The organism is Colwellia sp. TT2012, from assembly GCF_001440345.1.
Taxonomy (GTDB): domain Bacteria; phylum Pseudomonadota; class Gammaproteobacteria; order Enterobacterales; family Alteromonadaceae; genus Colwellia.
Genome location: NZ_LJYX01000017.1, coordinates 115,343 through 173,013, shown reverse-complemented (window position 1 = coordinate 173,013; position 57,671 = coordinate 115,343). Strand labels below are relative to the sequence as shown.

The 57,671-nt window shown below is 40.1% G+C and carries 45 protein-coding genes and 1 pseudogene (2 of these 46 running past the window's edge); 24 read left to right on the top strand and 22 right to left on the bottom strand.

All coding sequences use genetic code 11. The features are described from left to right. From ASU03_RS10410 to ASU03_RS10385, 6 genes are all read right to left on the bottom strand, one after another. On the bottom strand, window positions 1-569 hold the start of the coding sequence (locus ASU03_RS10410; RefSeq protein ID WP_231731552.1) for a BatD family protein. It extends 1,171 nt beyond the left edge of the window; 569 of the gene's 1,740 nt are visible here — the first part of the coding sequence; the start codon lies at window positions 567-569; its stop codon lies off the left edge, out of view. A gap of 86 nt (window positions 570-655) precedes the next feature. Next, window positions 656-2,755: a vWA domain-containing protein gene (locus ASU03_RS10405; RefSeq protein ID WP_057831767.1), complete on the bottom strand. Its 2,100-nt coding sequence runs from the start codon at window positions 2,753-2,755 to the stop codon at window positions 656-658. A 1-nt stretch (window position 2,756) separates the two neighbouring features. Continuing rightward, window positions 2,757-3,815, bottom strand: coding sequence for a vWA domain-containing protein (locus ASU03_RS10400; protein WP_057831766.1), 1,059 nt, complete (start codon window positions 3,813-3,815; stop codon window positions 2,757-2,759). Then, window positions 3,812-4,504, bottom strand: coding sequence for a DUF4381 domain-containing protein (locus ASU03_RS10395; protein ID WP_082627246.1), 693 nt, complete (start codon window positions 4,502-4,504; stop codon window positions 3,812-3,814). The genes ASU03_RS10400 and ASU03_RS10395 overlap by 4 nt, the downstream gene beginning before the upstream one ends. Beyond that, window positions 4,504-5,598 carry a DUF58 domain-containing protein gene (locus ASU03_RS10390; protein WP_057831765.1) on the bottom strand — a complete coding sequence of 365 codons (1,095 nt, stop codon included), beginning with the start codon at window positions 5,596-5,598 and terminating at the stop codon, window positions 4,504-4,506. Before ASU03_RS10390 ends, ASU03_RS10395 begins: the two co-directional genes overlap by 1 nt. A gap of 88 nt (window positions 5,599-5,686) precedes the next feature. Then, window positions 5,687-6,673, bottom strand: coding sequence for an AAA family ATPase (locus ASU03_RS10385; protein ID WP_057831764.1), 987 nt, complete (start codon window positions 6,671-6,673; stop codon window positions 5,687-5,689). A 470-nt stretch (window positions 6,674-7,143) separates the two neighbouring features. On the opposite strand from ASU03_RS10385, the gene fadI reads away from it, so the two are divergent. Continuing rightward, entirely contained in the window at window positions 7,144-8,451 is a 1,308-nt protein-coding gene (gene fadI / locus ASU03_RS10380) for an acetyl-CoA C-acyltransferase FadI (protein WP_057831763.1), read from the top strand. Then, entirely contained in the window at window positions 8,451-10,775 is a 2,325-nt protein-coding gene (gene fadJ, locus ASU03_RS10375) for a fatty acid oxidation complex subunit alpha FadJ (protein ID WP_082627245.1), read from the top strand. Before fadI ends, fadJ begins: the two co-directional genes overlap by 1 nt. Window positions 10,776-10,950: 175 nt before the next feature. Here fadJ and ASU03_RS10370 read toward each other — a convergent pair whose 3' ends face one another. Then, window positions 10,951-13,761 carry an insulinase family protein gene (locus ASU03_RS10370; RefSeq protein ID WP_057831762.1) on the bottom strand — a complete coding sequence of 937 codons (2,811 nt, stop codon included), beginning with the start codon at window positions 13,759-13,761 and terminating at the stop codon, window positions 10,951-10,953. A gap of 541 nt (window positions 13,762-14,302) precedes the next feature. Between ASU03_RS10370 and sixA the strand changes: the two genes are divergently transcribed. After that, the gene (gene sixA / locus ASU03_RS10365) at window positions 14,303-14,803 is read left to right on the top strand and encodes a phosphohistidine phosphatase SixA (RefSeq protein ID WP_057831761.1); all 501 of its coding nucleotides are present in this window, start codon (window positions 14,303-14,305) and stop codon (window positions 14,801-14,803) included. Window positions 14,804-14,902: 99 nt separating this feature from the next. Here sixA and smrB read toward each other — a convergent pair whose 3' ends face one another. Continuing rightward, entirely contained in the window at window positions 14,903-15,577 is a 675-nt protein-coding gene (smrB, locus tag ASU03_RS10360; RefSeq protein ID WP_197411240.1) for an endonuclease SmrB, read from the bottom strand. Window positions 15,578-15,774: 197 nt separating this feature from the next. On the opposite strand from smrB, the gene prmB reads away from it, so the two are divergent. The 4 genes from prmB (at window position 15,775) to ASU03_RS10340 (ending at window position 19,779) form a co-directional block, all read left to right on the top strand. Beyond that, on the top strand, window positions 15,775-16,719 hold the full coding sequence (prmB, locus tag ASU03_RS10355) for a 50S ribosomal protein L3 N(5)-glutamine methyltransferase (protein ID WP_057831760.1): 945 nt from the start codon (window positions 15,775-15,777) through the stop codon (window positions 16,717-16,719). Window positions 16,720-16,820: 101 nt separating this feature from the next. Then, window positions 16,821-17,942 (top strand): chorismate synthase, encoded by a 1,122-nt coding sequence (aroC, locus tag ASU03_RS10350; RefSeq protein ID WP_057831759.1) that lies wholly within the window; start codon window positions 16,821-16,823, stop codon window positions 17,940-17,942. Between the two features lie 205 nt (window positions 17,943-18,147). Beyond that, complete coding sequence (locus tag ASU03_RS10345) at window positions 18,148-19,305, top strand: MFS transporter (RefSeq protein WP_231731579.1); 1,158 nt, start codon at window positions 18,148-18,150, stop codon at window positions 19,303-19,305. Between the two features lie 72 nt (window positions 19,306-19,377). After that, entirely contained in the window at window positions 19,378-19,779 is a 402-nt protein-coding gene (locus ASU03_RS10340) for a rhodanese-like domain-containing protein (protein ID WP_057831757.1), read from the top strand. Window positions 19,780-19,799: 20 nt separating this feature from the next. Here ASU03_RS10340 and ASU03_RS21930 read toward each other — a convergent pair. The 11 genes and pseudogenes from ASU03_RS21930 to ASU03_RS10290 form a co-directional block, all read right to left on the bottom strand. Next, a pseudogene (locus tag ASU03_RS21930) lies at window positions 19,800-19,933 on the bottom strand (VOC family protein); the annotation flags it as partial. A 163-nt stretch (window positions 19,934-20,096) separates the two neighbouring features. Further along, a complete protein-coding gene (locus ASU03_RS10335) occupies window positions 20,097-20,303 on the bottom strand; it encodes a hypothetical protein (protein WP_057831756.1) in 207 nt (68 codons plus the stop codon). A 136-nt stretch (window positions 20,304-20,439) separates the two neighbouring features. Then, window positions 20,440-21,279: a class I SAM-dependent methyltransferase gene (locus tag ASU03_RS10330; RefSeq protein WP_057831755.1), complete on the bottom strand. Its 840-nt coding sequence runs from the start codon at window positions 21,277-21,279 to the stop codon at window positions 20,440-20,442. 569 nt (window positions 21,280-21,848) lie between these two features. After that, window positions 21,849-22,508 (bottom strand): endonuclease III, encoded by a 660-nt coding sequence (gene nth, locus ASU03_RS10325; RefSeq protein ID WP_057831754.1) that lies wholly within the window; start codon window positions 22,506-22,508, stop codon window positions 21,849-21,851. A 94-nt stretch (window positions 22,509-22,602) separates the two neighbouring features. Next, the gene (locus ASU03_RS10320) at window positions 22,603-23,403 is read right to left on the bottom strand and encodes an electron transport complex subunit E (RefSeq protein ID WP_057831753.1); all 801 of its coding nucleotides are present in this window, start codon (window positions 23,401-23,403) and stop codon (window positions 22,603-22,605) included. After that, window positions 23,393-24,061, bottom strand: a complete 669-nt coding sequence (gene rsxG / locus ASU03_RS10315; protein ID WP_057832236.1) for an electron transport complex subunit RsxG — start codon at window positions 24,059-24,061, stop codon at window positions 23,393-23,395. Before rsxG ends, ASU03_RS10320 begins: the two co-directional genes overlap by 11 nt. 86 nt (window positions 24,062-24,147) lie before the next feature. Further along, entirely contained in the window at window positions 24,148-25,209 is a 1,062-nt protein-coding gene (gene rsxD / locus ASU03_RS10310; protein ID WP_057181195.1) for an electron transport complex subunit RsxD, read from the bottom strand. A 71-nt stretch (window positions 25,210-25,280) separates the two neighbouring features. Further along, window positions 25,281-27,329, bottom strand: a complete 2,049-nt coding sequence (gene rsxC / locus ASU03_RS10305; protein WP_057831752.1) for an electron transport complex subunit RsxC — start codon at window positions 27,327-27,329, stop codon at window positions 25,281-25,283. A gap of 6 nt (window positions 27,330-27,335) precedes the next feature. Further along, on the bottom strand, window positions 27,336-27,905 hold the full coding sequence (gene rsxB / locus ASU03_RS10300) for an electron transport complex subunit RsxB (RefSeq protein ID WP_057831751.1): 570 nt from the start codon (window positions 27,903-27,905) through the stop codon (window positions 27,336-27,338). A gap of 1 nt (window position 27,906) precedes the next feature. Next, complete coding sequence (rsxA, locus tag ASU03_RS10295) at window positions 27,907-28,488, bottom strand: electron transport complex subunit RsxA (protein WP_057831750.1); 582 nt, start codon at window positions 28,486-28,488, stop codon at window positions 27,907-27,909. A 201-nt stretch (window positions 28,489-28,689) separates the two neighbouring features. Beyond that, window positions 28,690-30,594 carry an EAL domain-containing protein gene (locus ASU03_RS10290; RefSeq protein ID WP_057831749.1) on the bottom strand — a complete coding sequence of 635 codons (1,905 nt, stop codon included), beginning with the start codon at window positions 30,592-30,594 and terminating at the stop codon, window positions 28,690-28,692. A 558-nt stretch (window positions 30,595-31,152) separates the two neighbouring features. Here ASU03_RS10290 and rimP point away from each other — a divergent pair. The 9 genes from rimP to ASU03_RS10245 all read left to right on the top strand — a co-directional run bounded on the left by rimP (window position 31,153) and on the right by ASU03_RS10245 (window position 43,090). Continuing rightward, window positions 31,153-31,608 (top strand): ribosome maturation factor RimP, encoded by a 456-nt coding sequence (gene rimP, locus ASU03_RS10285; RefSeq protein WP_057831748.1) that lies wholly within the window; start codon window positions 31,153-31,155, stop codon window positions 31,606-31,608. Between the two features lie 49 nt (window positions 31,609-31,657). Further along, window positions 31,658-33,154 (top strand): transcription termination factor NusA, encoded by a 1,497-nt coding sequence (gene nusA, locus ASU03_RS10280; RefSeq protein WP_057831747.1) that lies wholly within the window; start codon window positions 31,658-31,660, stop codon window positions 33,152-33,154. A gap of 21 nt (window positions 33,155-33,175) precedes the next feature. After that, entirely contained in the window at window positions 33,176-35,845 is a 2,670-nt protein-coding gene (infB, locus tag ASU03_RS10275; protein WP_057831746.1) for a translation initiation factor IF-2, read from the top strand. 208 nt (window positions 35,846-36,053) lie between these two features. Continuing rightward, the gene (gene rbfA, locus ASU03_RS10270) at window positions 36,054-36,482 is read left to right on the top strand and encodes a 30S ribosome-binding factor RbfA (RefSeq protein WP_057831745.1); all 429 of its coding nucleotides are present in this window, start codon (window positions 36,054-36,056) and stop codon (window positions 36,480-36,482) included. A gap of 3 nt (window positions 36,483-36,485) precedes the next feature. Then, a complete protein-coding gene (gene truB / locus ASU03_RS10265) occupies window positions 36,486-37,433 on the top strand; it encodes a tRNA pseudouridine(55) synthase TruB (protein WP_057831744.1) in 948 nt (315 codons plus the stop codon). 228 nt (window positions 37,434-37,661) lie between these two features. Further along, window positions 37,662-37,931: a 30S ribosomal protein S15 gene (rpsO, locus tag ASU03_RS10260; RefSeq protein WP_057181185.1), complete on the top strand. Its 270-nt coding sequence runs from the start codon at window positions 37,662-37,664 to the stop codon at window positions 37,929-37,931. 385 nt (window positions 37,932-38,316) lie between these two features. Then, window positions 38,317-40,434, top strand: a complete 2,118-nt coding sequence (gene pnp, locus ASU03_RS10255) for a polyribonucleotide nucleotidyltransferase (RefSeq protein ID WP_057831743.1) — start codon at window positions 38,317-38,319, stop codon at window positions 40,432-40,434. Window positions 40,435-40,549: 115 nt separating this feature from the next. Continuing rightward, complete coding sequence (gene nlpI / locus ASU03_RS10250; RefSeq protein ID WP_082627243.1) at window positions 40,550-41,464, top strand: lipoprotein NlpI; 915 nt, start codon at window positions 40,550-40,552, stop codon at window positions 41,462-41,464. A 15-nt stretch (window positions 41,465-41,479) separates the two neighbouring features. Further along, window positions 41,480-43,090, top strand: a complete 1,611-nt coding sequence (locus ASU03_RS10245; protein WP_057831742.1) for a hypothetical protein — start codon at window positions 41,480-41,482, stop codon at window positions 43,088-43,090. 267 nt (window positions 43,091-43,357) lie between these two features. Here the strand turns inward: ASU03_RS10245 and ASU03_RS10240 are convergent, their stop codons facing one another. After that, entirely contained in the window at window positions 43,358-43,720 is a 363-nt protein-coding gene (locus tag ASU03_RS10240; RefSeq protein WP_057831741.1) for a hypothetical protein, read from the bottom strand. Between the two features lie 386 nt (window positions 43,721-44,106). Here ASU03_RS10240 and ASU03_RS10235 point away from each other — a divergent pair, with 386 nt between their 5' ends. After that, complete coding sequence (locus ASU03_RS10235; RefSeq protein WP_057831740.1) at window positions 44,107-45,810, top strand: SufS family cysteine desulfurase; 1,704 nt, start codon at window positions 44,107-44,109, stop codon at window positions 45,808-45,810. Between the two features lie 260 nt (window positions 45,811-46,070). On the opposite strand, the gene tcdA is transcribed toward ASU03_RS10235, so the two are convergent. Both tcdA and ASU03_RS10225 read right to left on the bottom strand, forming a co-directional pair. Continuing rightward, the gene (tcdA, locus tag ASU03_RS10230) at window positions 46,071-46,889 is read right to left on the bottom strand and encodes a tRNA cyclic N6-threonylcarbamoyladenosine(37) synthase TcdA (RefSeq protein ID WP_057831739.1); all 819 of its coding nucleotides are present in this window, start codon (window positions 46,887-46,889) and stop codon (window positions 46,071-46,073) included. Window positions 46,890-47,149: 260 nt separating this feature from the next. Continuing rightward, window positions 47,150-48,436: a citrate synthase gene (locus tag ASU03_RS10225; protein WP_057831738.1), complete on the bottom strand. Its 1,287-nt coding sequence runs from the start codon at window positions 48,434-48,436 to the stop codon at window positions 47,150-47,152. A gap of 562 nt (window positions 48,437-48,998) precedes the next feature. Between ASU03_RS10225 and sdhC the strand changes: the two genes are divergently transcribed. The 7 genes from sdhC to sucC form a co-directional block, all read left to right on the top strand. Next, entirely contained in the window at window positions 48,999-49,382 is a 384-nt protein-coding gene (gene sdhC, locus ASU03_RS10220; RefSeq protein WP_057831737.1) for a succinate dehydrogenase, cytochrome b556 subunit, read from the top strand. Then, window positions 49,376-49,723 (top strand): succinate dehydrogenase, hydrophobic membrane anchor protein, encoded by a 348-nt coding sequence (gene sdhD, locus ASU03_RS10215; protein WP_057831736.1) that lies wholly within the window; start codon window positions 49,376-49,378, stop codon window positions 49,721-49,723. The genes sdhC and sdhD overlap by 7 nt, the downstream gene beginning before the upstream one ends. After that, window positions 49,724-51,493 carry a succinate dehydrogenase flavoprotein subunit gene (gene sdhA, locus ASU03_RS10210; RefSeq protein ID WP_057831735.1) on the top strand — a complete coding sequence of 590 codons (1,770 nt, stop codon included), beginning with the start codon at window positions 49,724-49,726 and terminating at the stop codon, window positions 51,491-51,493. It begins immediately after the preceding gene. Between the two features lie 24 nt (window positions 51,494-51,517). Further along, complete coding sequence (locus ASU03_RS10205; protein WP_057181175.1) at window positions 51,518-52,225, top strand: succinate dehydrogenase iron-sulfur subunit; 708 nt, start codon at window positions 51,518-51,520, stop codon at window positions 52,223-52,225. Between the two features lie 236 nt (window positions 52,226-52,461). Then, window positions 52,462-55,272, top strand: coding sequence for a 2-oxoglutarate dehydrogenase E1 component (locus ASU03_RS10200; RefSeq protein WP_057831734.1), 2,811 nt, complete (start codon window positions 52,462-52,464; stop codon window positions 55,270-55,272). Window positions 55,273-55,354: 82 nt separating this feature from the next. Next, window positions 55,355-56,836 carry a 2-oxoglutarate dehydrogenase complex dihydrolipoyllysine-residue succinyltransferase gene (gene odhB / locus ASU03_RS10195; protein WP_057831733.1) on the top strand — a complete coding sequence of 494 codons (1,482 nt, stop codon included), beginning with the start codon at window positions 55,355-55,357 and terminating at the stop codon, window positions 56,834-56,836. Between the two features lie 206 nt (window positions 56,837-57,042). Beyond that, a protein-coding gene (sucC, locus tag ASU03_RS10190) for an ADP-forming succinate--CoA ligase subunit beta (RefSeq protein ID WP_057181172.1) crosses the window boundary here: on the top strand, window positions 57,043-57,671 show its 5' portion. The gene runs 541 nt beyond the window's last position; only the first 629 of its 1,170 coding nucleotides appear in the window; its start codon is at window positions 57,043-57,045; its stop codon lies off the right edge, out of view.

The following is a 57,671-nucleotide window of genomic DNA, read 5'->3' as shown; positions in this document are numbered from 1 at the left end:
GCATAAGTTTGTTCAATTACCCGGTAACGTTTACCATTGATAATGCTATCAGACTGCTTGTCTTGGCCTATTTTTTCAATGGTAGCACCACTTAAACTGGGCTCAGTTAAGTTGCCACTTTTAAGATCTACGGCAAAATGTAACTTTATTGATAGGGTCAATAACTGTTGTACATATACCTCAGCACTGGATAACTCACTGGTGACAAAAATATCTGCTTGTGCGTTGCTATTGGCATCATTTGTTGCCACCACGGTCAGCTCAATGGGGTCACTTTGCAGGTCTGCAACCTTAAGGGCAGGGATTATAAATTGCCCAGGTTTACGCGCAATTAAAATTATTTGCCATTTAGTGATGCGGGTGGTTTTAAAGTTGATCATACTGGTTTGTGAGCTAACCGATGTTTGACCGATAATAAAATCACCAAGTAAGGGACTGGTATCTAAAGCTTTCGGGCCGACATCGTCATCAGCAATTACCGTTAATATTATCGACTCATTAATCATCGCTGGATTTTTATCAAGAGTGGCAGTCACTTTTGATAAAGCGTAGGCATTATTGCTTAACAAAAGTGTCGCCATAAGTAACAGGGACAGTATGAGGCTCTGTAAAAGAAATAAGGGCACCTTAACTGTTAAAGGCATTGAATAATTACTTACCACTTTTTAGTTACTCCTTGAGGCGAACCCTCATGTCGGCGCTTTTGATATTCGAGGCGCATTTTATTTCGTAATAGTAAATAAGGATCGTCAGTGACCTTATTTAAAAGTTGTTGATGTTTTTGCTCAAGTTCTTGTGCTTTGTTATCTATGGCTTGTTGAGCTAGTGATTTTTCATCGCTTGGCTGTTGTTCATCGTCGGCAGCTTTGCTTTGCTCTGCTTGTTGTTTTTTCTGCTGTTCTTGTTCTTGTTCTTGTTCTTGTTGTTTACTTTGTGCACTTTGTTGCTCTTGCTTATTTTCCTCAGCACTTTGTTGGTTTTGTTGTTGCTGGCTTGGTTGTTGCTGCCCTTGTGAGTCCTTATTTTCTTGGCCTTCTTGCTGATCTTGTTCTTTATCGTCTGGTGATTGCTCTTGCGAGTCCTGATTTTTCTTATCACCTTGCGACTGCTGTTCTTGGTGTTCTTGCTGTTTTTTCAGCGCTTCAAGTATGGCTAAATTATCTTTGGCATCGCTCAAGTTAGCCTCTTTTGCCAGCGCCTTTTTATAAGTTTTGATGGCCTCATCAACTTTTTGTAACTGTGCTAGGGCATTGCCCTGATTATACAGGGCTTGTGCACTGTCGCTTGCTTTAAAAGCTTGTAATGCTTGTTCATAATCACCGGCTTTGTAGTGAGCACTGCCTTGCCATTGACTATCTTCAAATTGCTCTGCAGCTTGTTGATAATCTTTTTGTTGATAGTGTTGTTGCGCTTGTTGGTCTGAGGTTTGCCATAAATCTCGCCAAAATTGATTTACACCACTGGTGGTCGCATTGGCGTCGACATTACTCTTGCTATTAGTGCCAGTGGTGGTGTGCAAACTAGACGTTGTCGGCTCTTGCTTGGTGTTCAGCTCAGCTGCATAACTGCGCGGACTTAGGCTGGTTAAGCTCAATACTAACGTCAGTGGCATTAGCCATGTTATCGCTAATATACTGGTGCCGCGGCGAAAGTAGCTTAATAGCAGTGGCACAATAATGATGAGTAACCAAGGACCTTGCTCTTGGTATTGGTCGCCTAACAATGCTTGTTTACTTTGAGGTGTACCTGGTTGCTCATTGTCTGAGCCAACCTTGTCCTCAAGGCTATTGCTTAAATGAGCCGTCAGTGCTTTGATATCTGTGTCATCGTTGGTCATCGTATGATAAACCCCTCGGCTACGCTTACTTATCGCCGCCAGTCTAGCCGCGGGTAATTTGGGCACCACGATAGCGCCTTTATGATCTTTGAGTAACTTGCCGCTACTTAGTTTTATCGGGGCACCATTTTTACTACCGACGCCTAAAATATTCACTTTATGGCTGTTGCCATTTGCCCAAGCGTAAATATCAGACATTTCTTCATTATCAATATCATCAGTCAACCAATAAATATCACCGCTAATATGACCGGCATTCTTAAGGGTTTGAGCAGCTAAGGTTAAGGCTGCCAAAGCATTTGCCCCATAAACAGGCATAATGTCAGGTGACAATGCCGGTAACAGTAGCTCGATATTTCTAACATCTTGCGTTAAGGGACTAATAATAAAGGCATCACCAGCATAGGCAATTAAACCAATATCACCTTCGTTGATTACTTTCAGTAAATCGAAGGCTTTATAGCGAGCACGGGTCAATCTATTGGGTTTCACATCGGTACTTAGCATGGAGTAAGACATATCCATGATAAGTACCGAGCCACGCTCTAGTTGATAAACAGGTTGTGGCAATTTTTGCCAAGCAGGTCCTGCTAGGGCAAAAATAATAGCACTACCAATAACGAAAGGTTTTAACCAATAAGAGCTTTGGGATGAGGTAACTGATGTTGTTTGGCTGTGCGTATTTTCCAATAAGGCGTTCGCTAAATGCGCAGGGAGGAAATGCTGCCAAGGTGATTGGTAATAGCGGATCTTTTTCAGCAGAAATAACACCAGTAATAAAGCGAAAAAGGCGAGTAACCACCAAGGTCGAATAAAGTGAAAGTTATTGACTATGCCTTCGAAGCTGAGACTATCTAAGGTAAAATCGCTAACTACTTGGCTGAATTCAGTTAATAAATTAGTTTGTTGTACTGACATATTATTTACCACCCTCAGCATAGGAATTAGCGTGAACATCATTTTTATTCATGGGTTTGTTTTGTAATAAAAAATTGGGCAATAAAAAGCTGACATGTAAACTGAGTAAATAAATAAAACAAATAAGCGCGGCTAATGCTAGTGGCCAATAGTATAACGCGCTCAGCGGACGCATTTTTTGCTGCTCTTGCTCAACAGGCTCTAGCTGATCTAACAAACTATATATTTCACTCATGGCTTGACTATCACGGGCACGAAAATATTGACCACCGGTTTTTTCGGCGATGTTAGCTAAGCTTTGCTCGTCTAAATCACTTGAAGGATTAATGCGTTGCGTGCCCCAAAGTGATTGTTGCAGCATTACATCGGCACCAATACCGACGGTGTAAATAGTGATTCCTTTAGCAACGGCTAATTCTAATGCTTGCTCTGGCGTTATTTTACCCGCGGTATTTTGACCGTCAGTTAATAATAACAAGACTTTATTAGAGTCTTGCTTGGCATCAAAACGCTTAACCGCGAGTGCGATGGCATCGCCAATGGCTGTTTTTCTACCGACAAGATTGAGTTCACTTTCATCGAGCATTTGCTTGACGGTTTTTCTATCAAAGGTCATCGGCGTTTGCATGTAGGCATCATCGGCAAATAAGATTAAACCGAGACGGTCACTAACACGGCGCTCGATAAAATCTCCAAGGACAACTTTAAGCATTTGCAAACGATTGACCTTGCGACCATTAAGACTCATGTCTTCTATTTCCATACTGCCAGAAAGATCAACGGCAATCATCATTTCACGGCCTTCACTGGGTATCTCAATAGCTTCACCAAGCCATTGTGGTCGGCTAATAGCCAAAACCAGTAACAGCCAACAAAGTGATAAAATAATTAATGGCGCAGTACTTTTTTGCTGAACGCTGACTGTATTGCTTGAGACATTAATTAGCGTCGGCATGATCAGGGCACTTTCTTGCTTGCCATTCTTTTTAGCGGGTAAAAAATAGATAACCAGGGGCAGAGGTAATAAGGCAAATAGCCAGGGCCAAGCAAAACTTATCATTGGCTTAACTCCTCTTGTTTATTAGCGGCTGAGGGTTTTTCTGTCGGTGCAGGTTTATTATATGTAGAGATTTTTTCTGTAGGCACAGGTTTATTAACAGCAAAGGGTTTCTCTACTGGTACAAGTTTATTGAGGGTGGAAGGTTTTTCTACCGGTAAAACCTTAGCACGGCTTAGCGTTTTATTAACGGGGAGTGCATGAGTGAGCCATAATTTTGTCGCTTGCTGGCAATCGCTATTAATATCAGTATTTGTGCCTTGTTCCGCTTGATATTGCTGTTGAAAAGCGGCTGTACTGAGTTGAGTAAACTTCACTTGGTATTTTTCCGGTAATTGTTGTATTAAAAAAGTTTGAAAATTATCACCATATAATTGTGCTAATTGTTGACGACTAAAATATTGCATAGCCGCCCATTTTAATAAGTTAATACACGCTTTAGCGCTCATTGTTTGATTGTTAGCAAGCACGGCTAGTGCTTGCTGTTTACTAGCATTTAACTGTCTATTTTGTTTACGCTTTTTAGAAGACCACAAAACCGCAATAATGATAAGTGCCAGCAGTAGCCACCAACCTGGTGCGATAGGCAAGTTACTCACTAGCTCTGGTACATGGATATCGTGCAATTGTAATGGTGATGATTGCTCAGGTAAAGGTTGACCCGTTGGCACCGAGGCATTGTTTATCGTCATTATAAAGAGACCCCACTATATTTTAATTGTTGCTCAAGGGAATTTCCGGCGCTAAAGTGTACTATGCGAGCCCCCGTTGCTTGTAACAGCAACTGCAATTTCTCAGCCTGTTTACGGGCTTGTTGCTGGTATTGCTCGGCGGTTTTGTTATCGCCCAAAGTTAACTGCTGGCGATTAAAACCATCGGTAATGGTTACCGCTAACTTTCGGGTACTGTGAGGAAGCTCTTGCTCGAGCGGATCACTAATTAAACACACTACTAATTCACAATGTTGACTAATTTGGCTTAGATGTCGTAAGGCATGTGGACAGTTTTGTTCATCGCTAAGGGCTTGACCATCGGTGATCAAATAAACCAGTGAACCGGGTTTAGCAAGATATCTTAAACGGGCACAGTGTTGATCGAAATAATGACTTTTCGGTCGTCCTGTTACGCTTTTATTTTCAGCTTTATTGCCTTCTTGGCTGCAGGGGACTTCAGGGTCTAATGAGGCCGTTTGAGCGGCATTGGCTGTTGGTTTTTTTTGATTATTTAAGGTGGTTAAGGCATGTAAATAATGCAGCACACCCGCTTTACGACTACGGGGTTTTAATTCTATATGCTGTTCATCACAAAATACTAGCCCACCGATACGATCACCACGACTTTTTGCATGCCAAGCAACGAGAGCTGCTAAGTGGCCAGCTTGTACCGCTTTAAAGAGCAATTTACTACCAAAACACATATTCTGGCTTAAATCCGTGGCTATCAGTACTGGTCTTTCAATTTCTTCACGAAAAAGTTTAGTGTGAGTTGTGCCCGTGCGTGCAGTTACCCGCCAGTCAATGGCGCGAACATCATCACCGCTTTGGTAATGACGTACTTCGTCAAACTCCATGCCGCGACCCTTGCTACGCGACAGATAATTACCAGATTGTTTACCTTGAATATTTTTTTTACCCACCAAGTCAATTAATCGGCTTTTACTTTGATACTGTAATAACTCCTGCATAGATAAATCAATACCATTGCTATACAAACTTGCCAGTATGGATTGATAAGAATCGGTACTGGCGTTAATTGCAGGTGATTGTTTTTGACGATTAAACCACATAAAGTAACTCTACTTGATAATTCGATTTGGATTAACAGTGATTGCGCTAATTATTAGCCACTCAGCTATTACGGCTAGGCATTAGTAACTAGGCAACAGCAACCTGAGTTAAAATATGATCTAGTACCTGATTCGTGGTAATTCCTTCAGCTTCAGCTTGATAACTGAGTATAATTCTGTGTCTAAGAACATTATGGAACACCGCTTGAATATCTTCAGGGCTGACAAAATCTCGATTATGTAACCAAGCACGAGCGCGGGAACAACGATCAAGCGCAATAGTGGCACGTGGGCTAGCACCATACGCTAACCAAGAACTTAACTTGTCATCATACTTTTCTGGCTGGCGAGTGGCGATAATTAAATCGACTATATAGTCCTCTAAAGCGGGAGCCATATGTATATTTAGTACTTGTTCTCGCGCTGAAAATATTTCGCTTTGACTTAATACCCGTAAAGTCGCTTTTTTATTCGCTGTATCCTGGCCGTCATTAGCATTGGCTTTTAACGCTTCGCTACGATTTAGTTTCAGGATTTCTAGCTCGGCTTTTGCGTCTGGGTAACCAATTTCAACATGCATCAAGAAACGATCTAATTGTGCTTCAGGCAGCGGATAAGTACCTTCTTGCTCAATGGGGTTTTGTGTTGCCATCACTAAAAATAACTTAGGTAAGTCATAGGTTTTACGACCAACGGTGATTTGACCTTCTCCCATCGCTTCTAATAAAGCCGATTGTACTTTGGCGGGTGCTCGGTTAATTTCATCGGCAAGTACTAAGTTTTGAAACAAAGGGCCTGGTTGAAAGACAAAGGTACCATCGTCTGGACGATAAATATCGCTACCGGTTAAATCGGCAGGTAATAAATCAGGGGTAAACTGGATGCGGTGAAAATCAGCCTCTAACCCTTGCGCCAAGGCGTTAATGGCGCGAGTCTTGGCTAAACCCGGAGGTCCTTCAACAATTAAATGACCATTAGCCAGTAAGGCAATAAGCAAACTCTCAACTAACGCTTCTTGACCAATGATTTGTGAAGATAAATGTTGTTTTAACGTAGAAAAATGTTCAATTGCCATACTGATAAATTCTTTTTAATATTGTTCGTTATAAAGTGAAACTTAGTGATAATCTGGCTTAGACTCGCTTTTCAGCACATTTTTGTCAAGCGGTTATACTAAGTAAACGTTGTTCTAGGTGCTGTTGACCAAGCGTAAAGCTTTGTTGCTTAATGATGTATTTGTTATCAGCAAACGTCCTTAAACGCATCGGCTGCCATCTTTTTCAAGCACAATAGCTTTATAAATTGAAGATTTAACAGCACCTGGTATTTTATATAAGGTTTTTGTGAAAGAAAACAAGTGATAAGTAACAAAATTTTAATACTAATTGTTATCAACTAAGGGAAAAAATGTTATTTGTCGTGGTTGATTTCAGGTAATGATTGAATTTTCTCGCTAGTTAGTTAAAATCAAGGGAATTTCATGAGGTCAGACCTCTTGGATTTTTAATTAAAAATTACATTATAACTAAGCGTGTGGAGTAATAAATGACAATAAGAAAACTAACAACCTCGACCGGTGAACGCATAGCAATCGTTGCTGGCTTGCGTACACCGTTTACTAAACAGGCAACGGCTTTTCATGGTGTACCAGCAGTTGACTTGGGTAAAATCGTTGTTAACGAATTATTGCAAAAGCACGATATTGACCCGGCTATAATTGACCAACTTGTTTTTGGTCAAGTAGTGCAAATGCCGGAAGCGCCAAACATTGCTCGCGAAATCGTCTTGGGTACGGGTATGAAGGTCACTACCGATGCCTATAGTGTTTCTCGCGCTTGTGCCACCAGTTTTCAATCAACGGTCAATGTTGTTGAATCTATTATGGCTGGCCATGTAGATGTGGGTATTGCGGGCGGCGCCGACTCTTCATCCGTAGCGCCAATAGGTGTTTCTAAAAGGCTTGCTCGTACTTTAGTCGACTTGACCAAGGCAAAAAGCTTAGGACAAAAACTTTCGTTACTTAGCCGCCTTGGTTTTAAAGATTTATTACCAGTATCTCCTGCCGTGGCAGAATACTCTACCGGTATTTCAATGGGCGAAACCGCTGAGCAAATGGCGAAAACTTATAATATATCTCGTCAAGACCAAGATGCTTTAGCGCATAGATCACACACCTTAGCGACAAAAAGCTGGCAAGATGGCAAATTAGCTGGTGAAGTGATGACGGCTCATGCCGCACCTTATAAAAACTTTATTGATAAAGATAACTGTATTCGAGAAAACTCTGATTTAGCAAGTTATGCTAAATTAAAGCCAATATTCGATCGTAAACATGGCACAGTGACCGCAGCAACAAGTACGCCGTTAACCGATGGTGGTGCTGCTATTTTATTAATGCGTGAAGGCAGAGCCAAAGAGCTAGGTTATAAGCCATTAGGTTATATTCGTAGCTTTGCCTTTACTGCTATCGATGTTTGGCAAGACATGTTGATGGGTCCAAGTTATGCTACCCCCCTTGCTTTGCAGCGTGCGGGCATGAATTTAGCCGACTTAGATCTTATTGAAATGCATGAAGCCTTTGCCGCTCAAGCGTTAGCAAATATGAAAATGTTCGCTAGCACAAAATTTGCTAAAGAACACCTTGGTCGTGATAAAGCTATTGGTGAGATTGATATGGATAAGTTTAATGTTATGGGCGGCTCACTCGCTTATGGTCATCCGTTTGCAGCAACAGGCGCTAGACTTATCACCCAAACACTTAATGAATTAAATCGCCGTGGTGGTGGAGTTGGTTTAACAACGGCTTGTGCCGCAGGTGGTTTAGGCGCAGCAATGATTTTGGAGACAGATTAATGACTGAAAAAACTCATTCAAATGATAGTGAACAAAATAACGATGCCTTAAACGTTGAAGCGAAGGTTTCTGCTGACGATGTTGCCGTAGACGTTGCAACTAGTGTCGTGACTGAAGTCGCCACTAATGGTAATGCTACGCCAGGAAAATCAGTGGTCAGTGCTTTTACTTTAGTACGTCACGACAATGGTATTGCCCATTTAGTGATTGATGTTATTGGTGAAAAGGTTAATACCCTTAAACCTGAGTTTGCTGAGCAAATTAATGCGGTATTAGCTGAAATTAAAGCCGATAAAACCATCACTGGCATAGTGTTATGTAGTGGTAAGCAAGACTCTTTTGTGGCTGGCGCCGATATTAATATGCTGGCAGCATGTCAAAGCCGTGAAGAAGTTGTCGCTTTATCTCGACAGGGGCAACGTATTTTTGCTCTGCTAGAGCAATTGCCTATTCCTATTGTTGCCGCTATCGATGGTACCTGTTTAGGCGGTGGTTTAGAGCTAGCTATGGCATGTCATGCTAGAGTTTGTAGTGATAATAGCAAAACAGCCTTGGGTTTACCTGAAGTTCAGCTAGGGTTATTACCAGGTAGCGGCGGTACTCAGCGTTTACCTAAATTAGTCGGCTTACAAAAAGCGTTAGACATGATGCTTACCGGTAAGCAATTACGCGCCAAGCAAGCGCTAAAATATGGCTTAGTTGACGATGTTGTGCCTAGCACTGTTTTACTGCACGTTGCCGAGCAACTGGCGATATCTTTACAGCAACATGGTAAAAAAATCGTTAAGCGTAAACAAGGCCTAGTGGATAAATTGTTAGAGAATAATGCTGTTGGGCGAAATATTGTCTATCAACAAGCACAAAAATCTGTGCTTGCTAAAACCCAAGGTAATTATCCTGCCCCCGTTAAAATCATTGATTGTATCCGCACAGGTATCGAGGTTTCATCTGAAAGTGGCTATAAATTAGAAGCAGAGCATTTTGCCGATCTGGTCATGAGTGATGAATCAGCGCAACTGCGTCAGCTATTTTTTGCCACCACAGCAATGAAAAAAGAGCAGGGCGTTGCCGATGTTATGCCCGAAAAAATAGCCAAAGCCGGTGTGCTTGGTGGCGGTTTAATGGGCGGTGGTATTGCGTTTGTCACCGCAACTAAAGCGCACATACCGGTGCGAGTTAAAGACATTAACCACAAAGGTATTGGCCAAGCATTAAAGTACAGCTATCAACTACTCAATAAAAAAGTTAAACGTCGTTTTTTACTTAATAGTGAGATGCAAAAGCAGTTAGCCATGATCACGGGTAGTGTTGACTACACAGGTTTTAAAGCGCTTGATATTGTTGTAGAAGCGGTATTTGAAGATTTAACCTTAAAGCAAAATATGGTGGCAGAAGTTGAAAAACATGGCCATGATAAAACGATTTTTGCCAGTAATACTTCTAGCATACCTATAGGGCAAATTGCTGCTAAGGCAAAGCGTCCGGAAAATGTTATTGGCCTACATTATTTTTCGCCGGTTGATAAAATGCCGTTAGTGGAAATAATCCCCCATGATAAAACCTCTGACCAAACTATCTCCAATACGGTAGCCTTTGCTAAAAAGCAGGGTAAAACACCTATTGTAGTTAAAGATAAAGCCGGTTTTTATGTCAATCGTATTTTGGCGCCATACATGAACGAAGCGGCTATTTTACTGCTTGCTGGCGAACCCATTGATAAAATCGACAAGGCGCTAGTGAAGTTTGGTTTCCCTGTGGGTCCTATGCAATTGCTTGATGAAGTTGGTATTGATGTTGGCGCTAAAATTGGGCCAATTTTACAGGCAGAACTTGGTGAGCGTTTTGCCGCGCCGGCGGCTTTTGATAAGTTACTCGCCGATGGTCGTTTAGGTAAAAAAGTGAAGAAAGGCTTTTACCTCTATCAAAAGAAAAGCTTGGCAAAAACCTTACAAAACACCCTTAAAGGTATTAAGTCGGGACAAAAACAAGTGGATGAAACTATCTATAGCTTATTAAATATTAAGCCAGCGGGAAGTTTAACTGCAGCGGAAATTAGTAAACGTTGTACTTATATGATGCTAAATGAAGCAGCACGCTGTGTTGATGAAGGCATAGTGCGTAATGCCAGAGATGGTGATATTGGCGCTATCTTCGGCATTGGTTTTCCGCCATTCTTAGGTGGTCCACTACGCTATATTGATAAAATTGGTGCAAAATCTGTGGTTGCACAATTAAGCCAATGGGCAGAGCAACATGGTGAACGCTATAGTCCTTGTCAGGCGTTAGTCACTATGGCTGAAAATGATCAAAGTTACTACGGATAAAGTTACCCTAAATAAAGGCTGTGACTTATAAAATAGCTTAAGCTGTTTTAAGCAACTAAAAGGCTGTTGAGTATTTTTGAACGTAATGGTTCAATTTTACCCAACAGCCTTTTTTATTTGCTTGTTATGCTCTAGGTATTCGCGAGTAATCAGGTGATTATGCTGCTATAGCCGGTTAGAATTTTGTCGGACTCGTTTGAATAAACGCATCAATATCCGTGATTGTTTCGCCTTTGGGCTTTTTCGCCTGTGCCAGCAAATCACTTTCGGAATATAGAATAAACCTATCGGGCTGACAAGCACTGACTAAGCTTGTTTCTACAAAGTTTTTTACCTGGGCTAAGGTTAAATCTAGCACTGCCTGCAGTAATTTTTCTTTTTGCTGAAATGCTTCATCTTTATTACAAATTGCGGCCCAAAAGCGTTGGCTTTTAATACGTAAATTATGATCTTTTTCTTGTAATTGACTGGCTAAGCCCTGTAGCAAATGTTGCCACTGCTCCGTGCCAATATCATTGAGTACGCTAATACTGTCACTGATAAATTCATCCATGGCTTGTGCTAAGGTAAAGGCATCACAATGGGGCGACTGGATATAAAAAGCAATACCGGGATAGCAATTGATAGGCACATAACCAACACCAACTAAATAGCCATATTGTTTTTCTGTACGCATTTGTTGAAAAAATAACGGTGATAATATATGGCTAGTGATCATAGCAAGGGCAACAGTGTTATCGTCTTTATGCTCAAAGGCAGTATAGATGACACTAGCATGATCGTGATCAGGTAAGCTAATAGGTACGAGTAGCGTTTCTTTAGTTGATATATCGGTTACTGGGCATTTTATGGCATGACTTTTATTAACCTTGCCGTGGAAAGCCTGCTCAATGCTCTGGCATAATTGTTGTGCATGTTCAAGCAGCCAGTTGCCATGAATGAGCACCTCTATAGTTACTTGTTCAAACAGTTGTACACTAAAGCGCTGGTATTGACTAAAGCTTACCTGACTAAGCGCTTGTGCTAAGACTTTACTTGCCGGGTTATTGGGTTGCATTACTGAGCTTAAGGTAGCAAATAGCTGTGATATTGATTTACTTTTATCACTGTTTTGCCAATGTTCTATCAGCTGTTGCTGTAGTAAATTAAAATGTGCCTCGCTCACTTGATGATTTTTCAATCGCTGTAACAATTTGTTTAAGAGCAAATGCTGATTTTCACTATAGCCTGATAATTGTACGGTAACACCACCTTGATGAGCGTACAAATGATAATGAATACCCGCTAACTCGGCATCATAGTTCTCTTCAATGACAGTATCTGTATATAAATCGACAAATAAACGTGTCATGGCAATATTGGCTATGCTGGCAACAACAAAAGGTGAGTCGATACCTATATATAAGTAACCCTTGGGTACTTTGAAGGTCCTGTCTTGTTTATACCAAGCCACTAAACCATTTTTATTGATGATTTTTTCAGGAATATTTGTCTTGGCTACAATCGTTTCAATAAGGGGCTCACTGGGGTAAATAGTGGGCGTTTCAACAATGTAAGGATTGGCCTTAGGTAAATATAAGCCCTGAATATGGGCACTATTTGTTGCTGCAATAGCTCGCCAAGAGGCTAATTGTTGCTCAGCGATTGGGCTAACATGGTAAGGCACTTGGTACCAAAAGCTATGTTTGGAAAAATTATTTTTCTTGCTAATATGCATCAGTCGCATATTATCGACGCTTAAATAGCAGAGTAATTTTTTTATGTTCGCTTGCGACATACCCGACATAACATAATCACCAAAAATATAATCTTCTTCTGGGTAATACTGCATGTTGATGACGAGTTGACTAACGCTATCTAGTGGACGCATTTTTTCATGATAAATAAAGGCTAACTTACTGATTTTCTGTTTTTCTTGATAGTAGTGTACTGCTATTTCGCTATGTTTTAGCAAGGCAATATAAGCAAATACTATATCGACCACTGCATTAAGGTGGGCTTCACCTAATTCAGTTAAGGCAATGCTGATATTAAAGTCTTTAAAATTCGAGCCATTAATACCTGAGCCAGCAGTCAATGATAAGGCCCATTGATGCTTTTTGAGCAAGGACAAAACACTGCCTTCACCTTCATGACCTAATAAATAGGCCAGTATCGACTCAGGTTTGTCTTGATAATATTGGTCAATACTTTCCATGGCAAAACTAATAATTAGCTGGTGATCATTTTTTACTGGGCAGACATCAATTTTAATTTTTTGCTGTGACGGTAAATACAAAGGTTGTTCAATTTTAGGCAGCGCAGTGTCGGCTGCTTTTACCCCACCAAAAAGTTGCTCAGCAAGGTCTTTCAGCTTGATCAAGCTTTGCGGACCTTCCAAGGCCAAGGTCATGTACTGAGCACGATAATAGTGGTGGAAAAAGGCTCGTATTTCTTGGCTAATATTGTCACCGTCTCGATCGGCTAAGGTATCAAGGTTACCAACAGAAAACTGCGAAAAAGGGTGCTTAGGGTTAACCGTATCTTTGTGAACATCATATAAACGTCTGATGTCATCTTTTAACTTTAAGGTGAATTCGGCATCAATATTTTCGCGTTCTTTAATAACAAAGTCATCGGATAATAAAGGCGCGATAAAAAACTCACTAAAACGCTCTAGGGCTGCGGTGAAGTGTGTCGCGGTGATATCGAAGAAAAAACAGGTATGTTCAGTGCCAGTCCAAGCATTATGATTGCCACCATGTTGACTAATGAATTTTTGATATTCACTACCATCAGGGAAATTTTTAGTCCCTAAAAAAAGCATGTGTTCTAAAAAATGTGCTAAACCTTGCCTATCTTTGGGATCATTAAAATGACCGACGTTTACCGCTAATGCCGCCGCCGATTTAGCGGTATCATCATTGTGGATAAGTAGTACTCGTAAACCATTGTTTAGAGTAATGGCTTGATATTGTTTAAAATCATTGGGACTTTGCTTCAACACTAAGGCTCCTAAGAACACTTTAAACTGCAAAGCGTATAACGAGAATTGGATAGCTTATGAAATTAACAGGGAGATAAAGTAATTTCTTAATTACTGAATACCACTCTGCATAAAGAAGTGAACACTTAGAACGACATTAGAACAAACAAAATGTGTAACGTTATAGTCGTGCCCTATTTTACTCATTTTGATAAGTTATCATGGTGTCCATGCATTCCCAAGGGCGAGTTTTAAAGGCTTATACGCTACGTTATTGATTTTGATCAGGGAAATACCATTATCTACAATCAAAGCCTTGCCTATAAGCATTTAAACTCTCGCTAAGTGAACACTTTCTTATACAGATTGCTATTGAAGGAATAAAAAAGTTAATTTATTCTTAACTGTTGTTACTAAAGCGAGTTCATTTCTATTACTATAGCCGCAAAAATAACTCAGACTCAATACTTTAGCTAATAAAATTGATATAAAAGCTAAAAATTGAATTTATCCGCGAACATAATCTGTCAAGTTATCTATTAAATAACGGGCGGGAGAATTAATGCAACTTTTTATAATGCGCCATGGTGAAGCTAAAAATTTTGTTGAGCAGGGCAGTCGTGATGACAGTCAAAGAGCGTTAACCACAGAAGGTAAGCTAGAAGCAAAAATGATGGCGACTTGGTTGCACAAAATGAAAATCAAGCCAAGGCAGGTTTTTGTTAGCCCCTATGTTAGGGCTCAGCAAACCTGTGCTATAACAACGGCTATGATGCAAACGGCTATTACCACCCTAGATTTTATTACCCCTGAAGGTGATGCTAAACAAGTACATGACTTTATTGATGGCTGGTGTAGTGAGCAAGGGCAGGTAGTAAAGCTGCAGGATGAAAGCCTATTAATTATTGCTCATATGCCTTTAGTTAGCTACTTAGTGGCCCAGCTAACGCACTCGAATAATACCCCCATTTTCGCCACTGCTGGTATTGCTCATATAGATTATGATATTGACGCTATGCAGGGCCAGTTGCTCGCCATGGTGTCGCCATTAGACCTATGTTAACTAGACGCATGCCGTATGGTGAAAATAGCCTAGTATAGTTTGCCTATTGAAGGCTTAAGTTTGACGGGTGAGTTTTCAGGTAAGTTTTTCAACAGAGTTTTAGTCGCGATTAAATTTATCTTTTAATTCAATTAAGGCGAGTAAGGCACCATTACCACCCCATTCTAAAGGTGCTTGGTGAAAAGCCATGACATCGGGGTGTTGTACTAACCAATGTGGCACCTTGTTTTTTAAAATATGTGAGCCTATGCCATGAACGATGCAGACACATTGAGCGTGTTCTTTTTGACAGGCAAAGAGCAGAGCCGCTAGTTCTTTTTTCGCTTGGTGTTGATCTAAGCCGTGTAAATCAAGGATTAAGTCGGGTTGGTAATGGCCGCGGCGTAGGTTTTTCACTTCAAAGCTATCGACACCCTCACGAACATATTTCATCGGGCCTTGCTTATTTAAGTTAGGCTCAAATTCATCGGAAAAATGAAATTGTGCAATGGCTTGATTTGCCTTGTTATGCCCTTGGTCATTTTTTAGGGAAGTGTTAGACTTGTGGCCACTTTTTACTAACCGAACCTTGTCGTTGATTAACGGCTTAACTTGGCTGACAACATCAGCAAAAATTTGCTGGTCACTTGGCACTTCTTTAGCTGACTCCGCGACTTTATTTAACGACTCAGCCGTTTTTTTTTGCTGCTTGATACTTTGCGCACGCAGCTTAGCTTTTATGGTCGAGAGTTTGGTTTTTAAGGCTTTGTTATTCATCCGCGCAGTGTAAAACATTTTAGTATCAATACATATCAATTAATCTTGATATGGCGTCATCGAGACCGTAATAGCAAAGTAAGATAACTGTGATAAAAAATAGCTCAAACCTAGGCATTAAAGCGGTTTTTACCAACAGCCAGAGTGCCTGGTAGGCAATATATAGAAATCTCCATGAAGACATTTCGGGAGAAATACCAGATAAGGAAAATAATGTGAGCAGTACCGATTTCGAAGACATCACCGAGCAACTACATACCATTGCAGATTATTGTCGTTATGGAGCCAGTTTGTTTAATCAAGCTGAACTTTTTTATGGCCATGGCAATGACAATGCCTTAAGTGAAGCCTTTACCTTAGTGATGTTTGCCATCTCCTTGCCTAAGGAAATGAGTGAAGATGTGATGAACTGTCGTCTACTCAAGCAAGAAAAACAGGACATCTTGGCCTTTTTCCAACAACGCATTGATACTCAGAAACCTGTGGCCTACATCACCAATCTTGCTTACTTTGCGAAATTACCTTTTTACGTTGATGAACGTGTTTTAGTGCCACGGTCACCTATTGCTGAACTGATTGAAAAACACTTTGAACCCTATTTTAGTGAGAAAAATCCGCCACAAAAGGTATTAGACTTGTGTACTGGCAGTGGTTGTATTGCCATTGCTTGCGCCAGTTATTTTCCCGAGGCACAAGTTGATGCCGTTGATTTATCGCTTGATGCGTTAGATGTTGCCCAAATGAATATTGAAAACCATGGTTTAAGTGCACAAGTTATGCCAATTCAATCTGATGTTTTCTCTGGGGTTGTTGGCCAAAGGTATGATTTAATTGTCACTAATCCGCCTTATGTTGATCAAGAAGATATTGATAGCCTGCCGACGGAGTTTACCCATGAACCAGAAATGGGCTTAGGCTGTGGTGACGATGGCTTAGATATTGTGCGAGTAATATTGGCGGAGAGTGCTCAGCACCTCAATGATGATGGCATACTCATTTGTGAAGTAGGTAACTCACAATATCATGTTGAAGCACTCTACCCTGAGGTGGATTTTACGTGGTTAAGCTTTGAGCGTGGTGGTCACGGGGTGTTTATGTTAAAAAAAGCACAGTTAGAAAAACATGCAAAATTATTTACTGGCGCTGTTATAGCTGAGTAATAAATCAGCAGTAAAGCACTGAATAAATAAAATAATAGTCACAATAAACGCTAGAGTAATAGTCAAAATTCTAACAATAAATTAATAGGCGGTAATGTTTAATGTCAGGTAATACCTTCGGAAAATTATTCACAGTGACATCATTTGGCGAAAGTCATGGTTTAGGTCTAGGCGCAATTATTGATGGTTGTCCGCCAGGGCTTGAGTTATCTGAGGCTGATTTACAAATCGATTTAGACCGACGCCGTCCAGGCACCTCACGTTACACTACCGCACGTAGAGAAGCCGATGAAGTCAAAATTCTCTCTGGTGTATTTGAAGGAAAAACCACCGGCACACCCATTGGTTTAATGATTGAAAATACCGACCAACGCTCAAAAGACTATGGCAACATTGCCCAAAGCTTCCGCCCAGGCCATGCAGATTATACCTACTGGCAAAAATACGGCTTACGAGATTATCGTGGTGGTGGTCGCTCTTCTGCCCGAGAAACCGCTATGCGTGTTGCGGCTGGCGCCATAGCAAAAAAATATTTAGCTGAAAAATTTGGCATGACCATTAAAGCTTGTGTCACGCAAATTGGTGATATTGTCGCCAGTGGTCCTAATGGCACACCGTTTGATGTTAATTTGGTTGATTGGCAAAGCGTCGAAGAAAACCCATTTTTCTTTGCGGATAATACTAAGCTTGAACAACTTGGTGAGTACCTTAGGACCATTATTAAAGCGAAAGACTCTATTGGTGCTAAAGTCACTGTGGTGGCGACTAATGTTCCTGTCGGCTTAGGTGAACCCATCTTCGACCGTTTAGATGCGGATATTGCCCATGGCTTAATGAGTATCAATGCGGTAAAAGGTGTTGAAGTAGGTGATGGTTTTTCCGTGGTAAATCAAAGAGGCTCAGAGCATAGAGATGAGCTGACACCAGAAGGTTTTTCAAGCAATCACGCCGGTGGTATTCTTGGCGGGATTTCATCAGGGCAGCAGATCATTGCTCATTTAGCACTTAAACCGACCTCAAGTATTGGTATAAGTGGTAAAACAGTTGATTTAACAGGCAAAGCGACGGAGATCATTACTAAAGGTCGTCATGATCCCTGTGTCGGTATTCGCGCTGTGCCTATTGCTGAGGCAATGTTAGCACTGACGTTGATGGATCATTTTTTACGTCACCGTGGACAAAATGCTGATGTGCAATGTAGCACTCCAGACATTGAAGCCTAATATGGCAATACTATAGTTGAGCAAGTAAGAGCAGCGATTGAGGGTAATCTTATGATAAAACACCCTCAATCTTCTTTTAGATAATTCACTATATTTATTAACCGATTATCACCAAGATGTTAATCGGTTAATACTCAACTATCAATCAGCTATCTATTAGTTATCACTCATTATAAGGCTCACTAGCTTGGCACTTTTTAAGATGATGTTTGTGCGATTATCATCAAATTACTTTTTTTATTTTGCCTTACTTGGCCTAATCTCACCTTTTTTATCAATATACCTCGATGGTAAGGGCTTTAACTCCCGGCAAGTAGGTGAAATTCTTGCCATTATCACCGCGACAAAAATCGTCGCCCCTAGTTTGTGGGCAATGCTGGCAGATAAAACCGCCAAGCCGTTGTTTATTATTCGATTGGGTGCCTTTTTAGCGCTACTGAGTTTTAGCTTACTGTTTTGGCTTAATCATTATTGGCCAATTACCTTTTGTTTGGCTCTTTTTACTTTATTTTGGACCGCTATTTTACCGCAACTGGAAGTACATACCTTAACGTCTTTGCGGCACAGCAATAAAATATATGCCCGAGTGCGTTTATGGGGTAGTTTGGGTTTTATTGCGTTAGCAATCATCGCCGGCGAGGTAATGAGTGTTTTTGGCTATCAAAGCTTTACCGGTATTGGCATGGTAATATTGGCTGGTTTGTTTGTTAGTACCTTAATGTTAACACCGTTAAAGACAGTAACCGCTGTTAAAGATAAGGTGAACAAACAGGGCGCCATTTTGCCTAAACTCATGGACAGGCATTTTATGTGCTTTTTCATTGCCGGTTTATTATTACAAATTAGTTTTGCGCCCTATTATGGATTTTTTGCACTATTTTTACGTGACTTTCATTACTCTGGTTTAGCGATTGGCTTATTTATATCTATGGGCGTTGTTGCTGAAGTCATTGCCTTTATTTATATGGGCAAGCTGTTTAAACGTTTCGCTTTAACTAGCTTACTGGTCTTTAGTTTAGCGATTACCGCCTTACGATGGTTTTTAATGCCAGAAGTGGCTGGCTCAGTGTTATGGCTTGGAGTGATTCAATTAAGCCATGCGGCGAGCTTTGCTATTTATCATTGTGCCAGCATGCAATTTATCTCTGCGCACTTTAGTAAAACAGAGCAAAGTCGCGGGCAGGGCATCTATTTAGGCGGTGTTTATGGCGTTGGTGGCGCTATTGGTGCTTATTTTACCGGTATAATATGGTTAGATGGCTTAGGCGCGGGTACCGCTTTTATGATGGCAGGCGCAAGTGCGTTGCTAGGGGCTATCATTATGATGTTTAGTAATAATAATCGAGTCATGAAAATAAAATAGGTAATTTACCCTAGAGTTATACTGAATAAACAAATACCTAATCAAAGACTATCTGATAAAGAAGGCAACAACATGAAGAACTCACCTGTGATTAAATATATTTCTATGATGTTATTGGCTGTGGCATTAATAGGCCCAACGCAAGTAACGGCCAAAGATATTAGCCAAGTGCAATTATTGCAAGTGATGCAAAGCGACCAGCAAGTCATATTACTTGATGTGAGAACCGTAGAAGAATTCCTCTCCGGTCATATTGCTGATGCAGTTAATATCCCACATAAAGAGCTTGAGGCCCGCTTAGCCGAGCTGTCTGGTGCTAAAAACAGCCAAATTGTCATATATTGCCGTTCAGGTAGACGAGCAGAAATAGCCAAGCAAGTATTAGTAAAAAATGGTTTTAGTCAGTTAGATCATTTAAGCGGTGATTTTAATGAATGGACCAGCAGCTCCTTACCTATTAATAAAGGTAAATAGGCAATATATGCCTTAAGCGGTGAGCAAACAGCTAATTCGTTACCACTGGGCTCAGTAACATGAAAACGACGTCCGCCGGGGAAAGAAAAAAAGCTTGGCTGATAATGCCTCCTGCTTGTATAACACGTTGCTCTCTGGCTTCTAAATCATCACTAAGTCACACCAAAAAACAAGCAGCATTTACGGGTGGTTTTACATAATTAGTCACTTCGCGTTGTGTCATAAACAACCTGATTTTTGCAAAATATTTTGACATTTTAATCCGTGACATAGAGGCGGTTAAGGCTTTTCTCTCCATTATTTTCATTGTATTCGCTTTAGTTATACCAAATACTGACCACTATGGTTACTGGCTGAAAGGAACCACCACTTTGTGATTGAGTGATATTCTGAACTTTGATATTTGGCTGTGTGGCTAACCAAAGATTAATTTCACCCTCTAAACCATGATCGGTTGCGACATCAGATTTAGGCAGAAAACCTATTTTAGCTCGTAAAATTTTAGTAAATATTTTAACTTCCATAATATTCCCTTATAAAAAGTGTGTTGAGTACTCGGTAGTTCAGTGGCTTTATTCACCCTGTATTGTTCGTTGTAAAGGGGGCAGATACCAGTAGAACTAAGTATCAGTAATAATGTTACCGCGCCCTTTTATACTATTATTTCTGTGCACTGACTCCCATCAAATGTTCTACTTTTACCACACGCTTGAAGCCTGCCGCTTTGAGCCGTCGGATGACACCATCGACAAAACTGCTGCCTTTCTTTACTACGTGTGGATTGCCAGTGTAATGAAAAAGCCGTCCGTGCCGATGCAGTACTCGGAAAATCTGCCGGTAGAACTCTTCACTATAAAGTTCTCCAGCGAGGGAAAAACGCGGTGGATCATGAATGACCGAATCGAAGGAAGTTGCCGGCATTGTAGTTATAAGCTCAAAGCTATTGCCCTGACGTTGCACAATTCCCTCTAGGGCCAAATCTTTTGACCAAGGGTTCTGTGCGCGCAGCCCCATTACTTCACGGCTCAGTTCGATGCTAAGCACCTCGCTTGCACCTAGTCGAAGGGCAGCTATGGCCGCATAACCCAGCCCGCTGCAGCAGTCCAATACCTTATCACCCTTACGTACCGCCTGTTGAGCCATCTCAGAGGCACTGACAAAGGGGTCGGTTCCCTTAGATATGTGCATCTTGACACCACTAATTTCTAGCAGAGGTGCACCAGCTGTGGGAACAAGCTTGTAGTAGCCAGAGCTGCGGTCTTCAAGTGGGGTCATATCGCCATCGCGACAGAGGTAGATCCTCTGTGTCTTCTTGACGATTTTTTTAAGTTGCTCAATGGACAGCTGATTGTCTTGGTCGAGCACTAGGCCCTGATCACCTAAGGAAAAATCCCGTTCTGAAAGGTTCAGATCAGTGGATAGCCTGACGCAGGATAGTCCTTGGGCTATGGCCTCCAGCGCCTGTTGGGCATTTATGCTATGAAGGTAGTATTCGGGCATATTGTTGGTCTATCTAGTTAAAAATACTGACGCTACTATACACCTTCAGCGTTGCTGCAGCTTACTTAAATCAGCCCTTAGGTGTGCTATTTTGTTTTTTTATTATGCTTTTATGTCACGCCATACCTATTAATAAGGCAACTATACCCGTTACCATTCAAGATGCATGTTTCAGAGTGCTTGAGCAATTTCAATTCAAGGCGCTGTGATGAAATAATGGTTGTTCAGGAGAATATGCTCCTGCACAAGCATGAATAAAATACGCGCCTTGATCATGAGTCGCTCAGGTGTCCACAAACGAGTATATTGAAGTCGCTTGGGTATACCGCGTTAACTAATTAAACCATAGAATGACTATGCTTCAATTATTTCCCTTGCCTAAAGCCCTTTTAATACCCACTGAAATCGAGCACTTTGAATGGTAACGGGTATAGGTGAGGTAAAAATGGCACTAGACGTTTTGAATATATTTGATTGGCAGTATACCAAACCGAAAGGAGAGCTAGACTGAGTATTAATAAACCCCTAGCTGGTTATAAAAAGGATAAATCAGAGGGGAGTATGTCTAGCTACTCGGTTTTTTCTTTAAACTCACATAAATCTTCAATGATACAAGCGCCACATTTAGGTTTTTTCGCGGTACATATATAACGACCATGCAAGATGAACCAATGATGTAAGTTAAACATAAATTCTGTTTTTCTTGGTGTTAGTTTTATTATATTGGCTTCAACCTGGTCAACATTTTTACCTGGAGCATATTTAGTTCGGTTAGCAAGCCGATATATATGGGTATCGACAGCTAAAAAATATTTCCCTTCATTATCTTTTAGCCAGCCAAAGGCGGTATTTAATACCACATTCGCCGTTTTTCGACCTACCCCTGGTAATGCTTCTAATGCGGCTCTATTTTCGGGTACTTCACCACCGTGTAAGTCCACTAACATCTGACAGGTTTTAAGGGTGTTTTTTGCTTTGGTATTAAACAAACCAATGGTTTTGATATAGCCTTTAAAACCCTCAAGGCCCAGGTCTAAAATGGCTTGTGGGGTATTGGCAACAGGGTAGAGCTTATCCGTGGCTTTATTGACACTAACATCCGTTGCTTGTGCCGAGAGTAATACGGCAATAAGCAGTTCAAACGGGCTAGAAAAGTTTAATTCTGTCGTTGGCTCTGGATTCTCATCACGCAGCCGCGTTAACATTTCTAAGCGTTTCTCTTTATTCATGACTTTGCTCTTCTCTATTTTTCTTTACTGTCTTGGCGGCTAAATGCTTTGTTATTCATTATTTTTTATTAATGGCTCTTTAATAATATTGGCGTTAAGAGTCAAAATTTACCCGTACTCGTTCAATAACCAGGTCGGTATCCGCCACTTTTTTAGCTTTTATCTGACTATCAATGGTGTTTTTAAGTGCAATTAAAAAACCCATGGCGATAAAGGCTCCGGGTGGTAGAATCGCAAGTAAGAACTGACTATCAAGTTGCATCACTTCAATTCGAAGTACACTTGCCCAGTCACCTAGTAATAAGTCCGCGCCATCAAAGAGGGTACCTTGCCCTAGTATTTCTCTTACTACACCTAATATAATTAATATAATGGCGAAGCCTAGCCCCATCATAAGTCCATCAAAAGCGGATTGTTTAACCGGGTTTTTTGACGCATAAGCTTCAGCTCGACCAATAATGGCGCAGTTAGTGACAATTAACGGTAAAAATATGCCTAAAGATTGGTAAATACCATAGGCATAGGCATTCATCAGCAATTGCACACAGGTGACAAAAGCGGCAATGATCAAAACAAAAATAGGTATACGAATTTCTTTAGGTACCCAATGACGAATGGCCGATACAGTGACATTTGAACAAACAAGTACCAGCAGTGTCGCCAAGCCAAGACCAAGGGCATTAGTCACAGTTGACGTTACTGCCAGCAAAGGACACAAACCAAGTAGTTGTACTAAACCAGGGTTATTTTTCCATAACCCTTGTAGGGCTAACTCTTTATATTCTGCTTTAAGAGCCGCTGCGGCTTGTGATTTTTCAGCCGCTTTTTCCTGCTCATCAAGGTCGTCAGCAATATCCGCTGCCTTACTGTTTTGTGGGGCTATATCATTGCTCATTTTCAGCCTCATGCTTTATGGGGGTCGATGTTGATTTTAGTTTATCTTCGCCACAAGCATTTGGGCGAGCTAATAAACTTGCTTTATTTTTAGTAAAGTAAATTAGGGTGTTTTTAACCCCGTCTACTATGGCACGTGGGGTAATGGTCGCTCCGGTAAATTGATCGAACATACCATTATCTTTACTTACCGCCCAGCGGCTATCGTCTTCTGACAGCATGCGTTTACCGGTAAAACTGGTAATCCAGTTACTTTTTCTAATTTCAATTTTGTCACCTAAACCAGGGGTTTCTTGGTGTTTGAGTACTCGAACACCACTGACACTGCCGTCATTGTTGATCGCCATAATAAAATCAATGTTGCCATTGTAGCCTTTTGGTGCAGTACTGGTCATGGCCACCGCAATCACTTGTCCGGCTTTTCTAGCGATATAAGCCGTGTGGACTTTATTTATGCCTAGCTCAGGAGCACTGATCTTAATACAGTCATTGGCGATGTCATTGTCATAGCGACTCGGCTCAATAATGCTATGTAAGGTCTTTAATAAATATTTTTGCTCTTGTTGCTTTATGCGTTCTTTAGTGAGTTCACTGACTAAACCTACAGCAAAAGTACAAGCGATGGCAAAGAGCGCAAGTATTTTTGTGTTTTTAGATATGGCAATCGTTAGAGCAGATTTTTCCGCGACATTTTTAGTCGGCTTAGTGCTGCTTTTTTTTGTGATATCATTATCTGAATTAGACATCACTTGTCTCCCTTTAGGTGACCATAAGTCCGCGGGCGAGTATATTGATCAATCAAGGGCGCCGACATGTTACAGAGTAAAATAGCAAAAGCAATACCATCAGGATAGCCACCAGCGGTGCGAATTAAATAGACTAACAGCCCAGCAAGTAAACCAACGATGATACGACCTTTAGTACTGGTAGCGCCAGTAACCGGGTCGGTTAAAATAAAGAATGCCCCGAGCATGGTTGCGCCAGAAAACCAGTGAAACATAGTGGAAGCGCTGCTATCCGGGCTCATACTATAGCCGATAAAAGAACAGATAAATAAACTGATTAAAAAGCTAACCGGTGTTTGCCATGCAATGGCTTTTTTAAAGATAAGAAAAAGTCCACCCAATAAAAAGCCAGCATTTATCCATTCCCAGCCTAAAGCGAAATTATCACCGAACACTGGATTGTTAAGACTTTCCAATACGGTCAAACCTTGGTTAATGTTTGTTTTAAGGGTATCAAGGGGGGTTGCCATGGTGATACCGTCAAGGGTGTTACGCACTTGCTCTACTGAATACCCTTCAACGGTAAAACCCGTTAAAATGGTGGTTAAGGTGTTGGTAAAATTTAAATCAACAGCCACTAAACTCAAGGGTGGTTGCCAGAGTGTCATCTGCAAAGGAAAAGACACCAACAACATGACATAACCAGCCATGGCCGGGTTGAATGGGTTATGACCAAGTCCACCATACAGCTGTTTAACAATGACAATGGCAAAAATTGTACCAATAACCGAAATCCACCAAGGAGCTAATGCCGGCAAACATATACCGAGCAATAAAGCGGTTAATAAGGCACTACCATCGAGTAATTCATGGGCAATAGGTTTTTTACGCAGTGACAGCACGGTAAATTCACAAACCAGTGCCGTTATCATGGCTATGCCAATATGAATTAAATTTCCCCAACCAAAAAAATACCATTGGGCTAAAATGCCAGGCAGGGTGGCGTAAATAACCAAACGCATTAAATTAGGTGTTTTTGTTTGGTTATGGTTATGTGGTGAACTTGCTATCCAAAATGCCATTATTTATGTCGACTCGTCGGGTTGTTTAGCGGATGAATTTTTATTCAAGTTTGTTTTTTTGTTACTCATGTTTAGCCACTATCTTGGTCATTATTTTTGACGGTACCGGCAAGATTGCGGGCTTCTTTTGTTTTTTTCTTGGCTTTCGCTTTAGCAACGGCGGCAGCTATTTTTGCCTTTTTATCCGTTAAAGTGACTGTTTTTTCAGCCTCTGTGCTTTCTGGCCGATATACGGACTGAACAGCGTCAGCAGCTTTACTGAGTTTTTTTGCTTTTGCTTTAGCAATAGCGGCGGCAATTTTTACTTTTTTATCATCATTACTTGGTGGTTGAGATACCTCAAGTAGCTCAGTTACTGTTTGTTTAACTGGTTCATTAGAGCTTATGGGCTTATTGGCCGCTTCTTGTTTAAGGATTCTCTTCGCTTTGGCCCTAGCAATTGCGGCAGCTACTTGCGTCTTTTGCTCATCAATCGGGTTAGTTGCCTCAGTTGCTAGCTCATTACTTTGTGCTAGGTTGTTTTGTGCCTCAGCTGTGCTGGATTGGCTTTTAGCTGCTTTTTTAGCTTTCACCCGTGCTAGTGCTGCTGCGACGGCAGATTTTGCGTCTGTCGCTTCTGGTGTTGCTTTATTCATTGCCGCTTTTCGTGCCGCGGCCGCTTTCTTTTGTTTTTCTTGACGGGCTGTTTTTTCTTTTTCTAATCGTAACTTACGGGCTTCAAAGCGAGTCTTTGCCTTTTCTGCTTTTAAATCTAATTGTTGTTGCTGACGTATTTCAGCTTTAGCAATACGGTAGTAATGCACCAGAGGAATTTGACTTGGGCAAACATAAGCACAGGCACCACAATCAATACAATCACTTAAATTGAGTTTTTCTAACTGTGGGTAATCTTTAGCTTTGGCGCTCCACTGCAACTCTTGCGGTAGTAACTGACTTGGGCATACATCACTGCATTGACCACAGCGAATGCATTCAACTTCTTTACTTTCTTTTTCAAAAGCACTTGGCATTTCTGTTTTACTGGGCACTAAAATACAGTTACTGGTTTTAACTATTGGGACTAGCTCACTGGAGACACTAAAGCCCATCATAGGGCCGCCCATGATCACTGGCTGCTGTTCATTTTCAATGGCTTGCACGGCACATTGTTGCAGCAAAAAATTAATTGGCGTGCCAAGTAACGCCCATACATTTTGTGGTTTATTTAACGCTTGTCCAGTCACAGTAACCACACGACGAATCAAGGGAATGTCATGTCTAACGGCGTCATTAATAGCAAAACAGGTGGCAATATTTTGCATGACAATGCCCGTATGAATCGGCAAGCGACCTGAAGGAACTTCTTGACCGGTTAATATTTGAATAAGTTGCTTTTCACCACCTGCAGGGTATTTAGTTGGCACAACACAGACTTTTATTTTTTCAATAGCCGCACTTGCTTGTTGTAGCGCTTTAATTGCTTTGGGCTTGTTATCTTCTATGGCAATTAAAATAAAAGCCGGGGTTAACAACTTATCAAGAATTTTAATGCCATCAACGATAGCGTTACTTTGCTCCATCATTAACAAGTCATCAGCGGTGATATAAGGCTCACATTCCGCGCCATTAATAATGAGGAAGTTAATATCTGGTTTACTGTTTACTTTGATATGCGTTGGGAAACCTGCGCCGCCCATACCAGCAATACCTGCATCAGCAATCTTTTCAATTATTTCACTGTTCGATAACTGCTCTATATCGGCACAAACAGTTTTTTTTCGCCAGGTATCTGCACCATCCACATCGAGAAATACACACAATTGACTTAAGCCAGAAGGGTGGGCTATGACCGACATTTGTATGGCACTGATAGTGCCACTGGTGGGTGCATGAATTGGCACCACCATAGGGTTGGTACTTAAGGTTAGGGCTTGCCCTTTTAATACTTTATCGCCAATTTTAACCAGTAAATCACCTTCACGGCCAATATGCTGTTGTAGCGGGATGATTAACTGTTTTGGTAAAGCAAGTTGTTTGATAGGTTTACTTGCGGTTAGCATTTTTTGTTCAGGAGGATGAATGCCGCCATGAAAATCCCAAAAATGGCCACGGGTGATGCGCTCTATAACTGATTCCACCATACTCTCCTAATCCAGTTGTTTTACTGGAATACTGGTTAAATCCCATTGCCAATTATGAATGGTATCTGGCAATTCACGCATTTCAATGCAATCTACCGGGCAGGGGGCGACACATAAATCACAGCCGGTACACTCATCTATGATGATGGTATGCATTTGTTTTGCTGCGCCAATAATGGCATCAACAGGGCAAGCTTGAATGCATTTTGTACAGCCAATGCAATCTTCTTCAATAATAAAAGCAACTTTAGGGCGGTTACTTGCTGTCGTGTCACCTTGGACATGGCTTTCATCAAGGGGCTGTACTTCAACCCCCATTAAGTCAGCAATTTTCTTTATCGTATCTTCACCACCAGGTGCACATTTGTTGATGGCCTCGCCATCGGCAACTGCTTGTGCGTAGGGTTTACAACCGGGGTAACCACATTGACCACACTGTGTTTGTGGAAGAAGTGCATCAAGTTGCTCAACAATGGGATCAGCATCCACTTTAAAGCGAATAGAAGCATAACCTAATAGCGCACCAAATATGGCAGCAATACTACCAAGCACAAGAATGGCAAGGAGAATATTCATGTTAAACCTTCACCAAACCGGTAAAACCAAGGAAAGCCAATGACATTAAACCTGCAGTAATCATCGCAATGGCAGTGCCTTTAAAAGGTGCGGGCACATCGGCATTCGCTAGCTTTTCCCGCATGGCAGAGAACATTATGAGCACTAATGAAAAACCCAAGGCGGCACCAAAGCCATAAATAATGGATTCAAAAAAACTATGTTGTTGTCTTAAATTTAATAAGGCAACACCTAATACCGCACAGTTTGTCGTGATTAGCGGTAAAAAAATACCGAGTAATCGATAAAGGCTAGCACTGGTTTTATGGACCACCATTTCAGTAAACTGCACTACAACGGCAATCACCAAAATAAAACTCATGGTTGTTAGGTATTCAAGGTCGAGGGGCACAAGCAGGTAGGTGGTTACTAAATAACTTAATAGTGATGCCAACGTCATCACAAAAACAGTGGCGAATGACATGCCAATAGCGGTTTCAGTACGTGAAGAAACCCCCATAAAAGGGCATAGGCCAAGAAATTGTACTAAAACAAAGTTATTTACAAGTACAGTACCAACGAGAAGTAACAGGTAATCAGTCATTTACTTTAAAGGTCATTTGGTTATTTATAATAATAATACCGCTATTATCCGTGTTTTTATCCTATATAACAACACACCAGTAGTAAGGGTATTACGCTTTATTCGATTTTCTTTGCGTTGAGATAACAATTTTCGAGTCTATAAAAAAGCCGAATGCTAATGGCACATTCGGCTTTAAAACTTGTTAGTGCTATTATTTGATTATAGTTGAGTAGGCTTGCCCACGTAATAACCTTGGCAACCATCTATAAAAAGTTTTTCTAAAGTATGTTTTTCTTCTTGGGTCTCGACACTTTCTGCGAGGACATTAATGCCAAGCCTATGGGCTAGATCAACCATTAGACGTAGGAAGTATTGGTTGTTTTTATCGTCATCGATATCTCGTGTATAAGAGCTATCCATTTTAATAAAGTCAGGGGTTAAATCTCTAAAAAACTTAAAGGATGTTAAACCAACACCAAATCGCTCTACTGTTACTCTAGAGCCAACACGATGTAACATGTCGACTAAACGTTTAGCTGTCTTTATATTTTGCTGTAGTCCTAACTCAGATATTTCAAACACTAATCGAGGGGCAATACCCGGTTCACGAAGTAATTTACGTTCAAGCCAAATCATAAAATGTTCATCATTTATACTTCTAGCACTAAGGTTAATGCCATAGCTACTATCGAGCATGTTTTTACTGGTTATCACTTTAATAGCCGTTTCAATAATCAAGCGATCTACTTGGACTATTTTATCGAGTTTTTCTGCCATGGCGATAAAAGTAGCAGTAGGTAACATGTCATTGTTAGCATTTAGAAAACGCGCTAAAATTTCACCATAGACACGGGTATTACGGCCACTAGGTTGGATTGGTTGTACTAATAAATTAATACGTCCACCTTCTAATACACTATCTATCTCTTGTCGCCAATTTTGACTGCCAAAATTAGCGCTGTTATCGGTTAAAATATTGATATCGGTTTGTGAGTACCATGAGTTCGGTTTTTGTGTTTGAGCAACACTGACACCAGTGTCTGCTAAGGCTAATAATTCACCCAAAGGTTTAGACTTATCAAAATAAACTAAACCAGTAAAAGCGATTGAGTCTAACTCATTAATTTGCTGGTAATCATTAAACTTAAGGGTTAATTCACTGGCATATTGTTCAGCCGACTTTAACTGCTCGTTGGGTAATATGGTGGCGAAGTCGGAACTATTTAAACGAAACAGTTTACCAGTAGGTCGAGTTATTAATGCGCTTTTGATTATGTCGGCAACTTTTATAATATAGTTGTCACCTGAATTATAGCCATGTACCTGATTAATTGTCTGCAGTTCAGAGCAGCGAGTGATCAGCAGCACACCAAATTTAACCGGACTTTCTTGTACTATTTGTTTTTCATAAAACTGCACAAACCGGTTACGATTTTCAATTCCCGTTAAACTATCAACATGTGCTTCTATTTCTAGATTACTGGTGTTTTTGAATTGCTCTGTCATCATAGTTCGGATTTCAGCAATGCCTTTTTGTAATGCTGGGATCTCGAATAACTGCTTATTATCATTTTCTTGGGTGATAAAATCCGCGTCATTAATCTTTGCTAATTCGTTACTGATTTGTTTGCTAATAATACCAAAAATAATTGATTGTAATTTATAATTAAGCTGTGCTGAGATAAAAACAAAAATAATAGCTAATACCATAACGCCGATAAAAAGTTGTATTAGAAAATGAATTATGCCAGTAAAACCTAGTTTGTATTGAACCTGCAAATTAAGTTTACCGGCAGAGACTGTTTTTTGTTTCGTTAAAATAATATTGAGTAGAGGCGTTTGTTTACTCTGAAAACTAAATAATTCAGTGGCGTTATTTTTAATAATTAATGTTTGGTAGTCTGTGCTGGCTGTTAAAATAGCAGCGAGCTTTGCTGCTATTTCTTCTATAGAGTTCTCATTGCTAGCAAACTGCTGACTAATGGTTTGTATGGTTTGTTTATGTGCTTTAGTTTGCTTGTCTATATAGAGTGTTAATAAAGAAAATGCGATAACCCCGAAGGCTATAATAAAGGTTAATGCGAATAAGGCATTTTTGATAAATAACTTAGAAAACTTATACATGATGAAATTAAATGCTCCGTTTAAATCCTATCAAGAGGGGGGGGAAGTACTTCTTATTAGCAGTGCGATTTTTTATAAAAAACGATAGCTATAGTATAGGGTCAATACTAACATATTGTAAAATATAAATTAATTTTAGATCATGTTTTACCATTATTAATAGAGAGTGACTATAGTAAAAGAATATACTTTTCTAATCGATAATGCTTAATGCCTCTTGCGCTTATTCGCGCACCATTATATAATTTGTCATAATAGAACTTAGTAAGATGTCACTGGATAAACCCGCAAATTTTGTGTTGTTTATTATTCTTATTAATATTATTGATAGTCCTGCTATTAATAACCTGATTAAACAGCGTTCACTTGTTTAATCTAGGGGGAAAACAGTGGAATAAGCCCCTGAATTGGGGTTTTTTTGTTTTTTATAGTGGGCAATGTCGCTAATAAAAATGAATACGGCAAAATTTCGCTGGGCTATATGCCCTTTTTTTATATCTAAAATTTTAATTGTACTGCTCATGAATTTATCATGGGGAGAGTAACAGGAGAAAACGCTTGGCTAAATTTGAGCAAAAACTAACTGATTTATTAAGGCCTGCAGTTGAAGAAACTGGTAAAACCTTGCTGGGCATTGAATTTATCAGTGCGGGTAATAACTCGGTTTTACGTTTGTTTATTGACCATGAAAATGGCATCAATGTTGATGATTGCGCAGAAGTGAGTCGTCAAGCAGGTGCATTATTAGATGTAGAAGATCCCATTAGCAGTGAATATAGCTTAGAAGTTTCATCACCAGGTGTTGATCGTCCTTTATTTGAATTAGCACATTTTCAAGCAGTTATTGGTGAAACTGTCAACGTAAAGTTATCGTTACCTTTAAATGGTCGTCGAAAATTTAAAGGGCCATTAGTTGCCGTAGATAAAGACACCTTAATAGTGGAAGTTGATAGCATTGATTACGAACTTGTGTTCAAGAACGTAGATAAAGCGAACCTTGTCGCAAAGTTGTAAACGTTAAATATATTTGATAAAAATTCACATAAATTAAAGGCTAACTAGCATGAGTAAGGAAATATTACTGGTTGTTGATGCGGTTTCTAATGAAAAAGCATTACCGCGAGAAAGCATATTTGAAGCGATGGAAACAGCTTTAGAAACAGCTACCAAGAAAAAATACGAAGGTGACATTGAAGTACGTGTTGCTATCGACCGTACAACGGGAGAGTTTGAAACTTATCGCCGTTGGTTAATTATTGATGATAAGGGTGAGCTGTTAGAAAACCCTTATGCTGAAATCACATTGGCAGCCGCTCAATATGATGAACCAGAATTAAATGCTGGTGATTATGTTGAAGATCTCATTAAGTCAGTAACGTTTGACCGTGTCACCACACAGACAGCTAAGCAAGTTATTGTTCAGAAAATCAGAGAAGCTGAACGTGCTTTAATTGTTGATGCTTATCAAGACCAATTAGGCGAAATTGTTACCGGTGTTGTTAAAAAAGCCAGCCGTGAAAGTGTCATTATTGATCTAGGTAATAATGCGGAAGCAGTAATCTATCGCGATGATATGTTACCACGTGAAACATTCCGTCCAGGTGATAGAGTACGTGGTTTATTATATGAAATTAAACCAGAAGCACGTGGCGCTCAATTATTTGTCAGCCGTACTAAACCGGAAATGTTAATTGAACTTTTCCGCGTTGAAGTGCCTGAAATTGGCGAAGAAATGTTAGAAATCAAAGGCGCCGCTCGCGATCCTGGTTCTCGTGCTAAAATTGCCGTTAAAAGTAATGATAAGCGTATTGACCCTATTGGTGCTTGTGTTGGTATGCGTGGTTCACGTGTACAAGCCGTCTCTAGCGAACTAGGCGGTGAGCGTGTTGATATCGTTTTATATGATGACAACCCTGCCCAATACGTTATTAATGCCATGGCACCTGCGGAAGTCGACTCAATTATTGTTGATGAAGACAAGGGTACTATGGATATTGCCGTTGAAGAAGGCAATTTAGCCATGGCCATCGGCCGTAATGGTCAAAACATTCGTTTAGCGAGTCAGTTAACTGGCTGGGAATTGAATGTAATGACTATTGCTGACATGAAAGAGAAACATCAGGCAGAAAACGATAAAGTATTAAACTTATTTATTGATAAGCTCGACCTTGACGAAGATTTCGCGGCATTACTTGCCGATGAAGGTTTTACTTCATTAGAAGAAATTGCTTATGTACCAGTCGCTGAAATGCTAAATATAGATGGTCTCACTGAAGAAATTGTTGAACAGTTACGTGAGCGTGCCAAAGAAGCGTTAACTACCCAAGCACTAGCGAGTGAAGAAACTTTAGAAGGTGCAGAGCCTGCACAAGATTTACTTGACCTTGACGGGTTAGAACGTCATTTAGCCTTTGTTTTAGCAAGCCGCGGTGTTCGCACCTTAGAAGACTTAGCGGAACAAGGTATCGATGAAATTAGCGATATTGAAGAATTAACTGAAACCAAAGCGGGTGAGCTAATCATGGCTGCACGTAACATTTGTTGGTTTAACGAAGAATAATAACACCGGAGAATATTATAGATGGCAGATATAACTGTAGCAGAACTTGCCAAAGAAATCGGAACACCGGTGGATCGCTTAGTCAGTCAGTTAGCTGACTCAGGCGTGAAGAAATCGGCTGCCGATGCTATTTCGCAAGATGAAAAAGAAGCCTTATTAGGTCACCTAAAAAAACAACATGGTGACGATTCGGCCGCAAATCCGAGCAAATTGACGCTAAACCGTAAAACAAAATCTACTTTGACCATGGGTCATGGCTCTAAAGCTAAGTCGATAAATGTTGAAGTACGTAAAAAACGTACTTATGTAAAACGTAGTGAATTAGAAGATGAAAAATTAGCTAAAGAAGCTGCAGAAGCAGAAGCAAAAGCCGCTATTTTAGCTGAAACTAAAGCCAAAGTTGATGCGGATGCTCAAGCAAAAGAAGCTGAAAATGCTAAAGCAGTGGCCGTAGTAAAAGCTGAAGTTGAAGCTGAACGTAAATCAGCAGCTAAAGTTGAAGTTGCTGCAAAAGCAAAACAAGCCGCGGTTGATAAAATAAAAAATACTGAGAATGCTCCTGCTAAAGTGGTAGAAACAGAAGAAGCAAAAAACCTTCGTGTAGCCCAAGAAAAAGAAGTTGCCGCTAAAATTGAAGCTGAAGCGAAAGAAGCCAGTGAAGCGGCTAAAAAATTAGCAGAAGAAAATGAAGGTCGCTGGAAAGAGCAAGAAGCTGAACGTAAAGCGAAAGAAAAAGAAGTGGTTCATGTAACGTCTTCAAAATATGCACAAGAAGCTGAAGATACAGGTGATGCTGCCGATGAAACTGCCGGTCGTCGCCGTAAGAAGAAAAAACCAGCCGATCGTAATGCCCGTGGTCGTAATGCCCGTGGTCGTAAGCAAGGCTTGTTAAGCCCACAAAGTTTACAACATGGTTTTACTAAGCCAGTTGAAACAAAAGTACAAGACATTCGTATTGGCGAAACAATTTCGGTTGCTGAACTTGCCAATAAAATGTCGAAGAAAGGTGCTGAAGTCGTTAAAGCTATGTTTAAAATGGGCGCCATGGCAACCATTAACCAAATTATTGACCAAGAAACGGCGGCATTAGTTTCCGAGGAATTGGGTTTTAACGTAGTACTTGTTAAAGAAAACGCTTTAGAAGAAGCAGTATTGGCCGATCGTGATAATGCCGGTGAAGCGGTAACTCGAGCTCCCGTTGTTACTATCATGGGTCACGTAGATCATGGTAAAACATCACTACTTGATTACATTCGTAAAGCAAAAGTAGCGGATAGTGAAGCCGGTGGTATTACTCAGCATATTGGTGCTTATCATGTAGAAACGGGTCATGGTATGATCACTTTCTTAGATACACCAGGTCATGCTGCTTTTACGGCAATGCGTGCTCGTGGCGCTAAAGCCACGGATATTGTTCTTATTGTTGTTGCTGCTGATGATGGTGTTATGCCACAAACAATTGAAGCAATTCAACATGCTAAGGCATCTGATGCGCCAATTATCATTGTCGTTAATAAAATGGATAAAGAGTCAGCTGATCCAGATCGCGTTAAGAGTGAGTTATCACAACACGATGTGCTGTCAGAAGAGTGGGGCGGTGAGGTACAATTCTGTCATGTATCAGCAAAAACTGGCTTAGGTATTGAGGAGTTGCTTGATGCAATTCTCCTGCAATCAGAAGTATTAGAGCTAACGGCTGTTGTTGATACCATGGCAAGTGGTGTGGTCATTGAGGCTAGATTAGATAAAGGTCGCGGCCCTGTTGCCACAGTACTTATTCAAGAAGGTACCTTAAAACAAGGTGATATCGTACTGTGTGGCTTAGAATACGGTCGTGTTCGTGCCATGCGTGATGAAAACGGTGACACTATTAAGTCAGCAGGACCAGCTATACCGGTAGAAATCATTGGTCTGAGTGGTGTACCCATTGCAGGTGATGAAGTTACCGTTGTTAAAGATGAGAAAAAAGCCCGTGAAGTTGCCTTGTTCCGTCAAGGTAAATTCCGTGATGTGAAACTTGCTCGTCAACAAAAAGCAAAACTTGAAAACATGTTTGCTAGCATGGCATCAGGTGAAATTTCAGCAGTGAACGTGGTATTAAAGGCTGATGTACAAGGGTCATTAGAAGCTATTACCGATTCATTATTGAAACTTTCTACCGATGAAGTGAAAGTTAAAATTATTGGCTCTGGTGTTGGTGCTATTACTGAAACGGACGCAACACTTGCTGCGGCATCGAACGCCATAGTCATTGGTTTTAATGTTCGTGCTGATGTACCTGCCCGTAAAGTGATTGATATAGAAAATATTGATCTACGTTACTACAGTGTTATCTATGCCTTAATTGATGAAGTTAAACAAGCCATGAGTGGTATGTTAGCGCCAGAATTCAAGCAAGTAATTCTTGGTCTTGCCCAAGTTCGTGACGTATTCAAATCACCTAAAATTGGCTCTATTGCTGGTTGTATGGTTACTGAAGGTCTTATCAAACGTTCTGCGCCAATTCGTGTATTACGTGAAAACGTAGTTATTTACGAAGGTGAACTTGAATCATTACGTCGCTTTAAAGACGACGTACAAGAAGTTCGTAACGGTACTGAGTGTGGTATCGGTGTTAAGAACTACAATGATGTCCGTGTCGGTGACCAAATCGAAGTATTTGAAACGATTGAAGTTAAACGTACATTATAACTACTATCTCATTGCTAGTAGGAGCAATTATTGTGTTAGAGCTATTCATTGACAGGTGTCAACTGCGTGCTTCCGCCTTATATTTGCAGTCACTAGCTTCGCGCTATTAGTTAAATTTTTAAAAGGGGCTTATGCCCCTTTTATGTTAATAATATATAATCAATGAAGAAAGTTGTAATTTATTAGTACAGCTTCAAAGGAGTATACGATGGCTAGAGAATATGCCCGTACTGACCGAGTTGGTCAGCAAATCCAAAAAGAAATCGCCGTTATTTTAATGCGCGAAATAAAAGATCCACGTTTAAGCATGACCACAGTTTCTGCGGTAGAATTAACTCGTGATTTAGCTTATGCAAAAATATTTGTTACTTTTTTTAATGATAATGCCGATGAAATTAAAGCCTCGCTTGAAGTATTAGCGGATGCTGAAGGTTATATCCGCTCATTATTAGGCAAACGTTTACGCGCTCGTATTATGCCGCATTTACGCTTTGTTTATGATAGTTCAATGAGAGAAGGTGTACGTATGGGTGCCTTGGTTGACAAAGCGATTGCCAGTGATAAAAATAATAATAAACAAGCGGATAACTCAGCCGTGGACAGTGAAAAAAATAATGATAGTGAGCAAAGCGAGTAAGACATGGCTAAACGTAGAAAAGGTCGCCCAGTTAATGGCGTATTGCTATTAGATAAGCCTTATGAAATGTCATCAAACCATGCTTTGCAAGCGGTTAAACGTATTTTCTTTGCTCAAAAAGCAGGGCACACCGGCGCACTAGACCCTTTAGCAACGGGTATGTTGCCAATTTGTTTGGGCGAGGGCACTAAGTTCTCACAATTTTTGCTTGATACCGATAAAACCTATCAAGTCACAGCAAAGCTCGGTATTCGTACCACAACGAGTGATGCTGATGGTGAAATTGTCAGTGAAAAGCCGGTTAACGTTTCTGATGAACAGTTAGCCGCAGCTTTAGATAGCTTTCGCGGCACCACTAAACAAATACCTTCCATGTATTCAGCACTTAAATACCAAGGTCAGCCTTTGTATAAATATGCCAGAGAAGGTATTGAAGTACCACGAGTAGCGCGGGATATTACTGTTTATAACCTTGAGTTATTACGTTTTGAGCATGATGAAGTTGAATTAAATATTCATGTATCAAAGGGCACTTATATTCGCACCATAGTTGATGATTTAGGTGAACTGCTAGGTTGTGGCGCTCACGTAGCTGACCTTAGACGCTCTGCCGTGGGGAATTATCCCATGGATAAAATGGTAACACTGCCTCAGCTTGAAGCCTTACTCGAACAAGCGAATGAAGAAGAAATAAGCCCATCAGAGTTACTTGACCCATTATTGCTGCCGATGAATAGTGCTGTAGATGGCATGCATTGTGTTTATGTTGACGATATGTCGGCAAATTTCTTACGCCATGGTAACCCAGTGCAAGCTCATAATTCGCCAAGTGAGGGTTGCGTGCAAGTGTATATCGGTGAAGATGAAAACGATGCTAATGCTGAATTTATCGGCGTAGGTTTTATCGATGATGATGGCTTAGTCGCGCCTAAACGTATCGTTGTGGTATAACAACGCTTCCTTGTATCGCGTCTTTGTTCGATAGATAGCACAGGTTTTGTTACATTATTAATATTGTTAAGCCTATTGGCTGCAGTAATTTCTTGCTTTTTAATTATTCGCTGCTAGAATATGCGCTCTTTCGTCATCAATGCTAAATTAGTGTTTGGCTTGATGCGTCTTTTAATTACCTTTAACTCAATAATATTGAGGGAAGGGTTAACACACTAAGGATTTTTTATGTCTTTAAATGCTTCACAAAAAGCTGCAATCGTTGCAGAATATGCTCAATCAGAAGGTGACACTGGTTCTCCAGAAGTTCAAGTTGCTTTGTTAACTACACAAATCAACCACTTACAAGGTCATTTTAAAGAGCACATCCATGATCACCATTCACGTCGTGGTTTATTACGTATGGTTGCCCAACGTCGTAAATTACTTGATTACTTGAAAGGTAGAAATGTTGAGCGTTACGGTACATTAATCGGTAAATTAGGTCTACGTCGTTAATAGCAACTTGCTAACGAACGTAACTTATAAGATTTAAAAAAAGGAGCCTTTGGCTCCTTTTTTGTTTTCTGCCGTTAACACTTTTACAAAAAGATAATAAATTAGCCGTTAATCTGTGCTTTAAGGTAATAATTGCGCTTTGACGCTAGCATTCACCTGCTTACTTAGTATAATGTCGGTGAAAATATACCTATGCTGTTCTTCGAATAAATCTAAAACTGCATGGATGTTTTTTCTAACACCAACCAATCCAAACTGTATAATTTTTTGTTCAACTTAGTAGCATATTTGCTGTCATGTATTTGGCCAAGATACTTAGTGAATAAATAATTGTACAGATTGGTAAATGATATTAATAATGATGAAAATTAAGGAAATTAATTAGATGCTAAATCCAATTACTAAAAAATTTCAATACGGTAAACATACTGTAACACTTGAAACGGGCGCTATTGCTCGTCAAGCTTCTGGTGCTGTTATGGCAAGCATGGATGATACTTGTGTATTAGTCACTGTTGTTGCTAAAAAAGAAGCGAAAGCAGGGCAAGACTTTTTCCCGTTAACAATAAACTACCAAGAGCGTGCCTACGCTGCGGGTAAAATTCCAGGAAGTTTCTTCAAACGTGAAGGTCGCCCTTCAGAAGAAGAAACACTGATTGCACGTTTAATTGACCGTCCACTTCGTCCGTTATTCCCAGAAGGTTTTATTAACGAAGTGCAAGTAATTATCACGGTTATTTCTGTTAACCCTGAAATTGCCCCAGACATCATTTCATTAATTGGTGCTTCTGCCGCTCTTGCTATTTCAGGTGCACCATTTAATGGTCCAATTGGCGCAGCACGTGTTGGTTATGTTGATGGTCAATACATACTTAACCCGCTTCAATCTGAATTACCAACCAGTCAATTAGACCTTGTGGTAGCCGGTACTGATAGCGCGGTATTAATGGTTGAATCTGAAGCTGATATATTGTCTGAAGAAGTAATGCTTGGTGCGGTAATGTACGGCCATGAGCAAATGCAAACAGCGGTTACGGCCATTAAAGAATTTAAAGCTGAAGTAAACACCCCCGTATGGGAATGGTCTGCACCAGTTAAAAATACTGAGTTATTAGCCAAAATTGCAGAGTTAAGTGAAGCACAATTAAACGAAGCTTACCAAATTACTGAAAAAGCGGTTCGTTATGAAAAAATTACCGAGATCCGTAACTCTGTTGTTGAAACTTTATTAGCACAAGATGCTGATCTAAACGTGCAAGAAGCAAAAGATTTATTCCACGATTTAGAAAAAACGGTTGTCCGTGGCCGCATTACGGATGGTCACCCTCGTATTGACGGTCGTGATCCTGAGTCAATTCGTGCTTTAGACGTAATGACAGGTGTTTTACCAAGAACTCACGGCTCTGCGGTATTTACTCGTGGTGAAACCCAAGCATTAGTTACGGCAACGCTGGGTACGCAACGTGATGCACAACGTCTTGATACCTTAATGGGTGATAAAACTGACCCATTTATGTTTCATTACAACTTCCCTCCATATTGTGTTGGTGAAACTGGATTTGTTGGTAGCCCTAAACGTCGTGAAATCGGCCATGGCCGTCTGGCGAAACGTGGTATGTTAGCTGTTATGCCAACACTAGAAGAATTCCCGTATGCTATCCGTATTGTTTCTGAAATCACTGAATCAAATGGTTCCTCTTCAATGGCGTCGGTATGTGGTGCTTCATTAGCCTTGATGGATGCGGGTGTACCCATTAAAGCGTCAGTTGCTGGTATTGCGATGGGTCTTGTTAAAGAAGGTGACAAGTTTGTTGTACTTTCTGACATCTTAGGTGATGAAGATCATTTAGGTGATATGGACTTTAAAGTAGCCGGAACGACAGAGGGTATTACTGCCCTGCAAATGGATATTAAAATTGAAGGCATTACTCAAGAAATAATGCAAATTGCTTTAAACCAAGCAAAAGCTGCACGTACTCATATTTTATCTGTGATGGATGAAGCTATCGGCGGCCATAGAGATGATATCTCTGAATTTGCTCCGCGTATTCACACCATGAAAGTAAGCCAAGATAAGATTCGTGACATTATTGGTAAAGGTGGCGCGACTATTCGTCAATTGACGGAAGAAACCGGTACTACCATTGAAATTGAAGATGACGGTACTATTAAAATAGCGGCAACTTCAAATGAACAAGCACAAGATGCGATTAACCGTATTAAGGCATTAACCGCTGAAATTGAAGTAGGAACACTTTACACCGGTAAAGTAGTACGTATCGTTGATTTTGGTGCTTTTGTTAATGTATTACCAGGTAAAGATGGCTTAGTGCACATTTCTCAAATTTCTGAAGAGCGCGTTAATAACGTTAGCGATGTCTTAACAGAAGGTCAAGAAGTGAAAGTTAAGGTACTAGAAGTTGATCGCCAAGGTCGTGTTCGTTTAAGTATCAAAGAAGCTATTGAAAAGCCAGCTGCGACAGAAACACCTGCTGCAGAGTAATTTTATCAGTAAAAAATATTTACATTTGATTAAGTAAAAAAGGAGCCAATTGGCTCCTTTTTTGTTTATAATGAGTTAATTTCTATTGTTAGTTATTTATTTATAAGGCATTTCTGTGCATTCACTTCTTAAAACTACTCTTCTAATATTACTGTTAAGTAGTACGCTGCTGACGCAAGGCTGTGCCTCTAATCAAGGAGCTGATAATAATAGACCTTTTGCGATAATGAATAATCTAGTCATTGCTGAGCCGTTGGCGATTAACTTTAAAAGTGAAATAGCCATCGCACGTTTATCTGAAGTGATAAATAGGGCAAAGATACCGGATGAACAAAGAGCACAACTTTTTTATGATCGAGGTGTCTTGTATGACAGTGTTGGCTTACGTTCGCTGGCAAGATTTGACTTCTCCCATGCCCTACAATTAAAGCCTAATTTAATTGATGCTTATAATTTTTTGGGCATTCATTACACCCAGTTACAAGAGTTTTCCCAAGCTTATGAAAAATTCGACTCTGCCTTAGAGCTAGCACCTGGACATGAATATGCCTATTTAAATCGGGGCATAGCCCTTTATTATGGTGCTCGACCTGAATTAGCTAGTCTTGATTTTAAAGCTTTTCATCAAAAACAGCAGGATGATCCGTATCGTCTATTGTGGTTGTATTTAACTGAATATGAGATGGACCCTATCGCAGCAAAGCAGTTATTAAAACAACGAGCAAAATTAGTTGCGGATAGTACCTGGGCGAAACAGATAATATACCTTTATCTTGGCGAAATTTCTCAAGGAGAGTTTGTTCACGATTTAACAAAAAATATTCGCTCCAATAAAGAGTTAACTGAGCGACTATGTGAAGCTTATTTTTATTTAGGTAAGTATAACCAAGCCCTAGGCTTTCGTGGCAGTGCGGCAAATTTCTTTAAATTGGCATTAAGCACTAATGTTTATGAATTTGTTGAGCATAGATACGCTAAGCTTGAATTAGATTTAATGCGCACTAAAAAAACCACTAATACTCAGCCATAAATTTTTAGCGACTCAATGCGTTTCGATAAAATATACCGTTATATATTACTACTGAGCTTGATGATATCTTTGTCATCAAGTTCATTTTTTTTAGCCGATTATTTAACTAAGCAATTGCAGACAAAAAATTACCATGCGGGGCAATTTTCCTACGCATTAAAGCATGACTACATTGCCGCGCTAACCATTGCCGAAAAAAATGCGACTGTTACTAGTATTCATTGGTTAACGCTAAACCAAACCCTAGCGAAAAGCCAACAAAACGCGGCATTAAAACTTGCTTATTGGTATCAAAAAAAAGCTCAGCAAGAAAAAAATATCGCTTTAATCACCACGGCTATTATGTGGTTTGAACAGGCAATTCGCTTAAAATCCCAGCAAGCCATGGTCGCGCTGACACAGTTATATTTTCAACAAGGTCAGTTTTCCCTAGCACAAGCGACATTAGGGCAATTACCAGCAATGATTAACAATAATAACTTAGCTGAAACTAGGTTAGTGTTAGCCATTAACATAGCTGTTTCTTTAGGGAATGTAGCTCGGGTAAAGCAGCTAATAAATTCTGCTGCGTTGAAGCAAGGTGCTAATAGCCAAATTAACCGTCTATTCTCAGATCTAGATAAATATGCGGTCATCAAAAATAGTCCATTACTAATAAGCACCGTTAATGTTCAAGAGCAAGTGCCATTTGAAACGTTATCAAGTTGCCTTATCAGTTTACAACTGTTTGCGACTAATCTGGCCCACTTAAAGCACCTTGAGCAGCTGATCAGTAGCTTTAATGAGCAGCAAGTGTTAGCACAGTATGTCTGTTTGCCGATGCCACGCTACATTAGCAGCAAACGTCTTGATTGTCTGGCGCAAGCACAACGTACTATTATTTGTGATGAAGCACATTGGCAAAGTGTGGCCAAGGACGTGAGTAGCCGGTATATAGGTTTAATGCTCAACGAAGGCGGTGCCAATGTACACTTAGGTATTCTCTATTTTGATGTCGAGGATAATACCGATGTTTTTAGTCATGAAATAAGTCATTTACTCGGTTTTGTTGATGAATACCCCTTAAGTAAAAACCATGATAAATGCCAAGGGGTGCAGCATAAACCTTTTGCTCATAATATTGCGGTTTTGGCCAATTACTATCAAGGTGTACGGAAACAGGTGAGAGCCAGGGTATTAGCAGAGGTAGCATGGGCCAGTAACATAAAAGCCAGTACACCAATTTTGCAAGCCGTTAATAACAACTTGAGCGAGCAAAAAAAATGGCGTTTAGGTACGCCGATAGCTTTTAAAGAGCAAGTTGGCCTCCATTTAGCCGAAAGTTGTCAACAGCTTAGTACCGGTAAAGACTTATCAGCAAGACCTATTGCGCCAAGTTATTCAGCTTTTAAACCGCTCAATCGGCGTACTCAACTAAGGTATTTCGCTAATGAATTTCCTTCAGAATACCTGAGTATATTAAATACAAAACCGTCAGCCTATTTGATGCCGAGTTTTCATTACAATATTGCCTTAGCTTTATACCAGCAAGGTGATATTGTAGGTGCGAGGTACTGGTTAGCGCAAGCGGCAGCATGGGAAAGTGAAGCGTTAAGGAAAACTCGGATATTATCAGGGAGTTTTTAACCCATGGTTTGCTAGTGCTAGCCTATATTAACCTGAAGTCTGGATAAGCAGCACTTGCTCAATATTCCCCTTTATCTGATTATCAGCGTTAAAACGTCGATAAATAACCCGTTATTCATAAACGTTTTACCTTGATAATCGAATAAATTGAAACATTGATAACATATATCGCGACTGATTTTGTAAATTTTATTCTTAATAATCGTAAATTGTTGTTTTTACTTACCCATCAAGCACTCCTTATCCAGAGTTCAGATTATATTAGAATTAAGGAAGTCTTTTTACTCTTTTATCAGACAATAACGTCTTATCAATAACCCTCATTATTTTATCCTGACCTTGAATTTTATCGGCAAAAATTTTCTGCTTGCTGCGGCTAATATCTAAATAAAGCAACGAGTTTTTTTCTATCTTTATTTTTACTTTTGCAATGGGCCAATGACTAAAACGACCTAAATATTGGATCTCTTGTGCGGCTTTTTTACACCTAAGCCTAAGGTCTTTTTTTTCAATGCCCCTTACTTCCTGAGCATATTTAGTGTTTTGTCGTTTAGCGACAATTGATTTTTTCAATTGAAAAAAACGATATAGATTTGTTTTAAACTGATATAGGCAAGCAAAAAATCTCATTCTGATACCTTTTGAGAGAACACTTTATTAGTTATAGTCTAAATCCCTCATTTTTACCTAGGTATACGCTTATTTTTCTATCTTCATAAGTCCCCAAAATGGGTGAGCTTTACTAAGCACTTAAATTGTAGTGGAAAAATAAGTTATAATGTTTATATCAATCCGTATAAGAAAGTGTCCCTTATCGAGAATTTAAAGTCTTAGAGGCAAGGCATTGGTTGAAGAGAATGGTTATTCCCTTGTCTAAATCAATAACGCCGCTTATAAGCCTTTAAAACTTCCCTTAATAAAAAGATACGCCTTTATCATGATTCGCTCTTGCATCCTGAAACTCGCCTTTTGAGGTGGCTTGGGTATAGAGCACAATTTTATTTATCAGAGTATTTATGAAAACATTTGAGCCTGACCTTTTTAGAAAGAAATTTCCATTATTACAAAATATCTGCTCACCTAGGCATGATAAAGACGATATACATCACGCTATAGTGTATTTTGATAATGCAGCGACCACACAAAAACCTCGAAATGTTATTGACAGCCAGCAAGATTTTTATTGCCAATATAATGCCAATGTCCATAGAGCTTCACATCAACTAAGTAGCAAAGCTACCTTAGCTTTTGAAAATGCCCGTACCCTAGTCCAAGGTTTTATTGGTGCGCGTAGTATTAAAGAAATAATTTGGACTAAGGGTGCCACGGAAAGTATCAATATTGTGGTGCAAAGCTTGGCTCGAAATACCTTAATGCCAGGGGATGAAATAGTTCTTTGTACTAGTGAGCACCACGCAAATATTGTGCCCTGGCAAATAGTTGCCGAGCAAACTGGCGCGGTGATCAAGATTTTACCTTTAACTAAGCAAGGTTATATTGATAGTACTAAGCTAGATAATGTCATTACGGATAAAACAAAATTTGTCGCATTTGCCCATATTTCTAATGTGCTAGGGCGGATAAATCCCGTTGAGAGAGTTATAACTAAGGCAAAATCTGTTGGTGCAATAACCTTGATAGATGGCGCTCAAGCAGTGGCACATTTACCGATTGATGTACAAGCGCTTGACTGTGATTTTTATGTTTTTTCGGCTCATAAAATGTATGGCCCAACAGGCATTGGTGTCCTTTATGGTAAAAAAGACCTGCTTGAGACTATGCCGCCATATCAGGGGGGAGGGGAAATGATTAAAACAGTCAGTTTTACTCAAGGTACTCGCTTTAACTCCTTACCTTTTAAGTTTGAAGCGGGTACACCCAATATTGCCGGGGTGATTGCTTTTGGTGAAAGTATCAACTTCTTAGCACCTTTGTTAGCCGATATTAGTAAAAGTTACCAGGAATATGAACAACAACTGCTTGATTATTGTTATCACGCCTTAGCTAAAATAGCGCAAGTTAAATTTATAGTCGAAGGCAAACCTGATATTGGTGTTATCGCTTTTACCTTAATAGGACATCATAATCACGATGTTGCTACCTCGCTGGATACTTATGGTATCGCTATTCGCTCGGGTCATCATTGTGCTATGCCTTTAATGGCGCATTTAAACATCGATGGTTGCTTAAGGGTTTCTCTAGCTGCTTATAATACCAAGGTGGAAATTGATTACCTGATTGAGTGCTTAAATAAATTTTTACTTAATGCTTGTCTCGAACAAGAACAACACGATGAAACTGGCAGTGTCAAAAGTATATCGAGCGATGAAATGGTTGATATTCTTACCCTCTTTGCTAAAACGAAAGGTTGGGATAGCCGACATAGAGAAATTATGCTGCTGGGTAAAAAATTACCTCGAATGGAAAAATCACTGCGTGACGATGAAACCCTCATTTCTGGCTGCGAAAGTCTGGCTTGGCTGAAAGTTGAACAAGATAGCCAAGGCTACTATTCGTTTAAAGCCGACAGTGATGCCAAAATTATCCGTGGTTTATTAGTGATTGTGCTTAGCGCCCTTAATCATAAAACAGCACAACAAATACATAAGGTAAATATTAATAAATACTTCGAAACAATGGGTTTAATGCAGCACTTAAGCCCATCTCGTGGTAATGGTTTATTAGCTATTGTTGATAAAATAAAATTATTGGCGCAATAACTACTCGCTTGTATTAACCACAGTATAAGCAATACTAGTGAATAATTATTCTATTTTACTACATTTAAACTCTATTTAAGTGCTAGCTAGCCTCTTTTAAATAGAGTATTTAAATGACTTTATCGCACCAGTTTGATAGTTTTGTTAATTGAAGGGTATAATTCGTGGCAATATTCTGCTATTGCCAGTGAATTGAGCGCGGGCTGAGTAAAATAACGGCTAGAGCAAAGTTATTTTGTAGCGTTGAGCTGGTTTATTGATTACTTCAGCTTCTTTTTTAACAGTTTATCAATTGCTTTACCAACGGCAAAAAATGCAAACGTTGCCGTCACATGTGTGGTCGCACCAAAACCCGTGCGACAATCTAATCGCATACTACCCTGTTCACCATTACTTGCATCGGGTTTCGCTAAACAAACTTCTCCAGCTTTATTATCAGCAGGGTAGCGTAGTTGCTCGGTAGAAAATACCGCATCTATTGAAAACTTTCTCTTGCTCGCTTTGGCAATATCCGCACGTGGAAAATTAAATTCACGGCGTAATTGATTTTTTACTTTAGCAAGCAGGGGATCTTGATAGGTTTTACTTAAGTCAGTGATAGCTATTTGACTGGGGTCAACTTGACCACCGGCACCACCAATAGTAATTATAGGTAATTTATTACGCTTACAATAAGCAATTATGCGGGTTTTAATATCGACAGAGTCGATAGCATCAATAACATAGTCATATGATTGATTGAGTAAGCTCATTAAATTTTCAGTAGTAACAAAGTCTTCAATGACTAGCACCTTACAGTCAGGATTGATTTGTTTAATCCGCTCACTCATAACCTCAACTTTACTTTGGCCAACAGTATCCGTTAATGCGTGGATTTGTCGGTTAATATTCGTGGTACAAATATCATCTAAGTCGATCAAGGTAATTTGGCCTATACCATTACGGGCGAGAGCTTCTGCTACCCAAGAGCCAACACCACCTATACCAATAACACAAAAGTGAGCTTGTTTTATGATGCTTGCACCATGTTCGCCATATAAACGGCTAATACCACCAAATCTTAAAGAATAATCAGACATAATCAATTTATTGAGTTTTTATGTGAAAGGAAATGCTAAATATCGCTATTATAGCGACTACTTGCTTTGAATTAAATCAAAATAGCACTAAAAAAAACAACTGAATCTGTTTTTATAGTGTTTATCGGCTTTTAAAAAAGGTAAGTATATTTTTTAGCTGAATAACGATTATCAAAAATATTGATGGGTTTTTATCGGTAAATAAACATAAAAAAGGCAGCTAAAGCTGCCTTTTCAAGTTAATATTTTTAACTATGTCATTATCTTTTATTTAATGGCACAAATTCACGGTCAATTTTACCGGTATATTTTTGGCGAGGACGACCAATTTTTTGACCCGGTTGAGATAACATTTCATCCCAATGAGAAATCCAACCAACGGTTCTCGACATAGCAAAAATTACGGTGAACATGCTTGTTGGGATACCAATAGCTTTAAGGATGATGCCTGAATAGAAGTCTACATTAGGGTAAAGTTTCTTTTCAATAAAGTATGGGTCTTCAAGAGCCACTTTCTCTAATGCCATAGCAACATCAAGCAATGGGTCGTTGATACCTAACTCTTTTAATACTTTGTGACATGTTTCGCGCATTACCGTTGCACGTGGGTCGAAGTTTTTATAGACACGGTGACCAAAGCCCATTAAACGGAATGGGTCACTTTTATCTTTAGCTTTAGCAACAAATTCATCAACTCTGTCTAAACTGCCTATCTCTTCAAGCATAGTTAAACAGGCTTCATTAGCACCACCATGTGCAGGTCCCCACAAAGAGGCAACACCTGCGGCAATACAAGCATAAGGGTTAGCGCCAGATGAGCCTGCTAAACGTACCGTAGAGGTAGAAGCATTTTGTTCATGGTCAGCATGTAAGGTAAAGATTCTATCCATCGCACTCGCTATGATAGGATTTACTTTATATTCTTCTGCGGGTACTGAGAACATCATGTGCAGGAAGTTTTCTGCGTAACTTAGGTCATTACGGGGGTAAACAAAAGGTTGACCAACACTGTATTTATAAGCCATAGCCGAAATAGTTGGCATTTTAGCAATTAATCGATGAGCACTACGTTTACGCTGTGCCGGGTCAGTGATATCTAAGTCACTGTGATAGAAAGAGGACATAGCGCCAACAACACCACAAACCATAGCCATAGGATGTGCGTCAGGTAAAAATCCTTGGAAGAAGTGGGCTAACTTCTCATGCACCATTGTATGGTTAGTGATGATGGCTTTAAATTCATCATATTCAGATTGCGTCGGAGCATCACCATTTAATAAGATATAACAAACTTCTAAGTAATCAGCTTTTTTTGCTAAGTCATCTATAGCGTAACCACGATGTTGCAATATGCCTTTATCGCCATCAATGAAAGTAATAGATGATTCACAAGATGCCGTAGCTAAAAAGCCGGGGTCATAGGTAAAATAGCCATAGCTTCCTAAAGTTCTAATATCAATTACGTCAGTACCTGCAGTACCTTTTAAAATTGGAAACTGCCCAATTTCTATGCCATCAATACTCAGAGAGGCTTTTGATTCAGCCATAATATTTTTCCCCTATCAATTATAATTTATTTACATTTACCAACATTCTACTAAATTGCTCAATTCCCATACTAAGCTTAGTGAATAAATAGTCAGTTTTTGTTACTTTTCTTGGGTTTATCAAACTGCCGACATTCTACCCTGAAATGAATTTAAAATGTAAGAGTAATTATACTAAAGTTCAACACAGCTCAATATATTGCTTAAAAAAGCAGCCTTCGTTAATTTGCTTCGATCTTGGCGTTCGCTAAAATTGTAATTCAATGTTATCGATTATATAATCACTTCGTCCTGTAGCTTATTACTTACTGTTTATAGATTCAACTACGCTATAATTTTTGAATCATAATACAAAATCTAACTAGAATCGTGTTATGAAGTTGGTTAGACTTGTGTGCGAATAGGTACACTTACAAATAAGAGCATGTAAAAGTTACCGTTCACTTTCGGGAATTACTTTTTTATACTGACTTAAAGTTTAAACTTTAAGTCAGTAGGTAAAGGTAGTTCATGAGTAACAATAATAAAAGTTGAAGGCTTTCGAGCTCTTTAGGCAACAATCGTGAAAAAACAACGTCCTGTAAACCTAGGTCTTAAAGATCTAGCCACTATTAAAATGCATCCGGCAGCATATGCCTCCCTTTTACATCGTGTTTCTGGTGTAATTATGGTATTTGCTATTGGCATTTTATTGTGGACCCTTTCCATCTCTCTTTCCTCTGCACAAGGATTTAGTCAAATTCAAGGTTATCTTGATGGCTTGTTCTTTAGCTTCATTATTTTTGGCTGTCTTTCAGCATTGACTTATCATTTATTAGCAGGTATTCGTCACTTGTGTATGGATATGGGTCATTTTGAAGAATTAGCTTCAGGTAATACCAGTGCCAAAATAGTCATGGTTATTTGGTTAGTCGTATCAGTGGTAATAGGAGTCTGGTTATGGTAAATGTCGTCGCATCAGTAGGCCGAAATGGCGTACATGATTTTATTCTATTAAGAGCGAGTGCCATCATTCTTGCTCTTTACACCTTACTTCTTGCTGGTTTTTTTGTGGTAACGCCGACCGTTACCTTTGAGCAATGGCAAGGTTTTTTTGCCTGTACCAGCGTTAAAGTAGCAACAGTGTTAGCATTGTTGGCTTTGCTTACTCACGCAAAAATTGGCGTCTGGCAAGTACTGTCTGATTACGTAAAACCTGCGTTTTTACGCGGTGCTTTGCAATTTGTATTTTCAGTTATCTTATTAGCCTACCTAGTGTTTGGCTTCTTAACCGTGTGGGGTGTATAAGTGAACGTTCCAATTCGTGAATTTGACGCAATTGTTATAGGCGCAGGCGGCGCAGGTATGCGTGCTGCATTAGCAATTACCGAATCAGGCAAATCATGTGCCTTGATTTCTAAAGTTTTTCCAACTCGTTCTCATACTGTATCTGCGCAAGGTGGTATCACCGTAGCGTTAGGCAATGCCCATGAAGATCATTGGGAAGAGCATATGTATGATACGGTGAAAGGCTCTGATTATATCGGTGACCAAGACGCTATCGAATATATGTGTAAAGTAGGTCCTGAAGCCGTGATTGAATTAGAGAAAATGGGTTTACCTTTTTCTCGTACCGAAGACGGTAAAATTTACCAACGTCCTTTTGGTGGTCAGTCGAGAAATTTTGGTGGTGAACAAGCCGCACGTACTGCCGCTGCCGCTGACCGTACTGGTCATGCTTTATTACATTGTTTGTACCAGCAAAACGTTAAAAACAAAACCAACGTTTTTTCAGAGTGGTATGCCTTAGATTTAGTTAAAAATAGTGACGGTGCCGTTGTTGGTACCACTGCTATTTGTATCGAAACCGGTGAAATCGTTTACTTTAAAGCCCGTGCAACGGTATTAGCTACCGGTGGCGCAGGTCGTATCTTTGCCTCAACTACTAATGCTCATATCAATACCGGTGATGGTGTTGGTATGTCACTTCGTGCCGGCATTCAAATGCAAGACATGGAAATGTGGCAGTTCCACCCAACCGGCATTGCTGGTGCAGGTGTTCTTGTGACTGAAGGTTGTCGTGGTGAAGGTGGTTATCTGCTGAATAAAAATGGTGAACGCTTCATGGAGCGTTACGCGCCAAATGCTAAAGATTTAGCCGGCCGTGATGTTGTTGCTCGTTCAATGATGACAGAGATTCGTGAAGGTCGTGGTTATGACCATCCTCAATACGGACCACATATAAAACTTAAATTGGATCATTTAGGTCGTGAAACCTTAGAAAAACGTCTGCCCGGTGTTTGTGAGTTATCTAAGACTTTTGCCCATGTTGATCCTGCAGTAGAGCCTATTCCAGTTATTCCTACCTGTCATTATCAAATGGGTGGAGTACCGACAAATGTTAATGGTCAAGCCCTTAATATCAGTCCAGAAGGTAAAGCAACTATCGTTGAAGGTTTATTCGCCGTAGGTGAAATTGCGTGTGTATCTGTGCATGGTGCTAACCGCCTTGGTGGTAATTCACTACTTGATTTAGTGGTGTTTGGCCGCGCCACAGGTAACTTCTTAGGCACCTACTTAAACGAAACTCAATCGGGTGTTGATGCGTCTGAATCAGACTTAGAAGTCTCTCTTGCCCGTACTAATCGCTGGGAATCATCGACTAAAGGTGAGGACCCAGTACAAATTCGTAAAGACTTACAACAGTGTATGCAAATGAACTTTGGGGTTTTCCGCGAAGGCGAAGCCATGGCTAAAGGCATGAAAGAATTAACTGAAATTCGTGAACGTCTTAAAGTTGCCCGTTTAGATGACAAGTCTTCTGAATTCAATACACAGCGTATTGAATGTTTAGAATTAGATAACTTGATGGAAACGGCTTACTGTAGTGCCAAGGCAGCAAACTTCCGCACGGAATCTCGTGGTGCTCATGCCCGTCAAGATTTTACCGAACGTGATGATGTCAACTGGTTATGCCACTCAATCTACACACCTGAGACGGAAGCAATGTCTAAACGTCCAGTGAATATGAAACCAATTCACCGCGAAGCTTTCCCACCGAAAGCACGTGTTTACTAAGGACTTAATTGTAGGAAATATACGATGAAACAAAATTTTTCGATCTACCGCTACAATCCTGATGTAGACGCTAAACCTTACATGAAAGACTATCAATTAGACGTGCCAGAAGGCTCTGATATGATGGTTCTTGATGCGCTTATTCTTTTGAAAGAAGAAGACGCTACGTTATCATTCCGTCGTTCATGTCGTGAGGGTGTATGTGGCTCTGACGGTTTAAACATGAATGGTAAAAATGGTTTGGCTTGTATCACACCATTATCCCAGTTGAAAGCGAAAACGATTGTCTTACGCCCATTACCTGGTTTACCGGTAGTGCGAGACTTGATTATTGATATGACCCAATTTTATCAACAATATGAAAAAATTAAGCCATACTTGATCAACGATGCACAACCCGCGGCTCGTGAAAACATACAATCAATTGAAGAACGTGAAAAGTTAGACGGCCTTTATGAGTGTATTTTATGTGCTTGTTGTTCTACTTCTTGTCCTTCATTTTGGTGGAATCCTGATAAATTTATCGGACCAGCTGGTTTGTTGCATGCTTATCGCTTCTTAATTGATAGTCGTGATACCGCCACAGAAGAGCGTTTAGATGATTTACAAGATGCTTACAGCGTATTTCGTTGTCATGGCATCATGAACTGTGTTGATGTTTGTCCAAAAGGATTAAACCCAACCAAAGCCATCGGCCATATTAAATCAATGTTATTAAACCGCGCGGTTTAAGGTTAAAAGTAAGCTTAGCTAACGTTACCATAGGTACTGCTTTGGTCTAAGTTTACGTTATTGATTTATATGCAAGAATAAACAGGGTATTATACTTTTTAGTTAAACTTCCCGTTTAGCTTTTTAATGTAATACTCTGTTAAATTTAAAATGTTTATTAGCGTAATCGTTTGGGTATATATACTTACAATGGTTATAAATTTTAATTGCTTTACCCCCAGCAAAGGAACAAGGCAATGCCAGAAGGTGTAATGAAGGCTTGGCTCGAGTCTTCCCATTTTAACGGTGGTAACATCGTTTATATCGAAGAATTGTACGAATCATACTTAGATAACTCCGCCTCTGTAACTACAGAATGGCAAGAAATCTTCGGTCAACTCCCTAAAGTCGAAGGCAGTGAGGTGGAATACCGCCACAGTGTCATCCGTGATGAATTTAAAACGTTAGCAAAACAAACCCAAAAACAAGTTGTTGTTTCGGGCGGTGATGCTAAACAGGTTAAAGTCTTACAACTTATAAATGCTTTTAGGTTTCGTGGTCATCAAAATGCTAATCTAGACCCCTTGGGTTTATGGCAGCGTGATAAAGTGCGTGATTTACAATTGTCACATCATGACTTATCAGAAAATGACTTTGATAAAGAATTTAACTTAGGCTCATTTGCTGTTGGCAAAGAGACCATGAAGTTAGGTGAATTATATAAAACCTTAAAAGCTACCTATTGTGGTTCCATTGGCGCTGAATATATGCACATGACCTCAACTGATGAGAAACGTTGGATACAACAACGTCTTGAGTCAGTTCAGTCAAAAGCTAATCTTAGCGTTGAAGAAAAGACCGAGATTTTTAAAGGCTTAATTGCTGCGGATGGTCTAGAAAAATATCTAGGCGCGAAATTCCCGGGTGCAAAACGCTTTTCATTAGAAGGTGGTGATGCTTTAGTTCCTATGCTCAAAGAATTAATCACTCGTGCCGGTGCTGCTGGCATTAAAGAAGTGGTTATGGGCATGGCTCACCGTGGTCGTTTAAATGTGCTGGTTAATGTTATGGGTAAAAACCCATCAAAATTATTTGATGAATTTGCCGGTAAACATGATGAAATTTTAAGTTCGGGTGATGTGAAATACCATCAAGGATACTCTTCAGATTTTGTTACTCCTGGCGGGAATGTTCATTTAGCGCTGGCGTTTAACCCTTCGCATCTTGAAATCGTTAACCCTGTTGTTATTGGCTCGGTAAGAGCGAGACAAGATAGACGCGGTGGTGCTGAAGGTGACCAAGGTGATTTAGTATTACCTATTACCATTCATGGTGATTCAGCAATTGCTGGTCAAGGTGTAGTACAAGAAACCTTTAACATGTCACAAGCCCGTGCGTTTAAAGTAGGTGGTACAGTACGCATAGTGGTTAATAATCAAGTTGGTTTTACTACCTCTATTCCAGAAGATATGCGCTCAGGTGAATATTGTACTGAAATTGCTAAAATGGTGCAGGCGCCAATCTTTCATGTTAATGGTGATGATCCTGAAGCGGTGATTTTAGTCACGCAAATCGCTATTGATTACCGTAACGAATTTAAACGTGATGTGGTTATCGACTTAGTTTGTTACCGTCGCCATGGCCATAATGAAGCTGATGAGCCAAGTGCTACGCAGCCGTTAATGTACAAAATTGTTAAAACACATCCAACACCACGTCAATTATACGCAGATAAATTAGTCGCTGAAGGTAGTTTAACTAAAGCAACAACCGACGAGTTAACCGCTTATTACCGTAAGTTGCTTGATGAAGGTCAGTGTACTGTTGAGCAATGGCGTCCAATGACTGAGCATTCAGTTGACTGGACCCCTTATCTTGGTCATGACTGGGATGATGATTACGACAAAGAAATTTCGTTTGATAAACTTAAAGAGTTAGCGACTAAAATCGCTACTATTCCAGAAAATCATCCTGTACATTCTCGTGTTAAGAAGATCTATGATGATCGCATGAGAATGGCCAAAGGTGAAAAACTCTTGGATTGGGGCATGGCGGAAAACTTAGCTTATGCGACTATTGTTGACATAGGCAAACGTGTTCGTCTGACCGGGCAAGATTCAGCTCGTGGCACCTTCTTCCATCGTCATGCGGTTTTACATAACCAAGATGATGGTAGTACTTATACCCCTTTAAAAAATATACGTGAAGGACAAGGTCCTTTTGATGTTCATGATTCAGTATTATCTGAAGTGTCTGTTGTGGCATTTGAATACGGTTATACCACAGCTGAGCCTGCAGGTTTAACTCTGTGGGAAGCACAATTTGGTGATTTTGCTAACTGTGCTCAAGTAGTATTTGATCAGTTCATTAGCTCAGGCGAGCAAAAATGGGGTCGTTTATGTGGCCTAACTATGTTATTGCCACATGGTTATGAAGGGCAAGGGCCAGAGCATTCATCTGCTCGGTTAGAGCGCTTTTTGCAACTTTGTGCCGATCATAATATGCAAGTGTGTGTACCATCAACACCAGCGCAAGTATTCAACATGTTACGTCGTCAAGTAATTCGACCAATGCGTCGGCCATTAATTGTTATGTCACCTAAATCATTATTACGTCACCCGTTAGCGGTTTCTTCATTAGAAGAAATGGCCACTGGTATCTTTCATAATGTCATTGGCGAAACGGATGACTTAGATCATAGCGCGGTTGAGCGGGTAGTATTTTGTAGTGGTAAAGTTTACTACGAATTAGTTGAGCAACGTCGTAAAAATGAACTTAATAACGTGGCCATTATTCGTATTGAGCAGTTATACCCTTTCCCAGAGAAAGAGTTTCAAGATGCTATTAAACAGTATCAACATGTGAAGCAATTTGTTTGGTGTCAGGAAGAGCCGCAAAATCAAGGTGCTTGGTATTGTTCTCAGCATCATTTTAGAGCGGCAATCCCTGAAGGTACGTATTTGACTTATGCTGGCCGTAAAGCCTCTGCAGCTCCTGCTGTGGGTTATATGTCAGTTCATGTGAAAGAACAACAAGCGCTTGTCACTCAAGCGTTAACGTTAGATTAACTATTGAGTGCACTTCTTCTCATCATACTTTCTATTAAGGTCATGAGAAGAAAGTGCTACAAGTTTGTAAGGAATTATAAAAATGACAACCGAAATCAAAGTTCCGGTATTACCAGAATCAGTTGCAGATGCAACAGTAGCAACTTGGCATGTACAAGTTGGTGAAAAATTTACTCGTGACCAAGTACTTGTCGATATTGAAACCGATAAAGTGGTATTAGAAGTACCAGCGACTTGTGATGGTGTGATGACTGATATTAGTCAAGGCGATGGCGCTACTGTATTAGGCGACCAAGTAATTGGTACCTACTCTGAAGGCTCAGTTGCTGTTGCTGCACCTACAGCGGCGCCGGTAGCCGCGGCAGTAACAAGTGCTGTTAACGTTATTGATATCGTGGTACCGGTATTACCTGAATCAGTAGCTGATGCTACTGTAGCCGCATGGCATGTTGCTACAGGCGATACGGTATCAGTTGATCAAAATTTAGTTGATATTGAAACCGACAAAGTGGTCTTAGAAGTTGTTGCTCAAGAGAATGGCGTCATTGGTAAAATACTTCATGTTGAAGGCGATACCGTTTTAGGCGCGCAAAAAATTGGTGAGCTAAATGCCGGTGCTACCGCGAATACTACGGCTACAGCAACGTCTGAAGAAGCAGTAAGCAGCGATGAACTTGCTAGCCCATCTGTTCGTCGTTTAATGACAGAAAAAGGTTTAACCGCAGCAAATGTTGTTGGTACTGGCAAAGGTGGACGTATTTCTAAAGAAGACGTAGAAGCGGCAGCCAACGCTCCAAAAGGAAAACCAGCAGCTCCGGCAGCAAAAGCAGCGGCAGCAACTCCAGCTGTTGAAGAGTTAGGTGAACGTACGCAAAAACGTGTCCCTATGACACGTTTACGTAAAACTATTGCCACACGTTTATTGGCAGCGAAAAATGAAACGGCCATGTTAACTACCTTTAATGAAGTTAACATGAAGCCAATTATGGATCTTCGCAAAAAATATAAAGACTTGTTCGAGAAAACCCATGATACGCGCCTAGGTTTCATGTCTTTTTACGTGAAAGCGGTCACCGAAGCTTTAAAGCGTTACCCAGCAATTAATGCTTCGATTGATGGCGATGATATTGTTTATCATAACTTCTTCGATATCTCTATTGCTGTTTCTACGCCGCGTGGTTTAGTTACACCAGTACTTCGTGATACCGATCAATTAAGCATGGCGGGTATTGAAAATGGTATTCGTGCCTTAGCACTTAAAGGTCGTGATGGTAAACTTTCACTTGCTGAAATGACGGGTGGTACCTTCACTATCACTAACGGTGGTGTTTTTGGTTCATTGCTTTCAACGCCTATCTTAAACCTACCGCAAGCGGCAATTTTAGGTATGCATAAGATACAAGACCGACCTATGGCGGTTGATGGTAAAGTTGAAATTTTACCTATGATGTATTTAGCCTTGTCTTATGACCATCGTTTAGTTGACGGCAAAGAGTCTGTTGGTTTCTTAGTAACCATTAAAGACTTGTTAGAAGATCCTACACGTCTTCTTTTAGATATATAGTTTTCAGATATATAGTTTCAGATAGATTGTAGGCGGGAACTTGTTCGCGCTAAGCGGGAATAAATTCTCACCTACATTTAGCTCTTTTGACTACCGTTATTAGAGCCTTTGTACTATAATTTGCCGACTTTTCATTGGCTACCGTTACATTTTTATTAAAAGAATAAAACGGTAGCTTTCATTTACAGATAAATGGATAAAACACCATGAATTTGCATGAGTATCAAGCGAAACAATTATTCGCTGAATATGGTTTACCAGTTTCTGAGGGTTTCGCTTGCGATACCCCTCAAGAAGCTGCCGAAGCTGCTGATAAAATTGGCGGCGATATGTGGGTTGTTAAAACCCAAGTACACGCAGGCGGCCGTGGTAAAGCTGGCGGTGTTAAGCTAGTTAAAACTAAAGAAGAAATCAAATCGTTTGCACAAAAGTGGTTAGGTAAAAACCTTGTCACTTACCAAACAGATGCTAAGGGTCAGCCAGTAACTAAGATTTTAGTTGAAAGCTGCACCGATATCGCTAGAGAGCTATATCTTGGCGCTGTTGTCGATCGTGGTACCCGTAAAGTGGTATTCATGGCGTCAACTGAAGGCGGCGTAGATATTGAAACTGTTGCGGAAAATACACCAGAATTGATCCACAAAGTAACTATCGATCCACTAGTAGGCGCACAAGCTTTCCAGGGTCGTGAACTTGGTTTCAAATTGGGTCTAAACCCAACACAAATGAAGCAATTTGTTAAGATTTTCTTAGGTCTAGCAAAAATGTTTACCGATTTTGATTTCGCCTTACTAGAAATCAACCCGCTTGTTATTACAGACGAAGGTAACCTTCA

Coding starts and splice junctions, on each gene's coding strand:
- ASU03_RS10405 (WP_057831767.1), bottom strand. CDS start 2,755: ATGTCAGTACAACAAACTAATTTATTAACTGAATTCAGCCAAGTAGTT.
- ASU03_RS10400 (WP_057831766.1), bottom strand. CDS start 3,815: ATGATAAGTTTTGCTTGGCCCTGGCTATTTGCCTTATTACCTCTGCCC.
- ASU03_RS10395 (WP_082627246.1), bottom strand. CDS start 4,504: ATGACGATAAACAATGCCTCGGTGCCAACGGGTCAACCTTTACCTGAG.
- ASU03_RS10390 (WP_057831765.1), bottom strand. CDS start 5,598: ATGTGGTTTAATCGTCAAAAACAATCACCTGCAATTAACGCCAGTACC.
- ASU03_RS10385 (WP_057831764.1), bottom strand. CDS start 6,673: ATGGCAATTGAACATTTTTCTACGTTAAAACAACATTTATCTTCACAA.
- fadI (WP_057831763.1), top strand. CDS start 7,144: ATGACAATAAGAAAACTAACAACCTCGACCGGTGAACGCATAGCAATC.
- fadJ (WP_082627245.1), top strand. CDS start 8,451: ATGACTGAAAAAACTCATTCAAATGATAGTGAACAAAATAACGATGCC.
- sixA (WP_057831761.1), top strand. CDS start 14,303: ATGCAACTTTTTATAATGCGCCATGGTGAAGCTAAAAATTTTGTTGAG.
- smrB (WP_197411240.1), bottom strand. CDS start 15,577: ATGTTTTACACTGCGCGGATGAATAACAAAGCCTTAAAAACCAAACTC.
- aroC (WP_057831759.1), top strand. CDS start 16,821: ATGTCAGGTAATACCTTCGGAAAATTATTCACAGTGACATCATTTGGC.
- ASU03_RS10345 (WP_231731579.1), top strand. CDS start 18,148: ATGTTTGTGCGATTATCATCAAATTACTTTTTTTATTTTGCCTTACTT.
- ASU03_RS10340 (WP_057831757.1), top strand. CDS start 19,378: ATGAAGAACTCACCTGTGATTAAATATATTTCTATGATGTTATTGGCT.
- ASU03_RS10335 (WP_057831756.1), bottom strand. CDS start 20,303: ATGGAAGTTAAAATATTTACTAAAATTTTACGAGCTAAAATAGGTTTT.
- ASU03_RS10330 (WP_057831755.1), bottom strand. CDS start 21,279: ATGCCCGAATACTACCTTCATAGCATAAATGCCCAACAGGCGCTGGAG.
- nth (WP_057831754.1), bottom strand. CDS start 22,508: ATGAATAAAGAGAAACGCTTAGAAATGTTAACGCGGCTGCGTGATGAG.
- ASU03_RS10320 (WP_057831753.1), bottom strand. CDS start 23,403: ATGAGCAATGATATAGCCCCACAAAACAGTAAGGCAGCGGATATTGCT.
- rsxD (WP_057181195.1), bottom strand. CDS start 25,209: ATGGCATTTTGGATAGCAAGTTCACCACATAACCATAACCAAACAAAA.
- rsxC (WP_057831752.1), bottom strand. CDS start 27,329: ATGGTGGAATCAGTTATAGAGCGCATCACCCGTGGCCATTTTTGGGAT.
- rsxB (WP_057831751.1), bottom strand. CDS start 27,905: ATGAATATTCTCCTTGCCATTCTTGTGCTTGGTAGTATTGCTGCCATA.
- rsxA (WP_057831750.1), bottom strand. CDS start 28,488: ATGACTGATTACCTGTTACTTCTCGTTGGTACTGTACTTGTAAATAAC.
- ASU03_RS10290 (WP_057831749.1), bottom strand. CDS start 30,594: ATGTATAAGTTTTCTAAGTTATTTATCAAAAATGCCTTATTCGCATTA.
- nusA (WP_057831747.1), top strand. CDS start 31,658: ATGAGTAAGGAAATATTACTGGTTGTTGATGCGGTTTCTAATGAAAAA.
- infB (WP_057831746.1), top strand. CDS start 33,176: ATGGCAGATATAACTGTAGCAGAACTTGCCAAAGAAATCGGAACACCG.
- rbfA (WP_057831745.1), top strand. CDS start 36,054: ATGGCTAGAGAATATGCCCGTACTGACCGAGTTGGTCAGCAAATCCAA.
- truB (WP_057831744.1), top strand. CDS start 36,486: ATGGCTAAACGTAGAAAAGGTCGCCCAGTTAATGGCGTATTGCTATTA.
- rpsO (WP_057181185.1), top strand. CDS start 37,662: ATGTCTTTAAATGCTTCACAAAAAGCTGCAATCGTTGCAGAATATGCT.
- pnp (WP_057831743.1), top strand. CDS start 38,317: ATGCTAAATCCAATTACTAAAAAATTTCAATACGGTAAACATACTGTA.
- ASU03_RS10245 (WP_057831742.1), top strand. CDS start 41,480: ATGCGTTTCGATAAAATATACCGTTATATATTACTACTGAGCTTGATG.
- ASU03_RS10240 (WP_057831741.1), bottom strand. CDS start 43,720: ATGAGATTTTTTGCTTGCCTATATCAGTTTAAAACAAATCTATATCGT.
- ASU03_RS10235 (WP_057831740.1), top strand. CDS start 44,107: ATGAAAACATTTGAGCCTGACCTTTTTAGAAAGAAATTTCCATTATTA.
- tcdA (WP_057831739.1), bottom strand. CDS start 46,889: ATGTCTGATTATTCTTTAAGATTTGGTGGTATTAGCCGTTTATATGGC.
- ASU03_RS10225 (WP_057831738.1), bottom strand. CDS start 48,436: ATGGCTGAATCAAAAGCCTCTCTGAGTATTGATGGCATAGAAATTGGG.
- sdhD (WP_057831736.1), top strand. CDS start 49,376: ATGGTAAATGTCGTCGCATCAGTAGGCCGAAATGGCGTACATGATTTT.
- ASU03_RS10205 (WP_057181175.1), top strand. CDS start 51,518: ATGAAACAAAATTTTTCGATCTACCGCTACAATCCTGATGTAGACGCT.
- ASU03_RS10200 (WP_057831734.1), top strand. CDS start 52,462: ATGCCAGAAGGTGTAATGAAGGCTTGGCTCGAGTCTTCCCATTTTAAC.
- odhB (WP_057831733.1), top strand. CDS start 55,355: ATGACAACCGAAATCAAAGTTCCGGTATTACCAGAATCAGTTGCAGAT.